Genomic DNA, 56524 nt, shown 5'->3' on the forward strand with positions numbered 1-56524 from the left:
CAGTTCCCGCTCCGGCCCCACCATCCGCCGGAACAGCACCAGCTCGCGGCGCATGCTCAGCACCTGCTGCATCCCGCTGCCGATCTGCTCCACGGTCCCCTCCTCCAGCTGCCCCACGCGCTCGGAAAAGTGGTCCAGCACGGGAAAGTAGTTGTCCACCACAAGGTCCAGGATGGCGTGCGCCAGCCCGCCCGGGTTGCGGAAGCGGTCCGGCGTGGCGCGCCAGCGGGCCAGCACCTCGGTCAGCTCGCCGATGCGGTGGTCGTGGACGGTGACGACGAAGTTGTGGCCGATGAACGCATGCAGCTCGTTGAGCGCCATGCGGTCGCGGTCGGGGTTGATGTGCGCGGCGTAGACGACCAGAAAGAAATAGCCGTGATAGCGGTCGATCTTGGGCCGCTGCCGGCCGCGTACCGTGTCTTCCACCGCGAGGGGGTGAAAGCCCATGCGGTCGCGCAGAAACTCACCCTCGGCGGCGCCGGGGGCGGCGATGTCGATCCAGATCAGCGGCGGGTCGCCGGGCTGTGGCCCGGTGCGCCCCCGCTCGATTACGCCCAGCGCGTCGATGACGGGAAGCGCGTGAATGCCCGTGCGGGTTTCCGCGTAGGCGGAGATGCGCGACCGCGGCTCGACGGTGGACGCATCTTCGCACAGCGGATCGACGATCTCGTTATCGCGCCGCTCGGCGACGGTCATAGCCCGGAACGGTGTTGGTGAGTACGGCCGCGAGCAGTTCAACCGCCGCCACGGCCACGTGCGGAATCCAGACGTGCTCGTCAAAGCCCAGCACCCACGGCGACACGGCCAGCAGCACGGCGCCCAGCGCGTCCAGCCACAGGTGCACCGGCATGGGCAGCTTGCGCACGAGGCCGGGCTCGTAGTCGGTGATCAGGCTGTACAGCAGCACGAATGCGCCCAGCCCCACGCACACCCACGTTTCCGGCCCGCCGCGATGGAATTCTGCAATCCAGGGAAGCCCGATCAGCACCGCGCCCAGAAGATAGTCAAGAATGCCGTGCACCCGCGTGGGAATCCGCATTGCTCCGTCGTCCGGTTGCGATGGATATGGCCGATCAATGCTGCGCGCGTGCGCAAGGGACAGGCCGGGAACCAGGGAGTACGAAAGTACGGAAGTACGAGAGTACGAAAGTGCGGGAAGAACGAGGGCGCGGGGATGCGGAAGCGGGTCCGGCGCGGCTGCCGCGGCGAGGCGCGCAACCGCTGCCGACGTCAGGCGGCGGTGCTGAGTTCATCCGCATTTTTCGGGAGACCACATTCCGCCCCGCCCGCGCCAAGGTGGCCGACGCTCCACCCGCCGCGCGGCAGTTCACCGAGTCTGCGCGGCGGGCGAGAGCGGGGATTCAGACGACCTCCGCCAACTCCCCGCGCGAAGACAGGCGACGGCGCTGGCGGAAAACGGAGCCCGGCGTCAGGACCAGGGTTCCAGGATCAGCTCGCGCGGGGCGTGCAGGCCGGCATCCGGATGCAGCCACGCGGCGAGCGCCTCCGTGCCTTCCACGATGCGCGGCCCGCTGCGGCTGAAGTACGCGCTGTGCCCCAGCGTGGCGCGCCCTTCCCGCAGCGCGCGGGGCGCGGCGGCGTACAGGCGCTCGCGGGAGCGGTCCGCGTCGGCGCGTGCGGCGGCGAGATCGTATCCGCAGGGGAGGAGAAGCAGGTGATCGGGATCGGACCCGTCGACCCGCTCCCACGGCACCTCCACGGAGCGGGCGCCCGCCGTGCCCAGCAGGTTGTCGCCGCCCGCCATCGTCACCATCTCCGGAATCCAGTGCCCCGGCGCAAACGGCGGCTCCAGCCACTCCAGCGCCAGCACCCGCGGACGGGGCCGGTGGGCGACGGCTTCGGCGACGTGGTCCAGGCGCGCCGTCATCCTTTCGACCGCCGCCGTGCCGAGCGCGCTCTGCCCCGCCGCGTCCGCCACCTGCCGCATGGTGGCAAAGATCCCCGCGACCGTATGGGCATCCAGTGAAACGACTTCCGGCTGAAACGACAGTCCGGCCACCGCATCGTGCACGGAGCCGGTGGGGACCGCGCACACCTCGCACACGGCCTGGGTGAGGATGATGTCGGGCCGTACGTCGCGCAGCGCGTCCGTGTGAATCTCGTACACGCTGCCGTACTCCACCATGCAGCGGCGCACCTCGGCGTCGATCTCGCCGCTGGTGAGGCCGGCGGGATCAAAACGGGACCGGCTGAGACGCGGAAGGTGCAGCGCCTGAGGCGGCCAGTCGCACTCGTGCGAGATGGCGACCAGGTGCTCCTGCAGCCCCAGCTCGTACACGATCTCGGTGGCGGACGAAAGCAGTGAGGCGATGCGCAACGGCGGCTCCCGGCGGGTTGATGGCGATGCGGGAAAGATCGTTGCGCGCGCCGCACGCGCGCAACGGGCGGGAGCGGAGGACCCGCCCCCCTGCTCGAAGCCGCGGGACGGATTCCGATCGCGCCTCCACCGTCCGTTACGCGCGCGCGACTTGTCCGGCCCCGCCGCGCGGCCTAGCTTTCCCGCGCGCCGCGTCCCGTTTCCGCTTCCGCCCAAGGTCCTCACGATGCACATCATCCGCGAGCCCCGCGTTACCGTCCTGGCCCGCCAGGAGTTCGTGTATCCCGAGCACATCCAGTGGGAAAGCGACAGCGACGTCGCGGGCGAGGTGGTGGCCGAGTTCGCGGGGCGCCTGTGCTACCTGTCGTTCGGCGAGGACGCCGGGCTGGAGGGCGGCCACAAGAGCATTCCCGGGCGCACCACGAACGAGGCGTACCTGGGAAACATTCTGCAGGTAAAGCACGGCAGCGTTCTGGAGCACGCCGTGTGGACGGTGCTGATCGAGGGCGTAAGCCGGTCGCTGACCCACGAACTGATCCGCCACCGCGCGGGCTTCGGCTTCAGCCAGCTGAGCCAGCGGTACGTGGATGAATCCAACATCGCGTTCGTGCAGCCGCCGGAGATCGCGGACGGCTCGCGCGCGTACGAGATCTGGTCGGAGGGGTGCGAGCAGACGCTGGAGTGCTACCGCAACCTGCTGGCGGAACTGACGGACCAAGTGGGCGACACCGGATCGCCCACGATGCGAAAGAAGCGCGCGAGGCAGGCGGCGCGCGCCATTCTCCCCAACTGCGCGGAAACCAAGATCGTGGTCACCGGCAACGCGCGGGCGTGGCGGCACTTCATGGAATCGCGCGGATCCGGGGGCGCGGACATGGAGATCCGGCGCCTGGCCGGCACCGTGCTGCGGACCATGCAGGCCGAGGCACGCCACATTTTCAGCGACATGCACCTGGTGCCCAGCCCGGACGGAATCGACACCATCGACACGCAGCACTCCAAGGTGTAGCGGAGGCGAGAGCGCCGGCACGGGCACGCGCTCCGTTCCTCTTGCCATGACGCGGCTTCCGGGCAACCTGCTGGCTGAGCGCGCCGGCGTGCTCGCCGTTGCGGCCGAACTCAATCGCCTCGGCGTGATCTGGCGCGAGACGCCCATGGCGGACGTGGGGATTGACGGACAGATCGAATTCGTCGACGACGCGGGCCAGACCATCGGCCGGCTGGCGGGCGCCCAGATCAAGAGCGGCGAATCGTGGTTCCATGACGGCGGGGATGTGTGGCGGTTCTACGCCGAGGAGAAGCACCGCCGCTACTGGGAGAGATTACCCCTTCCCGTGCTCATCTTTCTCCACTCTCCGACCGAAGGTACGTTCTGGACGGATGGGCGCCTCGCCCTGCGCAGTCCGGAGCGCGAGGCGCGGAAGTTCATCGCAATCCCCAAGTCGAACCGGCTCCAGTCGGCTACACGGGACGCGTTCTTTTCGAGCGTGGGTGCCTCGGGCCGCCCCTTCCTTGCGGTCGACGAACTGCTTCCGGCGCTGGCATCCCGGAGGTCGCCCAGCGCTTCGCTGCCGCTGTCCTACCTGGACCTGTTCGCGAACGGCCTGACGGACATCGGCCGGTCCGTGTACTATGGAATGGATCTGGTGATGGAGGTGGCGGAAGCGCTGCTGGAAAGCGACGGCCACCTCGTGCTGGGCCCGCGGGAGCACGATTTTCTGTTCGGATTCATCCAGTTTTTGGTGGAACAGCAGATCGCGGACGTCGACATCTCCAACTGTTTGGTTCAGTGGAACGATGCCGGGATGCACCCCACGTTCATCGCGCCGCTGACTGCCCGCGGCCGGATGCTGCTGGGGCTGATTTCCGAGTGGCAATCCAGGCTCGTCAGCGATGGCAGGCTGCGGCTCCCGGAACAGGTGTCGGTCGCACAGGAGACGTTCGTACGCATGGAGTTCACCGCGGTGGACTATCTGCGCATGCCGCTGATCCGCGAGTTCGGGCGCCTCATTGCGCCCGTCGCGAAGTGGCCGGATTCCTGAGCCGCTGTGCTTCGACGTGGTGCTGGAGATCATGCGCGGCGAGGCGCCGCACATCTTTGGCGACATGAGCACGGTGCCGCACGCGGATGGCGTGAACACCATCGAAACGCACAACAACAAGGTCTGAGGGCACGTGGGCGCACCCCGGCTGCGGACGGACTTCAACGGCCTGTTCGGAGACGTACTGTGCCTTTCGCATGAGGATACGTGTCCCGGCGAGAATGGAGAGCACGTCGCCCTGCGGCCCGGGATGATCGTGACCGCCTATGATGAAGACGTTGACGACGAGGGCCGGCGCGACGACCTGATCGCCAGCGGTGTCGTGGAGCCCTCGCCTTCGTGGCTGCAGTGCACGGGATCGCGCTGGGTTCTGCTCATCGACCACCATGGCGTGCGGAACGAATCCGACCTGCGCCCGCCGTCCTGATCCTGCTCCCCGGGCGCTCTCCCCGCCCGGTGCCCCGTCCCGCCGCGAATCATCTCCCGAATGGCGGGCGTCCCACCACACACCACGAAGATCCCATGGCATCCCAGACCATCTTTCGCACCATCGACGTGGCCACCGGGCAGACGATCACCCTGGGCGAGCCAGTTCCCGCCGACGTCCTGCCGCTCACCGAACCGGACGGCGAGAACCGGCTGAAGATGCTGGACGGAGACTTCGGCGGCGCGTCGTCCATCGTCATTCAGCTTACGCCCGCGCAGATCGTGCAGAGCATCACCTTCGGGTACGGGCCGAGCACGAACTACGACACCATGGTCACCGCGTTCACGGGCGAACTGGGGCAGCCGGAAAGCCAGACCCCGGTGCTCACCCGGTGGAGCGATCCGCAGACCACGTTCGAGGTGTCGCAGAACGCTTCGGCCGTGAGTTCGCAGTTGTCCGATCGCGCCTCCTCGAGCGCGGCCTGACGCACGCGGCACGTGGAACGCGGCATCCCGGGATCGGGGTGCCGCGTTCTTCATCGAGTCTCGTGGATGAACATCCGCCTCGCGGTCTCCTCTTCCCTTCCCCACGCCCACCCCGCCCCATGCATCCCAACGCGGCGCTCATCGAACGATTCTACGCAGCCTTTGCCGCGCGCGACGCGGCCGGCATGACGGCGTGCTATCACCCGGAAATCGTGTTCTCAGACCCCGTGTTCGGTGAGCTTCGCGGCGAGCGCGCGGGAGCGATGTGGGCCATGCTCTGCGGCCGCGCCACGGACCTGGACGTCCGCGTATCCGGCATCGACGCGGGGGACCGCACCGGGCGCGCGCACTGGGACGCGCGCTACACCTTTACGCAGACCGGGCGCGCGGTGCTCAACCAGGTCGACGCCACCTTCGAGTTTCGCGACGGCCTCATCAATCGCCACGCGGACAGCTTTTCGTTCTGGACGTGGGCGCGGCAGGCGCTGGGGCCCACCGGGCTGCTTCTGGGCTGGGCGCCTCCGCTGCGGGCCAAGGTGAGCGCCACGGCGTTGCGCGGGCTGGAAAAGTACATGGCCGAGCAGTGATCAGGCCGCGACGGCACGTGCGCACCGACTGACCGGCGACGGACAGACGGGCTCGGTCTTGGTCTGTCCGCGGGATCGCGCTGAGGGCGGGAACGCCGCGGTGTGACTCGCCCGCACCCACGCGGAACACCACACTTGCCTTATCCGACAATTTAACGTAGATAGGGTTCGCGCTGCCCGCGATCGCGGCAGACACTCTCACCACGCACCGAGTTGAAGCATGCACAAGCTCAAGCTGGAGTCGCTGCAGATCGAGTCGTTCGAGACCACCGCCCCCGCGGCCAGCGCGCGCGGCACCGTCAACGGGCACGTCCAGGTGCAGCCGGGCGACACCGGACAGGTGTACACGGGTACTATCAGCGGCCCCGTGATCAACACCTACAACGCACGCGACTGCGGCGAAACCAAGTACTTTGATTGTACCTACGGCTGCACGATGTACAACACCTGCGCCCGGTACTGCTATCTCCAGCCGGAGGAGCCCGTGGATCAGACCCGGATCACGCCGACCATCGTGGCCGTCCCCTATCCGTAAGCAGCGGCCCTGCGGAATGCAGACGAGGGGATGCCACCGCGGCATCCCCTCGTTTTTCGTCCGTCCCTCTCGTGCCGTCCCGCGAAGCCCGTCCGGGAACATGCAGCAGCCCCCAGATGAGTCTGCGGGAACAGATGCCGGGTTGACACCTCGCAGCCGAAGGCCTAGTTTGCGAGACCCCGAACGGTCGTTCGAACGATCGTTCGATACCCGCCGTGTACGCTGGACGGCGGCTTTCGCGCGCGGCGGCACGCATGCGCGCGCTCACGACGCTGATTGGCTTGACGAGCCCTTCGCCCCGCAACGGAGACGAAACTGTGGCCCGCTACACTGACGAAGAGCTGAAGGAAAAAGTCCACAACGGCTTCATTGTGGAGTATCCCGACGAGATGACCGAGGGGTACCGCAAGGCGCTGATCGTACAGCTGATGGTGCAGGCCGACACGGAACTCGTTTCCGCGCCCGCCTACTTCGGCGCCGCCAAGGACGCGCCGAGCACCAACACCATGGTGAGCGCCACGGCCATCATCCAGGACGAACTGGCGCACGCCAACATCGCGTACCGCCTGCTGGAGGATCTGGGGCTGGACAAGGAGCAGCTCGTGTACGGCCGCCAGCCGCACGAGTTCAAGCATCCGTACGGCTTCGACCATCCGCTGGAGAACTGGGCGGAGCTCGTGGTGGCCAACGGCCTGTACGACCGCGCGGGCATCACCCTGCTGGGCGACGTCTTCAAGAACACCAGCTACGGCCCGCTCAAGCGCGCGCTCGTCAAGGTGGACCAGGAAGAGACGTTCCACCTGCGCCACGGCGAGATGTGGATGAAGCGCCTGGCCGGCGCCGGCGGCGAGGCCAGGGAGCAGATTCAGCGCGCGGTGGACTGGATGTTCCCCATGGCGGTGGAATGGTTCGGCCTGCCGGACGACATGAAGCGCCACTCCGGCCAGCTTGACTACAAGCTCAAGGGGATGACCAACGACGAGCTGCGCCAGACGTGGATGAAGAGCACGGTGCCGCTCTGCGAGTCCATCGGCGTGCAGGTGCCCGCGCACTGGAGCGAAGACGAGCAGAAGTACGTGCTGGACTTCGCCTTCCCCTCGCAGTACGACGAGGACGAGAAGCGCTGGCTGTTCAACGAGGGCGGGATCAGCTGGGAGACGGTGTTCGAGCGGTGGAAGAAGCGCGGCCCGGCCAACCGCCAGTTCATCGAAAGCATTCAGGAAGGCAAGGCCTTCCGGCAGATGCTGGAGGCGGCCTGATGGCCTGCGCCACCGGCGCGGCGCGCTTTGACGCCAACGGGGGAGGCACCGCGCTGCTGGACGAGCCCGCCGCCTATCCCGTGGCGCCGGAAGCGCGCACCGGCCCGCTGTGGAATGCGCTGCGCGAGGTGATGGATCCCGAGATCCCCATCTCGCTGGTGGACCTGGGGCTCATCTACGACATCCGCCAGGACGGCGGCACGGTGGAAGTGGACCTCACCTTCACCGCCACCGCCTGCCCGTGCATGGCGTTCATCCACTACGACATCCAGGACCGCCTCAAGCAGGAGGCCGGGGTGGATGACGTAAAGGTCAACGAGGTGTGGTCGCCCGCGTGGACCAAGACGCGCATCAGCGAAGAAGGTCGCCACGCGCTGAGGACCTTCGGCGTCAGCATGTAGAGAAACAGCAGTGCCCAGTGCCAGAGTGCCCGGTGCCCGACAAAGGCCGCGCACTCCGGCCTGGGCACTTGGCACTTTGGACTGGGCACTTGCAGTTCCGCACTCACGCACCCAGCACTCACGCACTGCTCCTTTCCGTGATCGAGCCCGTATTTGAAGTGTTCGCCCGCAAGGGCCGCGGCGAGCCGCTGCGCCACATCGGTTTCGTCAACGCGATGACCGGCGACCTGGCGCGCGTCTATGCCTGGAAGACCTACGACGAGCAGAACTGGGACGAGATGTGCGTCGTTCCCCGCTCCGCCATCCTTCCCGTGGACCCGGACGAGAGCCAGTTCGTCACCCGCATGGGCGGGCACGCCGAGCAGGCGCTGGTGCACACCAAGGCGACCGCGTCGTACGGCGGGGCCGAGGTCGTAAAGGAGAACGCATGAGTCTCGAAGGGCTCAACTCCCTCATCCAGTCCGCCTCCGCCCTTCCCGACGACGCACGGCAGGCGCTGCGCGACCTGATCCTGGTGCTGGCCGACAGCAAGCGCGTGCTGGGGCTGCGCTACAGCGACAAGATGCTGGGCGCGCCCACGCTGGAGGCCGGCATCGCCGCGTCTTCCATGGCGCAGGACGAATGGGGCCACGCGCGCCTCACCTATGCGCTGCTGGGCGACTTTGGCGACGAGCCCAAGGCGCTGGAGTACGAGCGCCCCGCGGCCGAGTACCGCAGCCACCCCGCCCTGGACGCCGCCATCGGCTCGTGGGCGGAGCTGATCGCGATGATGCTGGTGGTGGACACCACGCTTACCACGCAGTACCGCGCCCTGGTGGAAAGCCGCTACGTGCCGGCGCACAACCGCGTGCAGAAGATGCTGGACGAGGAGCGCTTCCACTTTCAGTACGCCGCCGGCTGGGCGCGCCGCATCGCCGCCGTCCCCGCCGCGCGCGAGGAACTGCGGGCGGCGCTGGCGAACGTACTGGCGCCGTCGCTCCTGTGGCTGGGCGACGACGCCGACGCGTCCGCGCAGCGCCTGGTGGCGGAAGGGCTGTCCGGCTTCGATCCGTCCGCCCTGCGCGGCCGCTTTCTGGCGCGCGTGGGTCCGGTGCTGGAGGACATGGGGATGGGCGAGGAACTCGGCGTGCGCCGCGATGGGGAAGGCTGGTCCGCCGATGCCGCGCTGGACTGGAGCGGATGGAACCCCGCCACGCGCCGCTCCGGCGGCTCGCTGGACGAGGTGACCGCCGCGCGTGCCCGCGGCGACAAGAACCGCGCGCTCCGGATGGACTGATGGCGGAGCCGCCGCGCACCCCCGCGCCGAGCGCGGATCCGGGGGACGACCTGCTCCCCGAATCCGCGCCCTGCCCGTTCTGCGACGGGCTGCAGACGCATGTCGTGAATCCGTTCGGCGGCCAGCTTTCCGTGGCCCAGTACTGGTGCCGCGACTGCCGCACGGCGTTCGAGTTCATCAAGTGGGACGACCACCCGGCGGAAGCCTGATTCCGCCTCCGGACGAAAAACCGCCCCGCCGCGATCCCATCGCGGCGGGGCGGTTTCGTTTCTCCGCGATCAGGTCGCGCAGCGGAAACGATCAACGTTCCCCGCGACAACGGGCGTCCGTATAGCGACGTTGGCTCGGCGAACAGTAGATCCTTCGGTCGCGCATGACCTCGGCGTGACAGAGAGGCCGGCGCACGCTCCCTCAGGATGACGCCTGCGGGCGGGGTTCGACGGGGGAAGTGGAGGCGCCCGGAGGTGAACGGAGGAATGGGTGGTACGCAAACATTTACCGCCTGTAATCATCACAGCACCCTCTGTTTACTTGATGCGTGCCGATGACGGGCGGCAAGGCTGTCCGGGCTGGACGGGGGCCGGCTCGCGTCCATTTGGCAGATGTTCGTGCGAATCTGTTTGAACACACTTTACAGGACGATAAAACAAAAGTACATTCACAGAACGCGAGGTCACCTTCTACGCGCCATGATTCCGGGACGGAGCCGCACGACGCACTTCGCCCCACGGCATGCGAGCCGAAGCCATGCCCGCCTCCGCACGCGGAAGCGGGTGCTACCTTGGAGCCTGCTGATGACTGCACGCAAATACGCCACGCTGATCGCCGTGGTGCAGGAACACCTTGCCGGGCGCGACGCCGACGCACGCGCCCTGCTCGCCGACCTGGTGGAGCGCCAACTGGACGCCGGCGGCGCCGACCTGCAGTACTACATCTTCGCCTCAGCCCTTTCCCGCCGTCTGGAAAGCGACACCCGCGAGGCCATCAACCTGTACCTGCGCCGCTTTGAGCAGACGCAGATTTCGCTCTTCAACCTGCTGGCCCAGCACCTTCCCACGGTGTCCATGGCCGGCCCGCTGGCCAACGAAGTGCTCGCCGACTACCTGGCCGGGCACGAAGAAGCCACGCTCCTGGACGTGGGCATCGGCTCCGGCCGGCAGGAAGACGCGCTGCTGCGGCTGATGGCCGCCCGCGGCACCCTGCCCCGCCGCCTCAACCTGATCGCCGTGGAGCCCGACGCCGGCAGCCTGCTGGAAGCCAGCGACACGCTGGGCAGCACGGCGCGGGAGTTGGGGATCGACCTGCGCTTTCACGCCGTCCACGGTGTGGCCGAGGAGCTCTCCGAGGGCGACTGGGCCTGGTTCGGCACGCTGGGCGCGCCCATGGTGGTGCTGGGCGCCTTTGCCGTGCACCACGTGCGCTCCGCGCGCGGCACCGAGGCGCGCGAAGACCTGTTCCGCCGGCTGCGCGCGCTCAACCCCGAGGCGGTGGTGCTCTGCGAACCGAGTTCCGACCACAACGCGGGCGGGCTCATGGAGCGCTTTCAGGCCGCGTGGCACCACTTCGGGCTCACCTTTCGCCTCATCGACAGCCTGGAGCTGGGCGACGGCGAAAAGGCGGCGATGAAGATGTTCTTTGCCCGCGAAATCGACGATATCGTGGCGGGCGGCGACGACAGCCGCTGCGAGCGCCACGAGCCGGTGGACGCCTGGGTGCGCCGCCTGAGCGACGCCGGCTTTGCCCCCGCGCCGGGGCTGGACGCCTACCAGGGCGGGCAGAACGCCGGCGTGAGCGTGCGCGCCCACGACGGCTACCTGGGGCTGGACTACGGCGACGAGACGCTGGTCGCCATCCTCTGCGCCACCTCCGCCGTCCCCGCGCGGACCGTGGTGCGCCAGGAGCAGCGGAAGCATCAGACTGCCTGACCGCCGGGAGCGCCCGGGAGCGCTCGTGTCGCAGACGGATAACCAGAAGCCGCCACATCCTTGACAGAGGGTGCGGCGGCTTGTTAGTTAAGACCGCTCCGACTGAGACATCCCGCTGTGGCAGACCGTCCTGATTTCCGGCGCGCACCGGGCGGGCGGGTCTCCGCGGCGGCCAGGCCTCTCCTTCTGCGACAGGGCTCGTACGTGAATCTCGCCCCTCGTTTTTCGCCCGATTCCACGGTCAGCGGAGGAAACATTCTTTCCATGCTGTCCGCCATGGGCCCGTTCCGCCGCCGCGGCGAACAGATCCTGGCCGAGCACGGCATTGAGGGCGTGGAACCGGAGGGCTGGTACCCGCTGGCGGCGTACGTGGGCGCGCTGAACACCATTGGCGAAAAGATGGGGCCCAACACGCTGTACCAGATCGGCCGCCAGATCCCCAACCACGTCGTGATGCCGCCGGGCATCGACGACTTCCCCAAGGTGCTCGCCTCGTTCGGCATGGCGTTCGACATGAACCACCGCGGCGGGCCGCCGACGGGCACCACCATCACGTTCACGCAGCAGTCGCCCACGCGCGGCGACATCGTCACCGGCACGCCGTACCCGTGCGACTTCGATCGCGGCGTCATCACCGGGTTCTTTCAAAAGCTTCTGGCGTCGGCGGTTACAGTGCAGCGGCGCGAGGATGCCCCGTGCAAGGCGCACGGCGGGGACACCTGCACCTACCACGTCACCATCCCGGGGCGGTGATGAGCTTGGTGCGGTGCGTGGCGGAAACGGGTGCCTTGGGAAGTGTCGTACTCCCGCACTCACGCACCCAGCACTCACGCACTTCCCTGGGCGTGCCCCCGCTGCGCGGGGTCGGGCTTCGCGCGCCGTAGGCAACGATACAGCTGTTGCCAACGGCGCCGAGCCCCCGGTTCGCGCCACGGTTGATCTCGTCGAGCGAAGTCGAGGCACGCGCGAACCGGGTTCTCGGCCCTCCGGGCGCGAATCCCTCACGCGGAGCGCCACCCCCGGCGCGAATCGTTCGGCTCTGTCCCGCGCAGAAGATGTGCACCCGGCGGCGGCTTCTGCGGAAGCGGCCGCCTTTTTCGGTTCCGCCCGTGACTGTATCGGCCCGCGGCGCGGGCGCCTTGCATTCAGCCCGGGCGGCGCGCTCCTTTGTCTCTCGGCGACAGGCAATCCTCACCGGAATCCGACACGGACGCGATGAGCAACTTCAGCCCGGACTTCTTCGACTCCATCTACGCGTCCACGCCGCCGTGGGAGATCGATGGTCCGCAGCCGGCGATCTCTGCCCTCCTGGACGAGCACCCGCCGACGGCTCCAGTGCTGGATGCCGGGTGCGGATCGGGCGACCACGCAATCGCGATCGCCCGGCGCGGGCTGCGGGTGCTGGGCATCGACGTGGTAGAAGCCGCCATCGCGCAGGCGCGTGACAAGGCGCGCGCGCTCCCACCGGACGCCGGCGACCTGCTCGAGTTCCAGGTCGCGGACGCGCTGCGGCCCACGCTGCTGGAGCGCCGCTTTGGCGCGGTGGTGGATTCCGGCTTCTTTCACCTGTTCGAGCAGGACCAGCGCGACCGCCTGGCCGAGGAGTTCGCGGCGGTCCTGATTCCCGGCGGCCGCCTGTATCTGCTGGAGTTCGCCGTGGAGTTCCCCCTGCCGACCACGCCGCGCAAGGTGACCGACGACGAACTCCGCGCGCGGTTCTCGACGGAGCGCGGCTGGCGCATCCTGGCCCTGCGGCCGGCCCAGTTCCAGAGCCGCATCGCGCCTGTCCCCGCCGTTGCCGCGTGCATCGAGCGCCTCCCCGCGGATCACGCCTGAAGCGCTCACCCGGCGCCTGCCATTGGATTCGTGGACGACAGAGGGCCGGGCATCGCGTGATGCCCGGCCCTCTGCGTGTTGTCTGGAAACGTGAAAACAAGTGCCGGCGCGGGGCCCGGCGGATCCTGTCCGTTGCCGTCAGCGTGGGCGTGCGGGGCGCCACGTGACCTCGAACGAGCCGTAGGTGTGGCCGCCCGGTTCTTCGCGGTACTCGCGGGTTCGGGTCCGCACGCGGTACTCCAGGCTGGCGCCGCCCACCACCGCGCCGATCCCCCAGTTCGCGTTGGCCAGCAGCGGCTTGCGGTGCACTCTGGGCGGCTCGCCGCTGAACGTGTTGCCGTCCAGAAACAGATTGCGCGCGACCGCCGCCCCTTCCACTCCGCCCGTGACGTACAAGGACGGTCCGCGCTGCCGGGCGGCCGTCCATGCGTCCGGCAGGCGCAGCCCCGCGCGCGCCTGAAGCCCCGCCTGCGCGCCCGTGTACACGTTGCCGGCGCCCGCGCCCGCGTGCACGGCCACCTCCGCCGCGCGGCCGCCCCCCACCCGCGCCTCCGCCAGCCGCCGCTCGACCCCGTAGCGCAGCGTCACGCCGGGCTCAAAGCCCAGCTGGTGGTCCCATCCGTCCGGATTCCAGAAGCCGCCAATGGAGTGCACGGTCTTCATCAGCTGGGCGGCCAGCGACGGCGGGCCCGTCACCCCCACCTCGGCGCCAAAGGTGTGGCGTACGGGCCCGTTCACCACCTGTCCCGTGCCGCCCACGTACAGCCATCCCGCGAAGTGACGGCTGCCCGGTGTGGGCTGCGCGTTGTCTACGCGCGCCGTGTACAGGCGCTGGCCCAGCTCGACGGTGGTGGTGCACTCCGCACCCTCGCCACCATCCGCCGCGCACGGCGCCACCCGCCGCGCCAACCGTCCCCACCCCCGCGCGCCGCCCATCTCCGCGGCGATGCGGATGCCGTTGGAGTATTCGTAGTCCGGCCGCTCCCGTGGCGGAATCCAGAAGTCGTACGCGTCGTTATCCGACGTCACCTGAACGCCCAGGAGCTGCGCGGCGGCAGGGGCGGCCAGCAGCGCGGCGGCGAGCGGAAGCAGAAAGAGGGAACGCATGCGGAGGCGGGACGACGGGGGAAGCCGGAGGTGCCGTGGGTACTACGGAGGGAGCGTCAGGGGCGGATCTCAATCGGGGTGCCGACCGGAACGACGCGCCAGATTTCGTCCATCTCGCGGTTGGTGACGGCGATGCAGCCGTCCGTCCAGTCCGCCAGCCGGTGCAGGCGCCCGATCCATCCCGCGCCGTTCTTGATCCCGTGCACCATGATCTGGCCTCCCGGAGACTCGCCGCGGGCCCGCGCCGCCGCCATGTCCGCCGGCGCGGGATAGGACACGTGGAGCGCCAGGTGATTGCTGCTGCGCGGGTTGCGGCTGTCCAGCCGGTACACGCCCTCCGGCGTGCGCTCGTCCCCTTCCCGCCGCTTGTGGCCCGCGGGCGCGCCGCCCAGGGAAACGGGGTACGTCTTGAGCGCCGCCGCCCCCCGCATCAGCGTGAGCGTGCGCTGGTCTTTATCGACCACGACCCGGTCCGCCACCGTGCCGGCGGGCAGCGGATGCGCTTCGGGCCGGTTGGCTGCGGCGAGCCCCAGGACCGCCGCAGCGGCCAGCAGGATGGCGGAAAGCGGGGCGCGTTTCATCCAACGAGGCGGAAAGTGAGGACCGCGCGCGGATCTTGCGATTCGCGCGGGGAAAGCAGGGACACACACGCGCGGAGGTCGGGATGCCAAGAAGCTGGAACCGGAACGACAACGACATGTACCAGGCGATCAAGGAAACCAACATGGATCGCGGCATGTCTCCCGAACGCTCTGAGGAGATCGCGGCGCGCACCGTCAACAAGCACCGCCGGCAGGAAGGGCGCACCCCCAACCAGCGCACCATGGGCACCGGAAACCCCAACCGCCCGCTGGAAGAACACACCCGCGACGAGCTGTACAACATCGCCAAGCAGCGCAAGATCGAGGGGCGCAGCAAGATGCCCAAGGAAGAGCTGATCGCCGCGATCCGCGCCGATCACTGAGCTGGCGGTGGACCCACGCGAACGCGCGCCCGGCGGAACTCCGCCCGGCGCGCGTCGCGTTTTCCGCCACGGTCAGGCCGCGAGCGCCGGGGCGGAGATCATCTGCAGCAGAGCGCGGCGCACGTACACGGGCACCATCGCGCGGCGCCATTCCGGGTCCACGATGATGTTTTCCAGCGGATGGCACTGCTTGTACGCCTGCTGCGCCACCGCCTCCACGATCTCCGCAAGCCGCTGCCCCGGTGCCAGCTTGTCCAGCCCGGTCACCGTGCGCGGCCGCGAGCCCAGCGCGGAAACCACGAGGGTGAGCGAGCGCACCACGTCGCCCGCGTCCAGGTCCGCCACGGCGGCGATGGACAGCAGGGGAAAGTCGATGCTGTTGCGCTGCCGCACCTTCTGGTACGACATCCGGGCGCCCGGGCCGGGAAGCGGAACGCGGATGCGCGCCACCAGTTCGTCGCGGCGGCGCACCGTGTTCCACTGCCCGTCGGCGATGTAGAACGCCTCCACCGGCAGCCTCCGCGTCCCCTCCGCGGAAACCAGGTCCACGCGCGCGCCCAGCGCGATGAGCGCGGTGGCCGCGTCGGCGGAGTGGGCGGCCACGCACTTCTTGCCCGTGCGCGTCACGTGGCAGACGGTGCCGTCCTTCTTGAGGCAGTAGCCCAGCGCGTTGCGCCAGAACTCGCTCTGGTTGTAGTAGGTGCAGCGCGTGTCCAGGCACAGGTTTCCGCCCAGGGTGCCCTGGTTGCGGATCTGCGGCCCGGCCACCTGCCCCGCCGCCTGCGCCAGCGCGGGAATCCACCGCAACACCCGCGGGTCGCGCGCCGCCTCGCTCAGCGTAACCGCCGCGCCCAGAACCAGTTCCGCGCCTCCACCCTCCCCGTCCGCCGGCCGGCCTTCCGCGTCCGCCACGCCGATGCCGTGCAGATCCGCGATCCCCTTGAGCGCCACCAGGTGCCGCGGGGTGAACAGGCGGTGCTTCATGTTGGGCATCAGGTCCGTGCCGCCGGCGATGGGCACCGCGTCCTCGTGCGCGTGCAGAAAGGCGACGGCTTCGGCCAGCGTGCTCGGGCGGTGGTACGTGTATTCGTGAAGACGAAGCATCGGCGCGCGGCGGGCGGTTGGTTTCGAACGGGCGTTCAACATATCGCGCCGCCCCCGGATGATCCAGATGGGCGGCGCGTTTGTTTGATGAGGCGCGGTCGGCGGACGGATGACGCGGATCGCGCGCACCGCCTTTTCCGTCACGCCGGACCCGTGTGCGACCGAAGGATCTGATTTCCGCCGAACCGGCGTCAGGCGACGCACACCCGTTCTCGTGCGGAAGGCAGATCCTTCGTCGGCGCCAAGGTCTGGCGCGGCAGACACTTCGTCCGGCGCCTCCTCAGGATGACGCCAACGGCCTCGGGCGTCTACTCGTCCGCGAGAAGCTGCGTGGCGGCGCGGGCGGCCAGTGGGAGGCGGATGATGAACTCCGCGCCCTCTCCGCCCGTTTCGCCCATCTCCAGGTCCCCGCCCAGGTGCCGCGCCAGCCGGCGCGCCAGCGTGAGCCCCAGTCCGGTGCCGCGGTTGGCGGAGTCCGATCGCGCCTCGTCGCCCAGCTGCTCGAACGCCTCAAAGATGCGGTCGCGGTCCCCGGGGGCGACGCCGGGGCCGGTGTCGCGCACCACGATCTCCATCCACCCCGGCTGCTCCGCCACCCTCGCCTGCACGCCCACCGAGCCGCGCGAGGTGAACTTGATGGCGTTCGACACCACCGGCGTCACGATCTGGCGCAGCCGCTCCGGATCCGCGAACACGGGAGGAAGCTCCAGTGGCAGGTCCACGGAGAACGACAGCCCCTTCGCCTCGGCCTGCTGGCGCAGGTGCGGAAGCACGTTCCCCAGGAATGGCTCCATCTCCACCGCGGCGGGAAATACGGGGAGCCGCTCGATTTCCAGCGTGGTCAGAAGCAGCACGTCGTCGATCAGACGCGCCAGGTGCTCCGCGCACACGCTGGCGCGTTCCGATGCGCGCACGGCACCCGCGGGGACCTCGCCATACGTCGCCGTGGCCAGCAGATGGGTGTATCCCACGATGGCGTTGAGCGGTGTCCGCAGTTCATGGCTGACGGCGGCAAAGAAGCGGCTCTTGGCCCGGCTGGCCTCTTCCGCCTCCGCGGCCAGGCGCGCCAGCTCCAGCTCCTTGGTAAGCCGGTCGGTGACGTCTTCGAATAGGATGGATACCCCGCCATCCGGCAGCGCGTGCGTCCACGCATCAAAGCGGCGCCCCGTGAAGGTGCGCGGGTGGATGGCGGACAGGTGGCGCGGCTGCCGGTCCACCATGGTGGCGCGAATGGTGGTGCCCAGTTCCGGCGGCTCCGGCGGCAGCAGTTCCCACAGCGAGGTGCCGACGGCGCGCTCGCGGCGCAGCGAAACCAGCACCTCCGCCGCGCGGTTCACATACGTGATGCGCCACTCGGCGTCCGTGGCGATGAAGCCGTCGCGAATGCTTTCCAGCAGCTGCGCGTAGCGGTCGGTCAGCCGGCGTTCCGCGGTGGAATCGCGGAAATGCACGGCCACACCGCCGTCTTCCAGCGTGGTGGCGTGCGCGGCCAGGTGGCGCGCGAACAGTTCCCCGTCCACCAGAACGGTGAGCGGGACCACGGCGGCGCCCCGCTCGGAGCGCACCATGCGTTCGCGCAGCACGCTTCCGGCGTCACCGGGCAGCAGGCTCCACAGCGGCTGCTCGAGCGCGTCCGTGCGGGAAATCCCGAACAGGCGCTCGGCGGCGGCGTTCCAGTACGTGACGCGTGACTCGGCGTCGGCCAGACAGAAGGCGTCGGCCAGCGCTTCGAGCCCGGCGTGACGGGCAATCTCCAGGGTGGACACGGGAGACACGGTGGCGCTCCAGGGCTCCGCCCCCGGCGAGGGGCGAAAGGGGAAACGGCGACATCGCTGCACTCTGCGTGCCGCCGGCCATGTGAACAGACCCGCGGGAATGCGGGAGGTTCCTTTCGGGACACAGAGTGGACAGGGGAGAGTGCGTGAGTGCTGGGTGCGTGAGTGCGTCAGTGCGGAACAGGTCCGGGATGCGGTGCCTGGCATGCGGCGCCGGCTGTGGCCCTCACCCCGCGCGCTCCGCGCGACGACCCTCTCCCACGAACGGATGTGGGAGAGGGAGCACACCCCAGGATCGTGCGCATCCCGAACGCGGTTGAAGCCCCGAACCGGACGCGACAGCGGCCGGTGTCGGGGGTTCCCGCTGTTTGAGCGGCGGATTCATTCGCTCTCGCGGCGGAGGGTGGGCGAGTAGTACGAGCCCGGGTGGGGGCCACCCGCGAACTCCGCGCAACGGCCCGATCCCGTCCGCCCTCTCTCATCCAGACACCGACCGGCCGCTCACCCCAGCAGTGCCGCGGCGAGCGCGGCGCGCAGCATCACCCGCCCCTGCTGCACCGCCCCGCCGTAATCCCAGCCTTCGTGATACGCGTCCGTAGGCTGGTGGTAGTGCGTGGACACGAACTCCTCGTACCACCGCTCGCCCCACCCTTCCGGCCGCCCCTCGTACGCAAGGCCGTGATCCATCGCCACCGCGTCCACGCCGGCGCGCGCGAGCGGAAAGTGGTCCTGCCGAAAGAACATTCCCTGCTCGGGATGCGCCTCGGGGCGGATCTCCATCCCTTCCTCATCCGCCGCGGCGCGCACCAGGGCGCCCAGCGGGGAACGGTCGATGCCCAGCGGCGCCAAGTCCCGCGTGCGTCCCTGCAGGTTGGCGCCATCCACGTTCAGCACCCCCTCCGTGGCGGCAAGCGGAAAAAGCGGGTGCCGCGCGTACCACGTGGCGCCCAGCAGCCCCGACTCCTCCGCCGTCGTGGTGATGAACAGCAGCGGCCGCGGCGCGCGCACCGCCGATTCCGCCACCGACTCGGCGATGGCGAGCAGAAGCGCGACGCCGCTCGCGTTGTCGTACGCGCCGGGGTAGACGCGCGTCTCGCCGTCCGGCCCGGTGCGCACGCCCAAGTGGTCGTAGTGCGAGGTCAGCAGCACGGGCTCGCCGGCGCGCGCAGGATCGGAGCCGGGAAGCAGGCCCACGACGTTGGCGGAATGCACCTCCGTCAAGTCGCTCGTCACTTCCGCATGCATCCGCGCACGCAGCGGCACGGGGCGGAAGCCGCGCCGTTCGCTTGCCGCCATCAGCGCGTCAAGATCCTCCCCTGCGCGCCGGACCAGTTCGCGCGCGGCGGATTCCGAAATCCACCCGTGCACCGGGAGCGGAAACTCCGGCTCGCCCGCCGTATCGAACTGCTGGCCGGTGTTGGATGAGCGCACCACGTTCCACCCGTACCCGGCGGACGCGTCCGTGTGGATGAGGAGAGCGCCGGCCGCGCCACGCCGGGACGCTTCCTCGAACTTGTACGTCCACCGTCCGTAATACGTCAGCGCGCGGCCGTCGAAGAAGCCCGGCGTCTCCTCCGTCCCCGGATCGTTCACGCGGATCAGCAGCACCTTCCCCGCCACATCCGCGCCCGCGAAGTCGTCCCATTCCCACTCCGGCGCGGTGATGCCGAACCCGGCGAACACGATCTCCGCATCCACCGAGACGTGCGCGTCGGGGATGCCGGCCTCCAGCACGTACTCGTCCGGATACGCGGGCGCCATCTCGCCGTCCGCCACTGCGAACCGCAGCGTGGGCGCGGCGATCATCCCGCGCAGCGCTACGGGCTGCAGGTGCGATCCGCCCAGCGGCTGCAGCCCCATCCGCTGCATCTGCGCCCGGATGTACTCCATGGCCAGCGTGCCGCCGCGGGTGCCCGGCGCGCGCCCTTCCAGCAGCGGATGCGCGAGAAAGCGGAGGTGCGCGTCGATCGTTTCCGGACGGATGCGCGCAAGCGCGGCCTCCAGCGCGGCGGAGTCGGACGTCATGGCGATTCGGCCAGTTCCACGCGTCCGGCTCCCGCGGGGCGGACGCGTCCCAGGTTGGTGAGATGCGCGATGATGGCGCCAAGCGATCCTTCCGCCGCGCGGCGCAGCGCGGGATTCAGCTCCGGGCCGTAGACGCGGCCGACCAGTTCGCCGGGCGACGCGGGGCCGTCCGCCAGCGCGAACTCCACCTGGACGATGCGCGTCGCACGGTGCGCGCGATACCGCGCGATGGCGGCAACCGCGTCGGGGATGGCCGGGCCGTGCGCCGGGTGCAGTACCGACGGCCGCAGCGCCTCTACCCGGTCCAGCGACGCCAGATAGTCCGACAGATCGCCTTCCGGCGGCGCGACGAGCGTCGTGTCGGAGCCGCCCAGGAACAGGTCGCCCGCGATCAGCGCGCCCGCGTCCGGCCCGTCCGCCAGCAGATAGCAGAGGTGATCGGGCGCGTGTCCCGGCGTGTGGACGGCGCGCAGCACGCCCTGATCCGTGTCGACCGTGTCGCCATCCGAGAGTTCCCGCGTCTGCACGCCGTCCCACGTCCAGCCGCCGGCACCGGCAAAGAAGGCGACCGGCGCGCCCGTGCGCCGCGCCAGCTCCGGCGCGCCCGCGGAGTGGTCCGCGTGCGAGTGCGTGAGGAGGATGAGCGCCGGGGCGCGGCCGTCCAGCGCCTCCACGATCGCGTCCAGGTGCGCGGGATCGTCCGGGCCGGGGTCGATCACGACGGGCCGCTCGTGTCCGATGAGGAACGTTCGCGTTCCATCAAACGTCATCGGCGACGGATTGTGGGCGAGAATGATGCGCATGGCGGATCAGGGCGCGGGAAGCGGGCGGAGCACGGCGCGGACGGGCGAGGCGTCCGCCTCCATCAATCGCAGCGGGAGCGCGATCAGGTCGTACTCGCCCTCCGCGACGTCATCCAGCAGCAGGTTTTCGAGGATGGCGATCCCCGCCGCGAGCAGCACGCGGTGCGCGGCGAGATCGGCCGAGTCGTACGGATCGACCGATGGCGCGTCCGTCCCCAGCAGCCGCAATCCGCCAGAGGCGAGCAGGCGCGCGGCCTCCGGCGTCGGCGCGGCAAAAGCGGTGGGAAACACGGACGGGGCAGTCCACGCGCCGGTGTGGATCAGCAGCCGCTCAGGCGCGTGGTCTTCGAGGACCGATCGCGCCCACTCCTCATCCAGCACCGTTCCCGCCGCCACACGCACCACCCGCGCGCGGCCGATGAACGCCTCCAGCGGCGCCGTGCCGATCCGCGCGCCCTCCTCCAGCACGTGGTACGGCCCGTCCGCGTGCGTTCCCGTGTGGGCGCTGCACCGGATTTCCGCCACGTTGGCGGCGGAATCCGTACCGATCCGCGCCGTCCACTCCACCGCGCAGGGCGCGTCGCCGGGCCAGACGGGCATGCCGGAGACGACGGGACGGGTGACATCCATCCACCCGCTCACGCCACCAGCCGCGCGATCAGGGCGGGAGAAAAGAGCGAGCGCACCGGCCGCACGTCCCCCGTCGCGCGGATGATGGCGTCGCCCAGGGCGGGGCGGCGCGCGAACCGGCCGGCGGCCCAGCCCAGCAGCCGCGGGCGGGAAACGAACGCTTCCACCAGGTGCTGCAGCCGCTCCCCGGAGCCGAAGGCATGGCGGCGGGCCCGTTCATAAGGCGCCAGCGACGTCGCGGTCGCGTCCCCCGCCCGGAGCGCGGCATGGAGGGCGTCCGCCGCCAGTTCCGCCCCGCGCAGCGCGCGAAAGATCCCCTGCCCCGTGAACGGATCGTAGTAGCCGGCCGCGTCGCCCACGAGCAGCGCGCCATCCGCCACGGCGCGGCGGACGGGCCAGTCGAACGGGCCCGTCGCCAGCACCTCGTCCAGCCGCTCGGCATTCAGCCCGCAGCGGCGCAGGGCGCGGTCGAAGTACGCGTCGCGGTCTCCACCGACCGCGTGCATCTCGTCCCCGGTGACGACGACGGTCACGTTCGCGCGCCCGCCATCCACCTGCGCGATGCCCACACAGCCGGCGGCGAGCGTACGCAACTCCCCGCGTCCGCCCAGCGGCTCCGCGAGGCGCACGTGCGCGGTGAGCGCGAGCTTGCGCAGGCGCGGCGGCCGGCGGAGCAGCTCCAGCCGGCGGACGACGATGGACCGCAGCCCGTCCGCGCCCACGACGACGCGCGACGCGATCTCCGTCCCGTCCTCCAGCACGACGCCGGTGACGCGCGTTCCATCGCGTTGCAGATCCACGACTTTCGCTCCCGTGCGCACCTCCGCCCCGGCGTCGCGCGCGTGGTCCACCAGCAGCGCGTCCAGCACCTCGCGGCCGAGTCCCAGCCCGTGCACGCCGGAGGGAAAGCGGCCCAGAAAGGCGCGCCCGTCCGCCGCGGCGATGCGCCAGCCGTCCAGCCGCGCGGGGTCCGCCGCCAGCACGCGGTCCAGCGCGCCGAGCCGCTGGAGCGCCGCGACGCCCGCCGGGTTCACGCATTCCCCGCACGGTTTCCGCCGCGGAAAGGCCGCGCGGTCCAGCAGCAGGACGGCAAATCCATCCGCCGCCAGGCGCGCGGCCGTCGCGCTCCCGGCCGGCCCGCCGCCGACGACGACCGCGTCCCAGGCGCTCACGTCCGTTCTCCGCGCCAGGTGAGCGCCACGCGAAACGGGGCGTGCGTGTGAACGCGCGCCCCGGCCAGCCCCGCCGCGCGGGCCGCATCCATCAACTCCGCCGGGGTGAACGCCCGACGTACGGAAAGCGGCCCGTCGTGGCGCGTAACGGGATGCGTGCGCCACACCGTCGCCGCCAGCAGGTTGGCCCCCAGCAGCGCCGGCCGCGAGCGCCGGAGGTCGTTCACGATCCCGCCGACGCGCCCCACGCGCCCCATCTCCCGCAGCACCGCCGCGACGTCCGCAGGATCATCGAAATGGTGCAGCGCGGTGGAGCAGATCACGACATCGAACGCACCATCTTTGTACGGGAGCGCCAGCGCGTCCGCCGCCTCCGCCCGCACGTCCGGTATGCCCGCGACGCGCTCCCGGGCGACGGCCAGCGTGGTGGGATGCAGGTCGGTGGCGACGATCTCCACCCGCGTTCCGCGCGCGCGTGCCCACCGCGCGATGGCGAGCGGGATGTCCGCGGAGCCGGTCGCCACATCCAGAATGCGCCACCGGCGAGGCGGCTCCGCATCCACCAGCGCGCGCAGGTGATGGAGAACGACGCGCGTGCCGCCCAGCCAGCGGTTCACCCCGCGCAGATCCGCCAGGCTGCGGGCCAGCTCGGCCGCGTCCTGGCCGGGTTCGTCCATCCGCTCGGCGCCGGCGGAGCGCGGAAGCGAGGTCACGGCTGCTCTCCGGCCACCTTGTCGGGGGCGGCGGAGCGCGGCTCCACGTGCACCACCACGTGCCGCGCGCCCAGCCGCTCGCGTACCGCCTGCTCCACCGCGTCCGACACCTCGTGCGCGTCCTCCAGCCCCATTTCCGTGGGGACGACGATGGTCAGCTCCGCGAAGCGGGCGCCCTGCCGGCCGCGCGAGCGCACGTCGTAGGCGCTTTCCACGCCCGTGGTCCCCTGGGCGATGCGCAGGATCTCCGACGGCTCCACCGCGCGCTCGTCCACCAGCACGGGGACGGCGGCGCGCAGGATCTCCCACCCGGTGCGCAGGATGAGCACGGCCACCACCAGCGCCGTCCACGCGTCCGCGCCGCGCCAGCCGAAGCGCACCAGAATGAGGCCCACCAGGACGGCCAAGGTCACGAAGACGTCCGCGCGCAGGTGCGCCGCGTCCGCCAGCAGCAGCTCGCTCCCCAGCTCGCGCCCCTTTCGCCGCTCGTACTCCGAGGCGATGACGCCCACGACGAGCGACGCGACCATCACCGCCGCGCCCAGCCAGGTATCCACCTGCTCCTCGCCGCCGTGCCGCAGCCGTTCAATGGCCGTCCGCACCAGTTCGAACACGCTGATGGACAGAAAGGCGACCATCGCCAGCGCGCCCAGCGCCTCGAACTTCTCGTGTCCGTAGGGATGAAGTTCGTCCGGCTCCTGCGCGGCCACGCGCGCCAGGACGATGGCGACCAGCGTCGTCATCACGTCCAGCCCGGAATCGAAGGCGCCGCCCAGCACGGCCAGCGAGCCGGACATCAAGCCCGCCGCCGTCTTGCCGGCGACCAGGATCAGGCTTACGCCCAGCACCACGTTGAGCACGCGGCGCACTTCGCGCGCACGCTCCGGCCCGGGCGCCATCGCCGCCGTGCTCACGTCATCGCCTCCCGCAGCCGCGCGGCCGCGTCCGTCATGGCCGCGTCCAGCGGCTCCGGATCCATGGTCATCAGCCGCCCGTCGCGGTAGAGAACCTGCCCCCCCACGGCGGTGAGGATGACGTCGGTGCCGCGCGCGGCGTGAAAGACGGCGGCGAGCGGATCGTGCACCGGCCGGGCGTGCGGCGCGGCGAGAGAAACGGCGCACAGGTCCGCGGCCTTGCCCGGCTCCAGCGTACCGATGGTATCCGCCATCCCCAGCGCCTCCGCGCCATCGATTGTGCAAAGCCGCAGCAGGTCCGCCGGCGGCATGATGTCGCTGCGGCCCAGCCGTCCGCGATGAAGGATGGAGGCGATGCGCGCCTCTTCCATCAGGTCCAGCCGGTTGTTGCTGCCGACGGAATCCGTCCCCAGCCCCACGCGCACCTGTGCCGCGCGCATCTCCGTGTACGGCGCCACACCGTGCCCCAGCCGCGCGTTGGCGACGGGACAGTGCGCCACCGCGGAGCCGCTGTCCGCCACGCGCCGGATGTCGTCACCATCCAGCAGCACGCAGTGGATGAGCAGCGGGCGGGCGCGCAGCACCCCCAGGCGGTCCAGCATCTCCACCGTGCTCCGTCCCCGCGGCGGCGTGGCGATTCCCCGCGCGCGCAGCCCCGGCGCAAAATCCCCCTCACCGGACTGCACGAGGAGGTGTTCGATGTGGGACTCCGCCGCGTGGACGGCCATCGGCAGCCCCTCCGCCACGGCGTACTCGCCCGCGGCGCGAAAGAGATCGTCCGACACGGTGTAGGGTGCGTGCGGCGAGATGCCGATGCGCACGCGATCGCATTCGAAGGCCCGCAGGCAGTCGATGGCCTCGCGCAGCCCGTCCATCGATTCCGCGCACTGCGACGGGTCCGGCCCGAACACCTCCTGAAAGACCACGCCGCGCAGCCCCGTCTCGCACAGCGCCGCCGCCGACGCGCCGGACGACTCCGTCGCGGCCAGCGTGGTGATGCCGGAGCGCAGCGCCTCCACCATGGTCCACCGCGCCGCGGCGTGAAAGTCCGCGTCCGTAAGCGCCGCCCGCTTGGCGCCGACCAGCCGCAGGATCCAGTCGCGGAAATTCAGATCCTCAAGCGCGCCGCGGAACATGGCGAGCTCGGGATGGGCGTGCACGTTGACGAGGCCGGGCATGAGCGCCGCCATCCCCAGGTCGTCCACCACGGCGCCCTCGGGCGGCTCGATGGCCGTCGCGGGGCCGACCGCCGCGATCAGGCCGTCCGTCCCCACGAGGACGGCGCCGTCGCGGATGGGATCGCCGCAGGCGGGAAGCACCCATGCGGCGCGGTACAGGGTCAGCGGAAGCTCGGGCATTCTGGGCGGTGCGTCGGTGGATCAGGCGCGAAAGCGCGCCGCGGCGTTGCAAGGAGCAGGCGCGCGCGGCGGAACGGGAAAATAGCCCCCGCGCCGCGCCCGCGCGACGGCGCCGAATCCGACACAGGTGGGCTGAAAGACGATCGTCACGGAGAGCAAAAGACAAATATCACGCAGAGCAGCAGAGGAGCAGAGAACGGCAAACAGAAAAAGGGAAACGGAGGTGAATCCGTTTCCCCTGTCCTTTCTCTGCTGCTCTGCTGCTCTGCGTGAGGCTCTTCCGTTCCTCAGTCCGGAAAGCTGAACAGCGACGCGGAAAGCGCCCGGCGCGAACTGCGGCGAAGCTGCGCGTCTTCGTTCGCCGTTCTGCCGACGGCCTGGCCCACGCCGAAGATGACCTGCACGCCGCGCCGGTCCGTAGCCCCGCTGACGGGATAGGCGAAGTCCAGCCGGTACGTGCGCCGCGACCCCGGAGGGAAGGCGAAGCGCAGCCCCGCGCCCGCCGTCACCACGACGGGCGAGGTGCGGCTGAACGGGTCGCCGCCCTCCCACACGCGGCCCACGTCCACGAACGCCGCCGATCCGATGTCGAACAGCCGCGGATACGGCCATCCCAGGTACATGCGGTGCTCCAGCGTGCCCACCGCGCGCCGCTCGCCGGGATAGGCGTGCGCCGGCAGCCCGCGCACGCCCGTGCGGTTGCCCAGCGTCAACTGAAACGGAACGCGCGTGCGCCACCCGCCCACCACGGTGGCCGCCGCCACCCAGGTGTGCCGCGACTCCTCGGACCGGCGGTAGTAGGCCCAAGCATCGAACTGGCCGAACAGGTTGCGCCACTCTTCCCCCGACTCCGCGCCGTACAGCCGCCGCGCCTCCGCCGTCGCGCGCACCCCGGCCAGCATCTGCGGCGTGAGGTACGCGGAGGTGGCCAGCCCCGCGGTCACGGACAGGTCGTCATCCGTGGAAAACGATGGAAGGCTGCGCCCCACGCCGGCCTCGATCTCCACGCCCAGCCGCACGTCCTCCGACCCGTGCACCGCGTCCAGCGAGCGGCGCCGCACGAAGCGCACGTTGCGCTGCCCGGCCAGGAGCACGACGCGCACGCTGGACACCGTGTCCAGCCCCGTCACCGAGCCGGAACCGTCTCCCGGCAGGGGCATGGGATTGGACCCGTCGCCGTCCGCGGACAGGGTTCCGTCCGGGTACTCCGTCCAGTCGCCCGCCAGCGCCACGCCGAACAGCGTCAGGCTTCCGCGCGGGCCTACGCGATAAACGGCGCCCACGTCGAACGCGCGCCGCCGCTCCTCGAAGTACGTCCGCCGCAGCCCGCCGCCCTCCTGCGGGACGAAGAAGAGAAAGTTGCGCTCGCCTCCCTCCACCTGCTCGCGAAACGCCCAGCGCCCGGTCTCCCCGCGGAACGGGTAGGCCAGCCGCTGCGAGTACGAGTGCCCCACGGGGGTGCGGGCCAGCGCGATTTCCGCGTCCCACGGTGTCCACAGCAGCTGCCGCGTTCCCGCCACGCCGCCGTACACGCGCTCGCCCTGCGACTCCTTGGCGAAGGCGGAGATGTAGTTTCCGCTCCCCCACAGGTTGTCTTCGCGAAACTCCACCCCGGTAAGGCCCACGCCCTCGTCGCCGTTCACCTGCGGCTCCAGGCGGGTGCTCCACTCGTCGCGCGTCTTTACGACCACGTGCCAGCTGCCGTCCGGCTGCCGCACCCCGAACACGTCGGCCTCGGCGATGAACGACATGCTGCGCAGCGTGCGCTCCGAGTCCGCCAGCCGGGCGGGATCGTAGCACTGCCCCTCGCGCACCAGCAGTTCCGCGCGGATCACCCCCTCGTTGGTGCGGGGATGCAGCCGGTTGGCCGTGCGGTACGCCCAGTTGAAGCGGGGGTCCAGGTCCGGACTCCCCACCTCGAACACGTCGGAGGGGTCGATGAAGATTTCGGAAATCGCGCCGTCCGGGCACGCGTCCGCCTGCGCCGCGCCCGCCCGGGGGGCGAGCACGGCCAGCGCGGCGGCCGCAAGCCGGAGTGCGAAGGCGGTGCGAAAGCGGAGCACGGGCCGTGATCGTGGGAGAAGCGGCGGCCCCGTACGGGGACAGCCGCGCCGAATTCCGTTCAGATGGCGAAAGATACGCAAACGGGTGGGGCAATGATCGGGCCGGAGCGGCGAATGCGAACGACGGCGGGGCTCCCGTCCCGGGAGCCCCGCCGTGTGTGTCGCAGTGACGCGCGAGCGTGCGCTTTCAGTCCGCCGCGGCCGGGAGCTCGGCGCGGGCCTCGCCCAGCGCGCGGTCCATGCGCGCCACGTCCTGCATGGCCCCCAGTTCCGCGAACAGCTCGCGGGCGCGCTCCAGGTACGCCACCGCCTCCTCGGCCCCGCCGCTCTGGCGGCGCAGGTCGGCGTAGTCCGCCAGCGTCTCGGCCTCCAGCACGGGATACCCCTTGTCGCGGGCGATCTCCAGCGCCTTTTCAAAGAAGGTGAAGCCGTCCTCGTCGCCCTGCGCCCGGGCGATGTTGCCGCGCCCCTGGTACATGCGCCCCAGGATGTAGACGCTTCCCGAAGCGATGGCGTGCTCCTCGGCCACCCGCCCCCACTCCTGCGCCCGCGACACGTGCCCGTCGCGGATGCACAGCTCCGCCAGGTCGCTGGCGATGGCCGATAGAAAAGCGGGGGGCACCGGCAGCGCCCGCGCCCGGTCGTACGCCTGGTACGCATCGGCAAAGCGGCCCTGCCGCTCGCGGAGCTGCGCCAGGTTGATCCAGCAGCTCGCCACGTCCACTGCGGAGCCGTCTTCCAGAGCCCGCTCCAGCGCCCGGCCCAGCCACTCCTCGGCCTCGTCCGGACGCTCCAGCCGGGTGGCCAGCATGCCCAGGTTGTACAGCAGCGGCACCACCTCCTGCGCCAGCTGCGTCCCGCCCCGCTCCGCCAGGGCCAGGGCGTCGCGGTAGCGGCCTTCCGCCTCGGCCCATCCGCCCTGCCACACCAGCACGTTGGCCAGTCCGGTGCGGGCCACCACCTCGCCGCGCAGGTCGCCGGCGTCGCGCGCCAGCTGCGCCGTGCGCTCGTAGTGCTGCGCCGCGTCCGTAAAGTCGCCCAGCGCCAGGGAAGCGCGGGCAATGCGGCGCAGCGCCAGGATCTGCGCCGCCTTGTCCTGCAGCGGCAGCGTCAGCGTCAGCGCGGCGCGGTAGCACTGGCGGGCGCCCTTCAGCCGGCCCATGGCCTCCATCTGCTCGCCCAGCGACACCAGCCGTTGCGCCGCCTCGTCGCGCCGCCCCTCGTAAAAGGCGCGGAACACGGGGCGCAGCCCGTCGTAGAGCGTGCTGACGTACTGGCGCAGGCTTTCTTCGGCCTCGCGGATGGAGCGCTCCACGTCGTCCGGCGACACCAGCCGCTTGTCGACCGTGGCGTACGAACTGGAGCTGTCCCAGGCCCGTCCCGGGTCCGGAACGGCCGCGCCGATCACACGCAGACGGAACGTTTCGAACTCGTCCATTTCGGGGACGAGCGCAAGCAGTTCCGCGACAGTTGCATCAGAGCGGTCCACAGGAAGATCTGGCAGAAGAAAGACTCAGCCCCCGCCGACGATCAGGGTGCCGTTGCGGTTTTCCGTCGCCGTGCCGTAGACCGAGAAGTGGCTGGTGAGGGTGCGCAGGCGCAGCCCGTCCTTGCTCAGCCCCGCCCCCATGTCCACCCAGCCGTTGTTCCACCAGACGATGGTGCCTTCGGTGGCCGTGCCTTCCAGAGTCGTGTTGCGCAGCGGCAGTTCGATGGCTACCGGCACGCGGAACTGCTGGTTGTGCGGGCCGAACTCGGCCACCACGTGCTGGGAGCCGTTGGGGTCCACCGGCAGGCGGATGGTGAACTGCGTGCTGCGGGTCACCGCGCCGCGCGGCACCTCGATGGCGAAGCCGAAGAACTCCAGCCGGCCGCCCTCGGGCCCGATCCACTTCTTGGCCCAGGCCACGGTCACCTGCGGCTTGGTGCGGAAACGCGCGAGCTCGTTGACGTTGGTGCTGGACCCCGCGTTGAACGCCGGAAGAGCCGGCTCTGCGGATACGGGGTTGCCGGCTTCCGAGCAGCCCGTGGCGGCGAGTGCCGCCACGATCGCGAACGCGGTGCCCAGCTTGCGGAAAGTGGGGATCATCAAGTCCTCCGGAGTGGTGAACAGAGCGGACGGACAGCGCCGACGCACGGCGCGTTCCGCGGCGCACCCGGACGGACGCGCGCGGCAACTCTCTGGAAAATAACCACTTACGACCAAACTTCCAAATTCGCCCCGGACCCGGCCGTGCACCAGAAGTGTGCACAGTGCACGGTTCGGTGCACCCGCTACCCCGTGCCGGGGCCCAGCCCGTATTCCTGGATCTTTCGGCGCAGCGTGTTGCGGTGAATGCCCAGGCGCTCGGCCGCCACCGTCACGTTGCTCCCCGTCTCCCGCAGCGCGCGCCGGATCATCCGACGTTCCATCTCTTCCAGCGTCACCAGCGGCGGCTCGCCCTGCCCGCCCGCGGCCGGGGCGCTCCCCGCCGCCTCCGGCGGGTTCAGGATGTCGGCCGGAAGGTGCTGCGGCAAAAGGATTTCGCCATCCGCCATCACCACGGCGCGCTCGGCCGCGTTGCGCAGCTGCCGCACGTTTCCCGGCCAGGGGTGCCGGTGCAGCACGTTGAACACTTCTTCCGCCACGGCGCGGATGGGCCGGCCGTGCTCGCGGGCGTAGTGGGCAAAGTAGTGCAGCGAAAGAAGGTCCAGGTCCACCCCGCGCTCGCGCAGCGGCGGCAGCATCACCGTCACCACGGCCAGGCGGTAGAACAGGTCCTCGCGAAAGCGCCCGTCGCGCACCGCCTGCTGCAGGTCGCGGTTGGTGGCCGCCACGATGCGGACGTCGATGGACACGGGGTTGCCGCCGCCCACCCGCTCCACCTCGCGCTCCTGGATGGCGCGCAGGATCTTGCTCTGCAGCGCCATCGACATGTCGCCGATTTCATCCAGAAAGAGCGTACCGTTGGTGGCGCGCTCAAAGCGCCCGATGCGCCGGCCGATGGCGCCGGTAAAGGCGCCCTTTTCGTGGCCGAACAGCTCGGACTCCAGCAGGTTTTCGGGAATGGCGGCGCAGTTGATGGCCACGAACGGGCCCTTGGCGCGGCGCGAGCGGGAGTGCAGCACCCGGGCGACCATCTCCTTGCCGGTGCCGCTTTCCCCCAGCACCAGCACGGTGGCGTCGCTGGTGGCCGCCCGCGCGATGGACTTGAAGACGCCCATCATGTGCGAGCTGGCGCCCACGATGGTTCCCTCCGCCGGCGCGGCCTCGGGCAGGGGGCGAAGCCGCTTGATTTCCTCGATCCCCAGCAGGATCTCGCGCACGCGGCCGCGCGGGAGCGGCTTGGGAAGCACGTCGTGCGCGCCCTGGCGGATGGCCTCCATGGCCAGGTCCATCGTGGGCGCCGAGGACAGGAGAACGACGGGCGCCATTCCCCCTTCGCGGTGCAGCCGGCCCAGGATCTCCATCCCCGCCCCGCTGAAGTCCGCGTCCAGCAGAATCAGGTCCCAGCTTCCCGACGCAATCAGCCGCAACCCATCCGAAAGCGACGACGCGGCAGTGAGCTCCGCGTCATCCAGTTCCGGTTCGATCGTTCGACCGAGACTGCGGTCTGCGTCGAGAAGAAGGACCTTCAAGTGAACAGAAGGGCAACGGTTGGAAGGCGGTGCGGAATTCCGGGTTTGAATCGATGGAATATAGAGGAAGGGTCACGACGGCGCAAACGGGGCTGGGCAAACTGCAACGCCGGTGATACATGCCCTCCCGTTCTCTTGCAGGAGCGCGGGCAAGGACATAAGCTTGTGCGCGCCCGCGTGGCACCCGCTTGCAATCCCGTGTTTCTGGAGACGGATCGATGAAGTTCGCGATGATGGCCGCCGTTCTGATCACCCTTCCCGCCATCTGCGGCTTCATTTATGGAGCCGTGGCCGGCAACCGGTTTCTGATGGCGGCCGCCGCGGTGAGCCTGGGGCTGAACGTGCTTCCCTTCGTGGTGGCGGGGTGGATGATGCGCAACGCCACCGGCGACGACATGGGGCACTGAGTCAGGGCAGAACCTTGAGCCCGCGCCGGTCCAGCAGGTAGAGGCGCCCCTCCACGCCGTACGCGGCGTCCAGGGGCGCCTCCTGCATCCGGTCCACCACCTCGCCGGTGGCGGCGTCCAGCACCACCATCCGCGCGCCCCGCCCGCGCCCGAACACCGCCACCCGCGTTCCCGCGGGGTTCACCCGCAGCCGCACCTCGTCGCTGTCCCCCGCCACGCGCGGCGCCTGGGCCCACAGCCGCGGAAGCCCGTCGCGTTCATGGCGCAGCCGCACCACGCGCCCGTCCGCCACCCCGAAGAGCGAGCCGTCTTCCGCCGCGGTCAGGCCGCGCAGGGGAACGGGCTGGTCGGTGGCGAACAGAATGCGCCCGCTGGCCGCGTCGTGCACGCGCACGGCGGCGGGGGCCTCGCCGGCGGCGGCCACGGACACGTACACGCGGTCGCCCAGCGGCGACACGGCCATCCCCACGGCTTCGCCGCCCGCTTCCGGCCATCCCCACGCGGGGCGCAGGGTGGCGGCGTCCAGACCCACCACGCCGCCCTGCCGGTTGGCGGCGAATGCCCAGGCGCCGCGCGGGTCCAGCGCCACCACGCGGGTGCCGGACGCCGACCAGCCGCGCACCGCCTTGCCGCCGCGCGCGTCCGCGCGGGCCACGGTGCGGCCCACGGCCATCATCACCCGGCCGTTGCCCACGGCGAGGACGCGGGGAATGTCGCGGCCGCCGAGGACGATTTCGGCGACGGGGCGGCCGGCGGTGTCGTAGGCGGTCAGGCGGCCGGGACGGCCCACCCAGGCACGGCGGGCGGAGTCCACGGCCAGCGTGGCGCCGTCCGGCATGCTGTCGGGGAGGGCGATGGTGCGCACGCCCTCCACCGTGTCCGGCTCGCGGCAGGCCGCCGCGGCCAGCAGGGCCAGCACCAGGGCGGCGGCCCGGGCCCTTGCGGGGGCCGGGCGCCGCATGGAATCATTCCCCACGCGCCGGAGTACCAGTGCCGGGCCCGGACCGCCGGGCTCCGCGCCCTTCCGGACGGTTCGCGTGCACCACATCCAACTGACGTTCCGACGCATGCCCAGAGTTGCCCCCGCCGTGGTTGTCGTTCTGCTGCTTGCCGCCTGCGGCGGGTCGCGCCCCACCGCCCAGCAGCGGGAGGAGCGCACCGAAGCCCGCCGCCAGGCCTGCATCGCCGAGGCGCTGCAGGCGCGCGGACGCGTTCGCGTGGCGCGGCTTGACACCATGCTGGCGCAGATGCCCGGCGGCGGAACCTCGCCCGGGCTGCGCGCGCCGCACACGTTCGCCCAGGTGTACGCCACCTACGCGGACCTTCGCGCGCACGAGGCGGCGTACGTGGATTCCGCCGCGCACTCCGAGAGCAAGGAAGACTCCACCCGGTTCGTGCAGTCGGCGGGAAGCTTTCGCGTAAACCGCCCCGCGCCGGGAAGCGTGGAGGAAAACGTGATCCGCGACTACCAGCGCGACCTGGCCGCCTCGCGCCGGAATCCCGAGCATCCGTGCAACCGCCTGGTGGACGACGTGGCGGAAAAGGCGGAGGACTGAGTGCGGCGGGTTGATGGATGACGATGGGGCGGATCTCCGGTTCTGGAGATCCGCCCCATTTTTTTCGGTCGATGATCGGACATCCTATCAATCGAGCGACAAGCGGAGTTTCGCTCGGCGGCGGGCCGGGAGGCCCCACCCCCGGCACCCCTCCCCGTGCAAACTGCCGCACGGAGAGGGGAGAACGACGGGTCATCTCGTTCTGGATGGTGCCGATGCGCGGAAAGGGCCCCCTCCCCCCAGCCCCCTCCACCCGCTCCGCGGGAGAGGGGGAGCCGTTCGGTGCGGGGGGAAATTCGGCGCGGTGAGGCGGATTTCGCATGTGCTTGCTCGACGCGGTTGAAGCCTCGAACGGGGCGCGAATAGCGCCGTGTCGGGGGTTCCCGCTGTTTGAGCGGCGGATTCATTCGCTCTGGGTTGCCAGCGATCCGCGCCGAACTCACTCCCCGGACCACACTGCTTTTGAGCAGGTGAGGCGTCACGCCGTTTCTGTGAGGCTTTCCACCGTTGTTGCGGCAACTCAGTCGCTCACGCGGGCGCCGGATGAGAAAAAGGCGGATCGGACGATGATGTCCGATCCGCCTTTTCGTTTACCGCCAGGACCGCGTCAGCGCTTGGGGTGGTGCCCCGAGTGGCCGGCCGCGGGCGCCGCCGGAGTGGCGGGCGCGGAATGGGCGCCGTGGCCGGCTCCGTGTCCCTCGCCGTGCGCCGCTGCGGGCGCCGGGCTCGCGGCCTGGATGGCCGCCAGACGCTGCACCTGCTCCGGCGTCAGAACGGCGCGCGCCTGGCTCTCCCAGCGCTCGTTGATGGCCGCCATCTCCGCGTGGTGCCGTGCTTCCTCGGCCTCGGTGGGCGTGGAGGCGTGCATGGGGCCGCAGTGAATGCGGTGCGCCTCACGCAGCGAGTCGCGCGCGACGGTGATGCGAGAGAACTGCGCGGCGGACAGGCGAAGCTCCTCGCGGCGCTCCAGCGCGGCGAACGGGCTGGGCTGCTGCTGCGCGGGGGCAGCCTGTGCGCTCAGCAGGGCGGGCGCACCAAGAGCCGCGACCAGCGCAGCGCCGAAAAGACGGTTCATGGGAGTCCTGGAATGCGTGCGAAGGTGGATCGGCGGAACGGAATCCACCGGGCGGGACCCTCAGAATCTAGCTCGTTCCCCGCTCTGCTACAACCTCCGCCGTGCGCTTCCCCGCCCCGCGCCGTCCCGCGATCCGTCATCGAGCGGGACGATAAGGATGATGATCATAGCGTCATGCGACCGCGCGCCGTGATTCACTCGTGCCGCGCGGGACGTGTTGCTTGATCTGCACGAAAGCGATGCCGGTGCGGATTTCCCCCCTTCTGTGCGTCTGTTTGGACGGGACGCCAGGGAGGCCGGGGAAGGACCTGCGGACGCGGGCCGAACCCGCCTCCGCGCCGCACGGCTCCCCCTCTCCCGCGGAGCGGGTGGAGGGGGCTGGGGGGAGGGGGCCCTTTCGGCGCATCGGCACCCTCCGGAACGAGACGACCCCGTCGTTCTCCCCTCTCCGTGCGGCAGTTTGCACGGGGAGGGGCCTCCCGGCCCGCCGACGAGCGACACATTCCGCAACAGACCTGAGCCGGTCGACTCCCGCTCTCGACGGTCGAGAACAGGCGCGAACTTTCGCCGGCCTGCAATCGATTCTGCTCTCACCACCTGCCTCCCCGCGAGACGCCGCGGGTTGCCGGGCGGGCGCGGGCGGCGCATCATCCATCCACAACGCTCACGATCACAGGAGACAGCGCATGGCGACGGTTCACCTTCTGGGCACGGGGGCCGGGTTCAGCGGCCCGGAACGCACCACCACCATGCTCGCGTTCGAGAGCGACGGACGCTCCGTGGTGGTGGACTGCGGGGGCGACGTGGTGCAGCGCCTGCTGGTTTCAGGCGTGGACCTGGGCGGCATCGAGGCGATGATCGTGACGCACGAGCACCCGGACCACGTGTCGGGATTCGCGCTGTTCATCGAAAAAATCTGGCTGTCCGGCCGCCGCGATCCGCTGCCCGTCATCGGCATCCGCCCGGCGATCGACCAGGCGCGGCGCGTGTGGGAGGCGTTCCGCACGGAATCGTGGGACGTGCCGGAGATCCAGTGGCGCGAGGTGGCGCACGAGGCCGGCGCCGAGGTGCTGGTGAACGAGCGGTGGCGGATCACGTGCGCACCCGGCGTCCACGGCGCGCCTGTCGTGGGGCTGCGCGTGAAGGACGTGCGCGGCGGCGGCGTCTGCGCGTACTCGTGCGATACAGCCATGTGCGAACCGATCACGGAGATGTCGCGCGGCGCGGGACTGCTGGTGCACGAGGCGACTGGAACGGAACTGGGCGGGCACACCACGCGCGAACAGGCGGCGCAGGTGGCCGTCCAGGCGGGCGCGGGGCGGCTGGTACTGGTGCACCTTCCGCCGGCGATGACGGATGAGCTACTCGACGAGGCGCGGGCCATCTTTCCCGCCACCGAGTTCGGCGTGGACGGGGCGCGATATGACTTCTGAGTGGATGATGGGCGCGGCGGCCGCCATCGCCTTTTCCGCCTGCGCGCCCGCCGTGGGGACGACCGCGCCCGCCGCCGCTCCGCCCGTGACGGCGCCGGTCGGCGTGCCGGCGGTGGCGGATCGGGATGGGGAGTGCGCGCTTCCGGCGGGAACCGTGCTGGTGGACGTCCGCCAGGCGGATGCGACCATCCGCTCGGACGTGCGCTACGCGACGGCAAACAACTTCACCGGCGCCGTGCTTCCCGGCTACGAGCGGCCCGTCGCCCTGCTGCGCGCGGAGGCGGCGCAGGCGCTGGGGCGCGTGCAGCGGCGGCTGCGCACGGACGGCGTGGGGCTCAAGGTGTTCGACGGATACCGGCCCATCCGTGCCACCCAGGCGATGGTGAACTGGGCGCAGCGCACCGGCAACCAGTGGGTGCTGGACCAGGGCTACGTCGCCGGGATCAGCGGCCACAACCGCGCGGGCACGGTGGACCTGACGCTGGTAGACCTGCGCACTGGCGGCGAGGTGGACATGGGGACAGCGTACGACACCTTTTCCGCCGCGGCCCACACCGCCAACGCGGCCGGAACCATCGCCGCGAACCGGCAGCGGCTCGTCCGCGCGATGGCGGCTGAGGGATTCCGCAACTACGACAAGGAGTGGTGGCACTTCACCCTTCCCGGCGACTTCCCCCCGCTGGACGCCCCGCTCCGCTGCTTCGGCGGATGATCATCCCCGTGCGCCGCCGGGCCTGGTTCGCCGCCCTGCTGCTCATCGCAAGCGCCGGCGTGTCGGCGTGCGCCCGGCCGGAACCCGCGAGCAATCCGCGTGTGACATCCTCCGCGGTCCCGGCCGCCCGCGTGGATCCGGATACCGTGACGGCGGCCGAGTACGAGGTGTACTCCGCCCTGCTGGGGGGTGACTGGCGCGACACATCGTACGTGGTCGTTGAGGACGAGACGGAAGATCGGGCGATGCGGGTCGGGCGGGAGCGGATGAAGCGGGCCGGCGAGCTGGGCGTCTCCGATTCCGTCATCGCTGACTATGACCGGCTGAACGCGCGCAACCATCGGCTGCACAATGCGTTTGCGTCCCGCGAGCGCGTGCGGATGGCGGGCCCGCGCGAGCTGAACGCGCTGTTCAGCGCCCAGCCCGCCGTGCCTGACGAGATCGATTCCCGATGGCTGGGTTTCCGCGCCCGCTATCCCGGCGCGACGGGTGTGGTGAGGTTTTCACGCGTGGCGTTCGCGGACTCCGGAAACACCGCCATCGTCAGCGTTTCACATGGATGCGGGGGGCTGTGCGGGGCCGGCGGGCTGCTTCGCATGGAACGGCGAGACGGTGTGTGGAAGGTGACCACCGCCACGGCACAGTGGATCAGTTGATCGCCGCGCCCGCCGGTTCCGGGCTGGCGACCCGCGCCGCTCTCTGCGTGACTCCGATGATCCAGCCTGCTCGTGGAGCCGCGCGCATCGCCGCCGTCATGATCGCGAGCGCCTGCATTGCGGCGTGCGGCCGGGGCGGGACTCGGGGTGCGGCCGGCGAGGCATGGGAGCAGGAGGCGGATTCGGCGGAATATGCGGTGACGTCCGCGCTGCTGCGCGAAAAGGTACTGGAGCCGGACCGGCCCTACGTGCTCATCCGCGACAGCACGGCCGCGGATCGTTTTCAGGATGGCGAGGACATCGTGAGGCAGACGTCGCGGAGCCTGCGTGTGCCCGCGTCGTTCGTGCGGAAGTGGGTGCGGCTCAATGCGCGCCGCCATCCGCTTCGCCCCGCCTTTGCGCTGGGACGCGACACACGGCTCATCACCCGCGGCGAAGAAGATTCGCTGACCACCGACACTGCGCGAGGTCCCATGGCGGACGAGGGCTGGAAGAAGTTCGCGGAGCGCCATCCCAAAGCCGCCGGAGTCGCGTGGGTTTCGCGCGTCGTGTTCACGCCGGATGGACGCACCGCGCTCGCCAGCTACGGAATGACCTGCGGATTCCTCTGCGGCCAGGGCGCAACCGTGCGGATGGACCGGGTGCGCGGCGAGTGGAAGGTGACGGCTTCCGCGACGACGTGGGTAAGCTGACGGCGGTTTCGGCGGACAGCCGGTCTGCTGCGCGATGACTGATGAATCCGAGGATCGACTCCCGTGCTGCCCAGGACCGTACCGATGCCACGCCTTTGCCCCATGCTCGCCCTCGCGGCCGCGGCGCTGTCGATGAGCGCCTGCGAGGCGCGGACCGGGCCGGTGGGACGCTCGGCTACCGTCGCGAGCACGCCAGCCTCCGCATCTGCGGTGGGTCCGGCCGAGTACGCGGTGCTTTCCGCGCTGCTCCGCGCCGAAGTCATCGACGAGGAGCGCTCGTATCTGCTGATCAGCGACAGCACGCAGAAACTGGAAGATTTCCGCGGGACTCACACCCCAGAGGCGATCGCGACAAGGCTCCGGCTCCCGGTATCCGTCATCCACGAGTACAACCGGCTCAACGAACGGCACTATCCGCTGCGGCAAGCGTTCGCGCTCGGGAGCAGGACGGAGATGATGAGCGCTGCCGGCCTCGATTCCCTCAACGGGGAGAGATGGCAGGCGTTCGGCCGGCGCCACCCCGGCTCCGCGGGTGTCGCCCTTGTTTCGCGCGTGGCGTTCACGCCGGACGGAAAGACGGCGGTCGCCAGCTACACCGTGCTCTGCGGAGGCCTGTGCGGGACGTCCGCGCTCGTTCGGCTGGATCTGACCGACGGCGAATGGAAGGCGACTGCCTACGCGATGCAGTTAGTCAGTTGATGCATGCCGTCGCGGGCTTGCGGGGCACGATGCGGCGGGGCAGATTCCGGCGCTTCTGATTGCCGTCCATTCGCGGGAAAGCCTGCATGGCCGCTGTGCCGCTGGTGGTGTTTTCTGACTTTGCGTGTCCGTTTTCGTACGTGACGGACGCGCAGGTGCGGCGCATGGAGCGGGACGGCGAGGTGCAGGTCACGCGGCTTGCGTACGAGTTGCACCCCGCGCCTGCGCCGCTTCCGGCCGTGGACTCCGGGTGGATGGAGGCGCTGCGGCCGCTGGCGGCGGAACTGGATCTGCCGCTGGCCGCGCCGGCCGTCCCGGTCCGCACGCGCAAGGCGCACGAGGCCGCGCTGTTCGCCGAGCACAAGGGCGTGGGGCCGCAGATGCGCGAGGCCATCTTTCGCGCGTACTTCGCGGAAGGGCGAGACATCGGCCGCATCGACGTGCTGGTGGACCTGGCGGTGGCGCTGGGGCTGGACCTGACGGAAACCAAGGTGGTGCTGGACGTGGACTCCGCATCCGGCCGCATCGACGCCGAGCGGGAGGCCGCGGTGAACGCCGGGGTGACGGGCACGCCCACGCTGGTGGCGGGAACCGGGGATGAGGCGCGGTGGATCGTGGGCGCGCGGCCGTTCGGGGAACTGCGGGCGGAGATCCTGGGATCGTGATTTCGCGGGGCGCACGTGCCCCATTGCACAGGAAATGAGAGCGATGTCGGATTACGAGCGTTTGACGGCGCTGTCCACCAGCGAGATCTGGGCGCGGACGGACGAGATCCTCACCACGCGCGGCGAGCTGGCCGCGAGCGCCGAGGGCCACCACAGCCGCACCTGGTCCGGCGCGGAGGGCACGGTGCATGTGGACATCCACCGCCACGGCCCGTCCGCGGTGGTCACCATCCGCACGGACCGGCTGCGCACGTCCAAGATCGACGGCGTGGTCCGTCATCTGATGAACCAGCTTCCGTACCAGCCGGGCGATCCGGAGCGCGAGTAATCGCCCGTACGTAAACGACAAGAGAAAGGCCGGCCCCGTTCGCGGAAGCCGGCCTTTTTGTGGTTCGAACCCAGACGACAAACATCACGCAGAGCAGCAGAGGAGCAGAGGACCGCTTTTCTCTGCTCCTCTGCTGCTCTGCGTGAGACCGTTGTTTCTCAGTCCGCCGTCGCGAGGACGAGGTGGACGGGGATGCCGCCGTTGCTGGTGCGGAACACTTCGCGAAAGGGCAGCCCCACGTGCCCCTCCAGCTGCTTGTCGGCGGAAAGCAGGCCCAGGGTGTAGCCCGGCGCGCGCTCCACCAGCGTGCGCCCCATGACGGCATACAGGTTCCGCAGCGGCTCGCGCTCGCCCACGCGCACGCCGTACGGCGGGTTGCAGAGGATGATTCCCGCCTCAGCGGGCGGCTCGATTGCCGACAGCGAGCGCACGCTGAAGCCGATGTCCACACCCACGCCCGCGCGCTCCGCGTTGGCGATGGAGGCTTGGATGCCGCCCGCGTCGCGGTCCGAGCCGAGGATGGGCGCCGGGGCAGACGGCAGGATCTCGCCGCGCGCGCGGTCCACCGCGGCGGACCAGGCGGCCGCGTCAAAGTCCGGCCAGGCGGAAAAGGCGTAGGCTCGCGGCTCCCGAGACGCCATCGCCAGCCCCGGAACGATGCCGCGCGCCATCAGCGCCGCCTCGATGGCGATGGTGCCCGAGCCGCACATGGGATCGATGAGTGGCGTGCGCGTATCCCACCTGCTGCCCAGGAGCATGGCGGCGGCGAGCGTTTCGCGCAGGGGCGCCTTGGCGAGCGCCTGCCGGTAGCCGCGCAGGTGCAGCAACGCGCCCGAGCTGTCCGCGCTGATCACGCACCAGTCGCGCACGAAACGGACGATGAAGAGCTGCGCGTCCGCGGCGACGTCGGCCTCGTCATCCGCCACCGTTCCCCCCTCCACCTGCCCCACCGCGCGGGCGATGGCGTCCAGCAGCCGCTGCGCGATGGCGCCCTCATGGTACAGCTTGGACTTGCGGCTGGTGACGCGCAGCCGCACCTGCCCGCCGGGCGCGATCCAGCGGGCCCAGGGCACCTTGCGGGCGTGGCGCTCCAGCTCAAAGAAGGTGCGCGCGCGGAAGCGGGCCGCGCGCACCACCACGCGGCTGGCGGTGCGCAGGCGCAGGTTGGCCTCGTGCATCTGCTCGGCGGGGCCGGTCCACGCCACGCCGCCCGGCTCCACCACGCCCTCGATGCCCAGGGCCCGCAGTTCGGCTGCGGCGAGCGGCTCCAGGCCGGGGGCGGTGATGGCGAAAAGATCCAACATCGAGGGAATAGGGAATGGGGAATAGGGAATAGGAGGTTTGGCGCGGCGGCGGCGGCGCGGGCTCCCCGGCTGTCTGGGTCGATCCACAAAAAGCGAACCGCCGGAGCCAGCGCTCCGACGGCGAGTTCATCGAACAGGACGCCCTCACCCCGCGTGCTTCGCACGACGACCCTCTCCCACGAACGGATGTGGGAGAGGGAGCACACGGCAACGGCGGGTCGGTGCGGGCGACGGGCTTCGGTGAGCGTCCCCGGCCTCGCAGGCCCCTCCCCCGGCCCCTCCCCGTGCAAACTGCGCACGGAGAGGGGAGAACTGCAACTCATCTCGCCCAACAAGGTACCGAGCGGCCGGATGGGGCCCCCTGCCCCAACCCCCTCCACCCGCTCCGCGGGAGAGGGGGAGCCGTTCGGCGCGGGGGCGGGCTTCGGCTCGCGCACGCGGTTTCGATGCAGTTGAAGCCCCGAACCGGACGCGCAAGCGGCCGGTGTCGGGGGTTCCCGCTGTCTGAGCGGCGGATTCATTCGCTCCAGACACGCGCCGCGGGATCCAGACTTCGCCCCACGCACCGAAGCATCCGCCTCCCCAACCCTCCCCCAGTCTTTTTTGGGGGAGGGTGGGCGAGTAGTACGAGCCCGGGTGGGCCGCCCGCGAACTCCGCCCCCGCTCCGATTTCTATTCCCTACTCCCTATTCCCTACTCCCTATTCCCTATTCCCTACTCCCGCCCTACTCCTCGATCCCGTACTCCTTCAACTTCCGGTACAGCGTCCGCTCCCCCATCCCCAGCATTTCCGCCGCGCGCCGCCGGTTGCCGCGGCTGTGCAGCAGCGCCGCCGTAATCGCCTCGCGCTCCATCTGCGTGATGGTCATCCCCGGACGGAAAACGATCGTGCCCTCCTCGCGCGGGGGCGGCTCGGGCTCGTGCGGCACGGTTTCCACCGCGACGGGAAGGCCGATGGGAATGGGCTGGTAGCCGCCGAACGGCAGCGGGCCGGAAGGGATCGATCCGCCCTCGTGCTGGCGGGAACGGTACACCTCGAACTCCCGCCGCAGGTCCTCCATGTCCACCCGCAGATCAAACAGCGTCCGCAGGATGAACTCCATCTCCGGCGACGGCGCCGCGGGAAGAAAGCTGCCTCCGCCGTTCAGCTGCGACGCGCCGCTGTTCAGCTGGGCCGCGCCGCTGCTCACCTGCGGCTGCGGGGTGACGGGAACCGGAAGGAGCGAGTCGCGGCGGCGGTAGCGCACGTCCGCCGGAATGTCTTCCGGGCGAATGACGCGGCCGGGCGCCAGCACCACCATGCTTTCCACCAGGTTGCGCAGCTCGCGCACGTTTCCCGGCCAGTCGTAGTCGATCAGAATCTGCAGCGCCTGTGGATCGATCCCCACGAACGAACGGTCGTGCTCCGCGCTGAACTGCTGAATGAACCGGTCAATGAGCCGCTGAATGTCCTCGCGCCGCGCGCGCAGGGGCGGCAGATCGATCCGCAGCACGTTCAGGCGGTGATACAGATCGCGCCGGAAGTGGCCCAGCTGCACTTGGTCGCGCAGGTCGCGGTTGGTGGCGGCAACCACGCGCACGTCCACGCGGATGCTTTCCTCGCCGCCCACCCGGCGAAACTCCCGCTCCTCCAGCACGCGCAGCAGCTTGGTCTGCGTGCCGGCAGGCATTTCGCCCAGTTCGTCCAGAAAGATGGTGCCGCCGTTGGCCAGCTCAAAAAAGCCCTTGCGGCGGTCCGTGGCGCCGGTGAACGAGCCCTTTTCGTGGCCGAACAGCTCGCTTTCCAGAAGCGTGTCCGGCAACGCGGCCACGTTGACGGCGATGAACGGCCGGTGCCGCCGCGGCGACAGCGCGTGAATGCCGCGCGCCACCAGTTCCTTGCCCGTTCCGCTTTCCCCCAGGATCAGCGCGGTGGAGTTGACCGGAGCAATCTGAACGATGCGCTCCAGCACCTCTTCCATCGCCTCGGTGTCGCCGACGATGCCGGTGATTTCCCGCAGTTCCTCGCGCTGCACCAGCCGTTTTCCGACAAGCGCGACCTCATCCGCCTCGATCGGCTTGGGAAAGCACTCGCTGAGCCCCAGCTGGCGGCAGATGTCGCGCCCCGTGGGCTCCGTCGGCTCGGTGAGACCGATGACCGGCAGCCGCCCCCGCTCGCGCGCCGCGGTGATGAGCGCACGGGCGCGCCGCTCCCGCAGCCCGCCGGTGATCACCACCAGCACCGGCTCGGCGAGCGCGTCGGACAGGCTCTCGCCCGGGGCCAGCAGCTCCACGCGAAGCTGCTGCGCCTCGAACGCGGCCCGCAGACGGACCGCGGGCTCCAGGTCGTCGGTGGTGATGAGTACGGCTTCCGCCACGATCGGGGACAGTGCGGTATGCGGGGTTCAGGGATGGAAGAAGAAAGCGCCCAGTGCCAAGTCCCAAGTGCCCAGATGGACGACTCAACCCCCGTCGTTTCTGATCTGCACTGGGCACCGGGCACTTTTCGCACTGGGCACTTTCCTTCAGTCCTTGCGGACCGTGCCTTCCTTGTGGAACGGCGGGCGAACGACCTCCGCCGGGATCGCCTGGCCGCGGATCACGATGCCGATCTCCGTGCCCGGCTTGGCCGAGGCGGCGGGGACGTACGCCATCCCGATTCCGTCACCCAGCGTGGGGCTCACGGTGCCGCTGGTCACGATTCCCGCTTCAGCGCCATCCACCGACACCGGGTAGCCGTGGCGCGGAAAGCCGCGCTCCTTGAGGCGGAAGCCGACCAGCTTGCGCTTCGGCCCCTCCGCCTTGACGGCGAGCACGGAGTCGCGGCCCACGAAGTCGCCCTTGTCCGGCTTCACCACCCAGCCCAGGCCGGCTTCCAGCGGCGACGTATCCTCATCCAGGTCGTTGCCGTACAGGGCGTAGCCCATCTCCAGCCGCAGCGAGTCTCGGCAGCCCAGGCCGGCGGGAAGCAGGCCGTCTTCGCCGCCCGCTTCCAGCAGGCGCCGCCACAACCGGGGCGCATCCGCCGCCGCCACGTACAGCTCGAAGCCGTCTTCGCCCGTGTAGCCGGTGCGGCTGATGGTGGCGTGCACCCCGTCCACCTCGCCCTCCGCGAAGCGGTAGTAGCGGATGGCGTCCAGGTCCGCGCCCGTCAGCCGGCTCAGAATTTCCTGCGCGCGCGGGCCCTGCAGCGCCAGCAGCGCGATGTCGTCCGTGCGGTCCGTGAGCTCCACGCCGAACTGATCGGCGAACTGCGACACCCAGCGCCAGTCCTTGTCCTTGTTGGCGCCGTTGACGACGAGCATGTACCGGTCGGTATAGCGGTACACGATCAGGTCGTCCAGCAGCTTGCCCTCGTGGTTGAGGAGGGTGCTGTACTGCGCCTGGCCGACTTCCAGCTTCGATGCGTCGTTGGTGGACACGTGCTGCACGAAGTCCAGCGCCCGCTCGCCACGCACGTCGAACTCGCCCATGTGCGACACGTCAAACAGCCCCGCCGCGCGCCGCACCGCGTGGTGCTCGGCCGTGATGCCGGAGGGGTACTGCACCGGCATCTCATACCCCGCGAACGGGACGAGCTTGGCGTTGAGCGCGGCGTGTTCGCCGTGCAGCGGGGTGCGCAGAAGGGGTGCCTCGGCCATCGCGTGCATCGGGGTGCGGGTGCTTGCTCCGGGTCAGAAGTCTGCCAATCTAGCATGCCCGGACCGCACGGGCGAGGGTTTCGGTGCGGGATGGGGGGTGCGGGTGGATGCGTGGCGGAGGTGATCATGGATGCCAGGGACACACCGGTTCGGTGCTCCACGGAGATCACGGCGTGCGATCCGGGCTTCGGGGCCCCTCCCCCGGCCCCTCCCCGTGCAAACAGACGCACGGAGAGGGGAGAACGGAAGATCAGTGTGCTTCGGATGGTTTGGCTCGGCCGCAGGCAGCCCTCACCCCCCGGCCCCCTCTCCCGCAAGCGGGAGAGGGGGAGACCTGAGCACGGGAGCGGGCGGTGGTGCAGGTCGCGCAGCATGAGGCAGTTGAAGCCCCGATCGTGGACGCGACAGCGGCCGCGAGTCGGGGGTTCCCGCTGTTTGAGCGGCGGATTCATCCGCTCAGGATACCTCGCCGCCGGCACTGATTCCAGGCAATTTCGGCATTGTCGTTTGATCAACGCGCGGCGGAGAAGCAAAAAACCGGGGGAGGACGCGATGCAGCGTCTTCCCCCGGTCTCTGTTACCTGCGCACGATGGTTACCGCGTGTGGGCCACCTCGCGAAAGCGGTCGCGCTCGCGCTGCGGAAAGAGCGCCAGCAGGCGCGGACGGCGGCGGCGCTCCCGCTGCTCGCGCGTGGCCAGGACGCGCGTGGCGGCCTTGGCGGGCTGGGTGGCGCGTAGCCAGCGGTCCGCAAAGCTGTGCAGGCGAACGACGCGCCAGTCGTGGCCCGTGCGCCAGATGACGTAGTGGCGGCCGGTCTGGTCGACCATGCGCAACGCGGCTTCCTCCGCCAGACTTCGGGCGAGGTAGCGGTGCTTCTGAGACATCGGATGGTGCGGGGATCAAGCAGAAGAGAGGCCCGAAGCGAGTCGCCGGGTCGCAAGCAATCTCGCGCATTTTTCGGCGTCCGCAAGCGGAACGAGTGTCCATTCCGGGCTGCTCCGGACCGGCGTTGCAGCTGGATGGAAATTCGGGATTTTGTCACTCGGAGAAACATGCGGACATTGCGCTCCCGGAGGGCCCGCTATGTCGATCACCGCAAATCAGTTATGACGATGTCCGGGCGGGAGGCCGGACACGAGCGGTGCCGATCCGCGGGGACAGGCGACACTCTGATGCAGCCGGCCCGGTCGAGGCGCATTCGGATAGGCCCCCTCCCCCCAGCCCCCTCCACCCGCTCCGCGGGAGAGGGGGAGCCGGGCGGTGCGGACGACAGGTTCGGCGCGCGTCCGGCACCTCGCGGGCCCCTCCCCCGGCCCTCCCCGTGCAAACAGACGCACGGAGAGGGAGAATTCACACCGGGATCCGTGGACTCGTGCGGTCGAAGCCCCGAACCGGACGCGCCAGCGGCCGGTGTCGGGGCTTCCCGCTGTTTGAGCGGCGGATTCATTCGCTCAAGATACTCGCCGCCACGCCCGATTCCGCCGCCCGCAGCCCATCCCTCGCCAGCGGTTCGTGGCGGGGCGTCCCAGTGAGCATCAACCGATCAGGACCCGCCTCAGTGCGGGGCGGGCGGGCAGTGATCGGCGACCTCGTAGCCGATGGCGCGCGGATAGTCGGTGCGGGCGAGGCGCACCTGCACCAGCACCGGGCCGCGGTTCACGCCATCATCCTCATCCGCCAGCACGCGCAGCAGTTCATCCAGTTCCGCGTGCGTGGCGACCTCGTACCCCGTCATGGGCGTGCCCGGCGCGGAAAAGACGTCGGCCAGGCGGCTGTACTTCCACGGATGCAGCTCGTTGTAGAAGCTGGGCGCCTCGCCGGACGCCGGGTCGTAGAAGCACGGATGCACCAGCATCTGCTCGATGCCGTAGAAGTCGTCGTTGTTCATCACCCACACGACGGTGTTCTGCCGCAGCCGCGTGTGCGTGCTCAGCTCCTGGCAGGTTTCCTGGAACGATCCATCGCCCACAAAGGCAAAGGCGCGCTTGTCCGGCCGCGCCGCCTTGACGCCCGTCACCGCGCCCACGCTGTAGCCGATGGCCAGCCACGAGCCCTGGCAGAAGTAGCTGCGCGGCTGCGGCATCTTGAGGTTCTGCGATCCCAGCAGCGAGAACCCCGCGTCCGAAACCACCACGTACGGCGACACCGCCTCCGTCCCTTCCCCGCTGGCCGACGCGTCCAGAAAGCCGCTGATGCGCTGAAAGAACGAGTCGTACGTCAGCGCCTGCGCCGCGGGCGACGGCTCATCCAGCGCGGCGATGAACTCCGCGCGACTGCCGATTCCGTTTGCGGGCGCATCATCCATCGCGACGGCGGCCGCGGCCCGGGCGCGGTAGTAGTCCGTCTTCCATCCACCCGTCCCCGTGCGCTCCGCGTCGGCCCGGCACTGCACCAGCGCGTCGCGGAGATGGGTGATGAACTCGCCCAGCTTGACGTCGGGAAAGTACTGCGATCCCACGCTCACGCCCTGGTGCGCGGCCACGATCCAGTCCTCGCCCACGTCGCGGGTGCCGCCCAGGTTCTTGCTGGTGCTCCACGATCCCAGCCCGATGCGGCACCGCGCCACGTCCTTGAAGATCTCCCGCACCTCCGGCAGGCTGGCCTTGCCGTTGTACACGCCGTGGAAGAGGGGATGGTTCTCGCTCACCACCGACTTCCCGCCGATGGTGGTACAGAACGGAATCCCCGTCGCATCCACCAGCGAGGTGAACTCGGACCGCAGCCCGTAGCGGTCGATCTCTTCCCCGCCCCACAGGATGGGCGCGCCCAGTTGGCAGACGCGGTCCACCGCCGCGCGCACCGCCCGGTCGCGCATCACCTCGTTTGCCCTCGTCGTGGGCCGCGGGAGCGCGGTGATGACGCCGCGCGGCTCGGCGCACGGGCCGGCCCACACGTTTTCCCACACCTCCAGGTACACGGGGCGCCGCTCGGTCAGGCACGTCGTGAGCAGCGCGTCGATCTGCGTGGGCGCCAGCGTGGCGTTGCTGATGACCTGCGCGTCGGCGGTCACCTGGCGGTAGGCGTCCACGTTGCTGCGCGTGTTGGGGCTCATGTGGCTGGTGAGCAGCCCGATGGCGCGCAGGTTCTGCCACTGCTCGTACGTGGGCGCGCCGGTGATGACGATCACCGGAATCTCTTCCACATACGATCCGCCCACCGGCTGAATGACGCTGAGCGCGCCCACGCCGTAGGTGACGGCCACGGCCCCCGGCCCGCCTGTGGCCCGCGCGTAGCCGTCCGCCGCGTATCCGGCGTTGATCTCGTTGCAGTTGCCCACCCACGCCACCCCGGCATCCACCACCGCGGGGAGGAAGGGCCCCAGGTGGTTGCCGGGAACGCCGAACAGGTGGGTGATCCCCAGCTGCGACAACCGCGCGGCAAGATAGCGCGCCACCGTCCACGATCCGCCCGCCGCGCCGCTCACGAGGCCTCCTTCACGCCACCGTTCACCTCCACCGCCGCGCGCACCGCCGATTCCACCGCGCCCTCGATCCACGCGTGCTTGAGCGACGTATGCTCCCCCGCGAAGTGCACCGGCCCCTCCGGCGTGGGGATGTTGAGATGGAACTGCGTCAGCTGCCCGGGGGTGAAGACGGCCGCCTCGCCGAACGCGTAGCGGTTGCGCAGCCAGCTCTGCGTCTGCCCGAACCCGGTGTAGAATACCTCGATGCGCCGGCCGTGCAGCGACTGCAGCCCCCGGAGCGCGAACATGTAGCGCTCATCATCGCTCATGGAATCCCACCGCGCCGCGTCGTCCGCCCAGCTGTAGCTGGCGAGCACCACGCCGCCCGGGCTCCCCTCCACCGGGTGCGACGGGTAGTACATGAAGCGGTTGGGATTGTCCGTCAGCGAGCCGCCGCCGAACGCGTGCGTGGCCTCGCGGTCCGGGGCGCGGTGGTGGCGCAGTTCCGCGTAGAACGCCCGCTCGCGCCCGCCGATGCGCGATTCATCCACCGACGGCGCCGCGCCCAGCAGCGACGTATCGCCCGTGTGCGATTCGATGTTGCTCTCCTCCTGGTACTCGCGGTACAGTCCGGGGCGAATGGCCTCCATCTCCCGCTCCCACTCTTCTTCCGTGAACTCCCACCAGCGCCGGCTGAACTCCAGCAGCACCTTGGTGGCGGAGTCGTAGTGCAGCTCGATGATGGCGCGGCGCTTCCGGTAGCTGAACATGGGATCGACGATCACGTGCCGCAGGCTGCTGAACGGAATCGTGACGATGGCCACGTCGCCGGTGAACTCCTCGAACTCCGGCGGGCGGGTGCGGCGGCCGCCCTGGTCCTCGTGCGCCTCCTCGCCCACGGTCTTGATCCACACGCGCGGCCCGTCCGGCCCCACGTGCGTGCACTGGCCGCACTCCCCGGCGCGCGCGGGATCCCAGTATTCCATCTGCACCATCCGCCGGCCCATCACGATGTGGTCGCGCAGGAATTCCAGGAATGCATACGGAAGCCGCCACGTGCCGCCCTCGATCTCCCAGTACGTGGCCTTGGGATTGATGTCGCTGCGCCCCAGAAAGCTGTGAAAGAAGGAGAGCGGCAGGCGCGAGGTGAGGTTTTCGATCGTTCCCACCGCCTCGATGGCCTCGTCGCTGAACCCGCCGTGCTCCTTGAGAAATCCCCACATGCTGTACGGGTCGAAGTCGTAGATGACCCGCGCCCACCCTTCCACCCACTCCGGGACCGGCTTGTTGACGCGCCGGCCGTCCGGCCCCACGGTGGAGTAGTAGTCGCGCACCTTGTCCACGGCCTGGTTCACCAGGTCGTTGGTCGTGGTGCCGCACAGCCGCTCCGCCATGTTGAACGTGGCGTTGATGGCCGCCGGCGCCGCGTTGTACTCGCTCTTGCGCACCTGCATGCCGTTGACGCGGATCCACGTCTGGTTGCGCGGCGTGGGCGCGACGAAGGGCACCTCCGGCTCGTGCCCCCACGTGCCGCTGCCGTCAAAGGGCGTGTAGATGGCGGGCGGCACGGTGCCGCTTCCCGTGTCCGGCTCCACGTCCACGTTGTAGAACAGCCGCCGCCGCAGCCCCAGCTTGTCGACGAGCGCCAGGGTGAGCGGATGGAAGTTGGGGAGGCGCATGGCGCCGGCTTCGGCGTACTGGCGGCGATCGCGGAAGGGCGAGGGCAGGTCCGGCCGCCACTGGTCGTAGCGAAAGGTCTTGAGGCGCCCGCCGATGCGGTTGCCGTTGGCTTCGATGATGGTGACGTGGTGGCCGGCTTCCTTGAGCAGCCATCCGGAAACCAGCCCCGCGATCCCGGCGCCCACGATAAGGACGCGCTTGGGTTCTGAGGTCTTGGGAAGTCCTTTGTCGATGAGGATTTCCAGGTACTGCTTCACCAGGTCGCGCCCGTCGTCGTCCATCATGAGCAGCATGCGGGCGAGTCGGACGCAGGTGTCCCAGCGGTCCTGATCGAAGGGCGTGGTATTGTCGGTCATGAGGGCATGAAGAGGCGGGTGGAGAACGCGCGGGCGGGGGGCCCGGCTGCCGCGCGGGGCGCGCGGCGGGATGGAGAGGCGAGGCGGAGCCTTGCCCATCTGCAACGTACGCGGTCGCAGCCGGAGCGACAAGCGGGTTGCTTGGATGGGCCAGAGGTGGCCGGAAAGGGTGATCCCGGGGAGGGGCAGATGGGTGGTGCGGGAGTGGATGTGGCCGCCGTCTGGGGCCCCCACCCCGCGTGCTGCGCACGACGACCCTCTCCCACGAACGGATGTGGGAGAGGGAGCACACACCAGATCGGCTTGGAGGAGAGATCCGAGGGCATGGCGGGGTTCTGTCCGGCGGTTGAAACCGCACCTCGAAGAACACGAAGTCCGCCTGCGCGGACTGCACCCCCGGCAGTGTCTGTTGATCCCCAACGCAGTTGAAGCCCCGAACCGGACGCGCCAGCGGCCGGTGTCGGGGGTTCCCGCTTCTGGAGCGGCGGATTCATTCGCTCAACGGAGTTCGCTCAACGGACAGTCACCGCCACCCGCACCGAACCATCCGCCCGCCCCGACCCTCCCCCAGTCTTTTTTGGGGGAGGGTGGGCGAGTAGTACGAGCCCGGGTGGGGGCCTCCCGTGAACTCCGCCCATCACGCTGGACGTTACTGCCCGCCCGTCCCCCGCACCGCCGCCGGGCGACCCTGAATACCGACGCGGTCGATGCCGGACACCACCACCGCCTCTGGCGCCACCGAATCCGCCGGCGTGGAGAACGTATACGAGCGCGCCGTCCCCGGCACGACGCGCGTGCTCCACTCCGTGCCGCGCCGCGCCTGCACCGCCCACCACCGCGGCGCATTCCCGTTCGGCGCGATCTCCACCGTGGCCGCGCCACCCGCCGCCTGCCGGAACGCGAGCGTGGGCGCGGCGAGCGTGTCGCCGCCCAGCCAGGGCGACGCGGGAACCAGTGCCTGCTGCGCGTACGGACCCGCGATCAGCTTTTCGCTCAGCGAGTCGGGATTCAGCTGAAACGCGCGCATGCTGAAGTGCACGTTGCCTGTGGCGCCCGCCTGCCCTCGCGTGGCCCAGACCTGGTTCGTCACCTCGTCCGCGCGCCAGCGCACGGGCGCGCCCTCAAAGGTGCGGCTGGTGAAGTTGCCCGGCCACAGGTGCCGGTTGGTCACGTTCTGCTCCGCCCACCACCGAAGCAGCACGGGATAGCTCAAGTCCGGGCGCGAGATGGGCCAGTACAGCTGTGGCGTGAAGTAATCCATCCACCCCTCCCTGAACCACAGCCGCGCGTCCGCGTACAGCCTCTCGTACTGGTCAAATCCGCGCGGCGCGATGCCGACCGGATGGTTCGGCCGGTACACGCCGAACGGGCTGATCCCCACCTTGACCCACGGCTTGGCCGCCTTGACCTGCGCGTACATCTCGCGGACGAACAGATTTACGTTCTCGCGCCGCCAGTCGTTGCGGGAAAGGAGCCCGTGCATCTGCTGGTACCGCCGCCAGCTGCGGTCGTCGGGAAAGTCGATGGGGCGGCCCGACGCGTCGTTCTCCGGATACGGATAGAAGTAGTCGTCGATGTGCACGCCGTCGATGTCGTACCGGTTCACGACATCCATCACGACGGCAAGGGAGTGGGCGCGCACCGCGGGCTCGCCGGGGTCCATCCACAGGTGCGTGCCGTAGCGCTTCACCAGTTCCGGATGCTCGCGGCCGATGTGCCCCGGCGGCAGCGGCGTCTTAGCGCTGGGATGGCGGGCGCGGTACGGATTGAACCACGCGTGCAGCTCCATTCCGCGGCGGTGCGATTCCTCCACCGCGAACGCGAGCGGGTCCCACGCGGGCTGCGGCGCGCGCCCGGCCGTGCCGGTCAGGTACTCGGACCACGGTTCCAGCCGTGACGGATACAGTGCGTCGCCCGCCGTGCGTACCTGCAGCACGATGGCGTTCAGGTTGAGCTGCTGCGACCGGTCCAGGAGCGCGATCAGCTCGGCGCGCTGGCGCTCCACCGGCAGCCCGGGGGCGCTGGGCCAGTCGATGTTGGCCACCGTGGCCACCCACACGCCGCGGAACTCGCGCGCGAGCGGTGGCGCCTGTTCATCCACCGGCGCCGCGGTTGCCGCCACCGCGGGCACCGGCTCCACCGGCGCGGGCGCCTGCACCGGGGGCGGCCGCGTGCACGCCGCCAGCGCCGCGCCGACCATCATCATCCCCCGAACCACCATCTTCCGCCACGCGTGCGCCATCGCCATTCCGTCACCCATCCCGTGTAGTGATTCGCTGGTCCCCATTGACCGGCGCGTGCGTTACCTTGCGGTGTGCGGATCGGTACGCGGCGCCGGTTCCTTGATCCTGCGGGCTGGACGGACGCAAATCCAGGCCCGGCGGCGGTGGATTGGATCTGCCGGTCCCCGGCCCCGCGATTGCACGATCCGGATCCAGCGCGTTTCTGTCCCTCATCCCCACCGTTCTGATCGATGGCTTCGCCCCTGACCCGCGTGTTTCTGGTGCGCCACGGCGCCACCATTCTGACCGCCGAAGACCGCTTTGCCGGCGCGGTGGACGTACCCCTTTCCGACGAAGGGCGCGCACAGGCCCAGCGTCTTTCGGAGCGTCTGGCGGGGACGCCCATCCACGCCGCGTACGCCTCGCCGCTGGGCCGCGCGATGGATACGGCCGGGATCGTGGCGGGCCCGCACGGCGTCACGGTGCAGTCCAATCCCGCGCTGCGCGAGATCTCCCACGGGCGGTGGGAGGAGATGACGCGCGCGGAAGTCGAGGCGCAGTACGCGGATGAGGCCGCCAACTGGGATGCGGACCCGTACACATTCGCGCCCCAGGGCGGTGAATCGGGGCTGCAGGTGACGGCGCGCGCGCTCCCCGCCGTGCTGGACATCGTCCGCGCGCATCCGGAGCAGACGGTGCTGATCGTGTCGCACAAGGCGACCATCCGCCTGCTGCTGAGTTCGCTGCTGGGGTTTGATCCGCGGCGTTACCGCGACAACCTGGACCAGAGCCCGGCCGCGTTGAACGTGGTTGATTTCCGGGGGCCGACCAAGGCGCGGCTCACGCTGTTCAACGATACGTCGCACTACGAGCAGGGCGGCCTTGCGCTTCCCGCCATGCCTGGGCCGCGGCTGTCGCGCTGGTGGTGCGGGGTGGATGAACAGCCGGACGCGCAGCGGTGGGCGCTGTGGCGGCAGGACGACAACGGCAATCGGTTCCGCGTGGATGACTTCGCCACCCGCGCCGAGGCGGACGCGAGCATGGCGGATTTTGAGTCGCGCCATCACAAGCAGACGTACTGGATCGCGCCGGCGGAGTGACGGGGGCGGTAGAACCCAGGCGCGACAGGCGGAGTCTACGGCGGCCCCCACCCGGGCCGGCACCACCGGCCCACCCTCCCCCAAAAAAGACTGGGGGAGGGTTGGGGTGGCGGATGGTTCGGTGCGAAAACCGAGATCTCCGGCGCGCCGCAGCCTTCCGAGAGCGAATGAATCCGCCGCTCCAACAGCGGGAAGCCCCGACACGGCGCTATTCGCGCGCCGTTCGGGGCTTCAACTGCATATGGGGCTGACGATAAGGCCGCCGGTGCAGTCCGCGGAGGCGGACTTCGTGTTTCTCGAGGCGCGGTTTCAACCGCCGGAACGACCGCCCGCAACCCGGGCCTTTCGCCGTTTACGCCACCCTCGCAACCCCGCTTTCACCTTCACCTTTACGGCGACTTTCACCTTTACCTTCACTTTTACTTTCATCCCGATCACTCCTCCCTCTACAGCCGCGCGGCGAGGTCCAGTGCCTCAATGAGCCCGCCGCGGTCCACGTGGGAGACGTGGTGGCGGGAAAGGGCCAGAATCTCCGGCTCCGAATTCCCCATCGCCACGGGCACGCCCACCACGCGCATCACCCCCGCGTCGTTCGCCCCGTCGCCCACCATCATCACGCGCTCCAGCGCGATCCCATACTCAGCCGCCACCGCGTGCACCGCCGTCGCCTTGTCCAGCCCGGGCACGGTGATGCTGATGAACGCGGTGTCCGGCATCACCGGCGAGGTGCTGGGCGAGAGGGTGAGGCCCTCGTGCGGCTCCACCAGCACGGCCGCTTCCTCCGCGTGGCTCAGCAGCCACTGCGCGCGCACCACACCGCCCTCCAGCGAGAGCAGGTCGCGCGGGCGAAAGGGCACGCCCAGCAGCCCGGCGTGGCGCATGGCCCGCTCGCCCGTGCTTTCCACCGTGTAGTCGGTGTCGGAATACAGCTCCAGCGCGCGCCCGGTTTCCCGCGCGCGCGCCACCAGACGCTCCACCGCCTCGCGCGGCAGGGTCGTGGAACGTGTGTCTCCGGACGGCAGGTGCACGACGCTCGCGCCGTTCTGAAAGACGTGCCATCCCTCCGGATCCAGCCGCGCCGCCAGTTCGCGCGCCAGCCCGAACGCCGGCCGCCCCGAGCAGATGGCCAGCCGCGCGCCGCGATCCCGCGCGCGCTCCACCGCCTCCCACACCGCCGGCAGCACGTCGCCGCTGCTCCCCACCAGCGTTCCATCCACGTCCACGCAGATCAGTTCGATCATCCCTCGTCCATTTTTCAGTTTCCGCCACCCCGCGACCAGAGCCGGTCTGGACGCGGGACGACGATCGTCAGCGCGGGGCCTCGGCGGCGCGGCGGGCGCGGGACCCGGCCTCAAAGCGTTCCACGTCCTCGTAGTAGCGCCGCGCGATGTCGGGGCTGGCGGGATTGGTGTACACGTCCGCCCGCGGCTCCGCCACCACGCCGGCGATGATCTCCGCCACCTCTTCCGCCGTCTGCGGCTTCATGGGCCCGGGGTGCGGCCCGCCGGCGATCAGCCCGCCGCGCGCGTTGGCGGCAAACTCCGTCAGCACCACGCCGGGCATCACCAGCGACACGTGAATGCCGGGATGCGCGTCCGCCAGGTCCACGCGCAGGTTGGCGGTCAGCGCGTTCAGCGCCGCCTTAGCCGCGTTGTAGGCCGATCGCGGCGCCGCCAGCGGCACGCGTCCCAGAAAGGAGGAAATGTTGATCAGATGACCCTCGCCGCGCTCGATGAAGTGCGGCACGATGGCCTGCATGCCGTACAGCGCCGAACGGACGTTGATGGTCATCATCTCATCCAGATCCTCATCCGTCACGTCCAGCACGGAACGGGTGATTCCCCGCCCCGCGTTGTTGATCCACACATCCACGCGCCCGAACCGCTCGATGGCCGCGTCGCGCAGCGCCTCCACCTGCGCGCGGACGGTCACGTCCGTCGGCACCACGAGGGTGGATGAACCACTTTCCGCCGCCACCCGCTCCAGTTCCTCCCGCCTGCGCGCGGCGAGGACGACGGACGCGCCCTCCGCGCCCAGCCGCCGGGCCACCGCCGCGCCGATCCCGCCGCTGGCGCCGGTGATCACCACCACGTTTCCGCTCATCCATCCTCCCTGGTGTTGTTGATCACGGTCATGCCGTTCCCGCCATCCGCCGTGCACGCGCCGCGCGGGTTGCGGACGAAGCGCGCGATGTCGCCCAGCACCGGCGCGGAGTTCAGCCGCGGCACGGAGAGGGCCACGGCGATCTCCACGTGCCCCACGCCGCGGTAGGTGATGGCCCGCGCGCAGCCGCCCCGCTCGCGGATGGCCGCCTGCAGCCGCCGCGAATTCTCCACCGAAACCGTGCGGTCGCCCGTGCCGTGCAGCAGAAGCAGCGGCGGCTCCGTTCCGTCGATCAGCGTCAGCGGATACGTGGCCGGCCACCCCTCGCGCGGGCCCATGAGCGCCTGCACGTCCACGTCCGTCCACGTGGTGGCGACCGGCCCCGCGAGCGCGACAAAGCCGCGAACCGCGTTTGCGGGAAGCCCCGCGTCGCGCAGCCAGTGCTCGTCCAGCGCCAGCAGGGCCACGGTGTGCGCGCCGGCGGAGTGGCCCATGACGAACAGGTTGGCGGGATCTGCGCCCAGTTCGCGCGCGTGGTCCCGCGCCCAGCGCACGGACTGCGCGCCGTCCTGGATCCACGCGGGAAACGTCACCGACGGGTACAGGCGATAGTCGGGGACGATGACGATCCACCCGCGGCGCGTCATGCCGTCGGCCAGGAGGCGGTAGTCGCGCTTGCTGCCCTCCTGCCAGCGCCCGCCATACAGCCACACGACGACGGGCGCGCCCGGGCGGACGCGCTTGGGCCGGTACACATCCAGCTTCAGCCGCGGATCGGCGCCGTACGCCACGTCCGCCGTGCGGGTGAAGTGATCGCCCACGAACACGGCTTCCGCCATCCCGCGCACCGAGCACCCCGCCGCGCCCAGCAGCATCGCCCCCACACCCATCGCCCGCGCCGCGGCGGAAATCGAACGCAGCCGCCCTTTGAAGATCCTCATCACCCTTCCGTTCCCGTTCGATCAAACGACGCAGTTCCATCCACACCGTGATGCATCGACCTCGCCTCGCCGGTGCCGCCCGTGCCGCCCTCTCCAGACTGCGAGCTCCGCACGAAAGCCGCCGCCACAGTCCACGAGGTGGACTTCGTGCTTCACCAGCGGCGAATTCATTCGCTCCTGGACAGGCGGCCGCACGAAAACCGCCTTGCGCCCG

General features: G+C 70.1%; 55 protein-coding genes (1 of these 55 running past the window's edge). 25 read left to right on the plus strand and 30 right to left on the minus strand.

Annotated features, from left to right (window positions below; all coding sequences use genetic code 11):
- The 3 genes from corA to HNQ61_RS02725 all read right to left on the minus strand — a co-directional run.
- Positions 1-696 carry the 5' portion of a magnesium/cobalt transporter CorA gene (gene corA, locus HNQ61_RS02715; protein WP_170031455.1) on the minus strand. 363 nt of this gene lie to the left of the window's left edge, so only the first 696 of its 1059 coding nucleotides appear in the window; its start codon is at positions 694-696; its stop codon lies beyond the left edge, outside the window.
- A complete protein-coding gene (locus HNQ61_RS02720) occupies positions 671-1039 on the minus strand; it encodes an SPW repeat domain-containing protein (protein ID WP_170031458.1) in 369 nt (122 codons plus the stop codon). Before HNQ61_RS02720 ends, corA begins: the two co-directional genes overlap by 26 nt.
- 390 nt (positions 1040-1429) lie before the next feature.
- Complete coding sequence (locus HNQ61_RS02725; RefSeq protein WP_170031461.1) at positions 1430-2338, minus strand: cobalamin-binding protein; 909 nt, start codon at positions 2336-2338, stop codon at positions 1430-1432.
- A 226-nt stretch (positions 2339-2564) separates the two neighbouring features.
- Here HNQ61_RS02725 and thyX point away from each other — a divergent pair, with 226 nt between their 5' ends.
- The 14 genes from thyX to HNQ61_RS02795 all read left to right on the plus strand — a co-directional run bounded on the left by thyX (position 2565) and on the right by HNQ61_RS02795 (position 13111).
- A complete protein-coding gene (gene thyX, locus HNQ61_RS02730; protein ID WP_170031464.1) occupies positions 2565-3347 on the plus strand; it encodes an FAD-dependent thymidylate synthase in 783 nt (260 codons plus the stop codon).
- 46 nt (positions 3348-3393) lie between these two features.
- On the plus strand, positions 3394-4380 hold the full coding sequence (locus HNQ61_RS02735) for a DUF4365 domain-containing protein (RefSeq protein ID WP_170031467.1): 987 nt from the start codon (positions 3394-3396) through the stop codon (positions 4378-4380).
- Between the two features lie 133 nt (positions 4381-4513).
- Positions 4514-4807 carry a hypothetical protein gene (locus HNQ61_RS02740; protein ID WP_170031470.1) on the plus strand — a complete coding sequence of 98 codons (294 nt, stop codon included), beginning with the start codon at positions 4514-4516 and terminating at the stop codon, positions 4805-4807.
- A 95-nt stretch (positions 4808-4902) separates the two neighbouring features.
- A complete protein-coding gene (locus HNQ61_RS02745; RefSeq protein ID WP_170031473.1) occupies positions 4903-5292 on the plus strand; it encodes a hypothetical protein in 390 nt (129 codons plus the stop codon).
- A 119-nt stretch (positions 5293-5411) separates the two neighbouring features.
- Complete coding sequence (locus tag HNQ61_RS02750; RefSeq protein WP_170031477.1) at positions 5412-5879, plus strand: nuclear transport factor 2 family protein; 468 nt, start codon at positions 5412-5414, stop codon at positions 5877-5879.
- Between the two features lie 220 nt (positions 5880-6099).
- Complete coding sequence (locus tag HNQ61_RS02755) at positions 6100-6414, plus strand: pinensin family lanthipeptide (protein WP_170031482.1); 315 nt, start codon at positions 6100-6102, stop codon at positions 6412-6414.
- A 317-nt stretch (positions 6415-6731) separates the two neighbouring features.
- Positions 6732-7673 carry a Phenylacetic acid catabolic protein gene (locus tag HNQ61_RS02760; RefSeq protein WP_205761135.1) on the plus strand — a complete coding sequence of 314 codons (942 nt, stop codon included), beginning with the start codon at positions 6732-6734 and terminating at the stop codon, positions 7671-7673.
- Positions 7673-8074 carry a metal-sulfur cluster assembly factor gene (locus HNQ61_RS02765; protein ID WP_170031485.1) on the plus strand — a complete coding sequence of 134 codons (402 nt, stop codon included), beginning with the start codon at positions 7673-7675 and terminating at the stop codon, positions 8072-8074. The genes HNQ61_RS02760 and HNQ61_RS02765 overlap by 1 nt, the downstream gene beginning before the upstream one ends.
- Positions 8075-8211: 137 nt before the next feature.
- The gene (locus HNQ61_RS02770; RefSeq protein WP_205761137.1) at positions 8212-8505 is read left to right on the plus strand and encodes a hypothetical protein; all 294 of its coding nucleotides are present in this window, start codon (positions 8212-8214) and stop codon (positions 8503-8505) included.
- Positions 8502-9350, plus strand: coding sequence for a 1,2-phenylacetyl-CoA epoxidase subunit PaaC (locus HNQ61_RS02775; RefSeq protein WP_170031488.1), 849 nt, complete (start codon positions 8502-8504; stop codon positions 9348-9350). Before HNQ61_RS02770 ends, HNQ61_RS02775 begins: the two co-directional genes overlap by 4 nt.
- Positions 9350-9559 (plus strand): PaaD-like zinc ribbon domain-containing protein, encoded by a 210-nt coding sequence (locus tag HNQ61_RS02780; RefSeq protein ID WP_170031491.1) that lies wholly within the window; start codon positions 9350-9352, stop codon positions 9557-9559. Before HNQ61_RS02775 ends, HNQ61_RS02780 begins: the two co-directional genes overlap by 1 nt.
- 585 nt (positions 9560-10144) lie before the next feature.
- Positions 10145-11275: a GRAS family protein gene (locus HNQ61_RS02785; protein WP_170031494.1), complete on the plus strand. Its 1131-nt coding sequence runs from the start codon at positions 10145-10147 to the stop codon at positions 11273-11275.
- Between the two features lie 264 nt (positions 11276-11539).
- Positions 11540-12028, plus strand: a complete 489-nt coding sequence (locus HNQ61_RS02790) for a hypothetical protein (RefSeq protein ID WP_170031497.1) — start codon at positions 11540-11542, stop codon at positions 12026-12028.
- Positions 12029-12490: 462 nt separating this feature from the next.
- Complete coding sequence (locus HNQ61_RS02795) at positions 12491-13111, plus strand: class I SAM-dependent methyltransferase (protein ID WP_170031500.1); 621 nt, start codon at positions 12491-12493, stop codon at positions 13109-13111.
- 138 nt (positions 13112-13249) lie between these two features.
- On the opposite strand, the gene HNQ61_RS02800 is transcribed toward HNQ61_RS02795, so the two are convergent.
- Entirely contained in the window at positions 13250-14218 is a 969-nt protein-coding gene (locus HNQ61_RS02800; protein WP_170031504.1) for a lipid A deacylase LpxR family protein, read from the minus strand.
- Positions 14219-14274: 56 nt separating this feature from the next.
- On the minus strand, positions 14275-14799 hold the full coding sequence (locus HNQ61_RS02805) for a L,D-transpeptidase family protein (RefSeq protein ID WP_170031507.1): 525 nt from the start codon (positions 14797-14799) through the stop codon (positions 14275-14277).
- A gap of 83 nt (positions 14800-14882) precedes the next feature.
- On the opposite strand from HNQ61_RS02805, the gene HNQ61_RS02810 reads away from it, so the two are divergent.
- Positions 14883-15182: a Rho termination factor N-terminal domain-containing protein gene (locus HNQ61_RS02810; RefSeq protein WP_170031510.1), complete on the plus strand. Its 300-nt coding sequence runs from the start codon at positions 14883-14885 to the stop codon at positions 15180-15182.
- Between the two features lie 72 nt (positions 15183-15254).
- Here HNQ61_RS02810 and HNQ61_RS02815 read toward each other — a convergent pair whose 3' ends face one another.
- From HNQ61_RS02815 to HNQ61_RS02875, 13 genes are all read right to left on the minus strand, one after another.
- Positions 15255-16286: an FAD binding domain-containing protein gene (locus tag HNQ61_RS02815; RefSeq protein ID WP_170031513.1), complete on the minus strand. Its 1032-nt coding sequence runs from the start codon at positions 16284-16286 to the stop codon at positions 15255-15257.
- A gap of 308 nt (positions 16287-16594) precedes the next feature.
- On the minus strand, positions 16595-18061 hold the full coding sequence (locus tag HNQ61_RS02820) for an ATP-binding protein (RefSeq protein ID WP_170031517.1): 1467 nt from the start codon (positions 18059-18061) through the stop codon (positions 16595-16597).
- Positions 18062-18562: 501 nt separating this feature from the next.
- Positions 18563-20086, minus strand: coding sequence for a M28 family peptidase (locus HNQ61_RS02825; RefSeq protein WP_170031520.1), 1524 nt, complete (start codon positions 20084-20086; stop codon positions 18563-18565).
- Entirely contained in the window at positions 20083-20889 is an 807-nt protein-coding gene (locus tag HNQ61_RS02830; protein ID WP_170031523.1) for an MBL fold metallo-hydrolase, read from the minus strand. Before HNQ61_RS02830 ends, HNQ61_RS02825 begins: the two co-directional genes overlap by 4 nt.
- 6 nt (positions 20890-20895) lie before the next feature.
- A complete protein-coding gene (locus HNQ61_RS02835; protein WP_170031526.1) occupies positions 20896-21519 on the minus strand; it encodes a cyclase family protein in 624 nt (207 codons plus the stop codon).
- Positions 21520-21527: 8 nt separating this feature from the next.
- Positions 21528-22691: an FAD-dependent monooxygenase gene (locus tag HNQ61_RS02840; protein WP_170031529.1), complete on the minus strand. Its 1164-nt coding sequence runs from the start codon at positions 22689-22691 to the stop codon at positions 21528-21530.
- Complete coding sequence (locus tag HNQ61_RS02845; protein WP_170031532.1) at positions 22688-23404, minus strand: methyltransferase domain-containing protein; 717 nt, start codon at positions 23402-23404, stop codon at positions 22688-22690. The genes HNQ61_RS02840 and HNQ61_RS02845 overlap by 4 nt, the downstream gene beginning before the upstream one ends.
- The gene (locus HNQ61_RS02850) at positions 23401-24318 is read right to left on the minus strand and encodes a cation diffusion facilitator family transporter (RefSeq protein ID WP_170031535.1); all 918 of its coding nucleotides are present in this window, start codon (positions 24316-24318) and stop codon (positions 23401-23403) included. Before HNQ61_RS02850 ends, HNQ61_RS02845 begins: the two co-directional genes overlap by 4 nt.
- Positions 24315-25676, minus strand: coding sequence for an amidohydrolase family protein (locus HNQ61_RS02855; protein ID WP_170031538.1), 1362 nt, complete (start codon positions 25674-25676; stop codon positions 24315-24317). The genes HNQ61_RS02850 and HNQ61_RS02855 overlap by 4 nt, the downstream gene beginning before the upstream one ends.
- 287 nt (positions 25677-25963) lie before the next feature.
- On the minus strand, positions 25964-27739 hold the full coding sequence (locus HNQ61_RS29445; RefSeq protein ID WP_170031541.1) for a BamA/TamA family outer membrane protein: 1776 nt from the start codon (positions 27737-27739) through the stop codon (positions 25964-25966).
- A 187-nt stretch (positions 27740-27926) separates the two neighbouring features.
- A complete protein-coding gene (locus HNQ61_RS02865; RefSeq protein WP_170031544.1) occupies positions 27927-29228 on the minus strand; it encodes a tetratricopeptide repeat protein in 1302 nt (433 codons plus the stop codon).
- A 24-nt stretch (positions 29229-29252) separates the two neighbouring features.
- The gene (locus tag HNQ61_RS02870; protein ID WP_170031547.1) at positions 29253-29828 is read right to left on the minus strand and encodes a hypothetical protein; all 576 of its coding nucleotides are present in this window, start codon (positions 29826-29828) and stop codon (positions 29253-29255) included.
- Positions 29829-30013: 185 nt separating this feature from the next.
- Positions 30014-31357, minus strand: coding sequence for a sigma-54-dependent transcriptional regulator (locus HNQ61_RS02875; protein ID WP_170031550.1), 1344 nt, complete (start codon positions 31355-31357; stop codon positions 30014-30016).
- 218 nt (positions 31358-31575) lie between these two features.
- Here HNQ61_RS02875 and HNQ61_RS02880 point away from each other — a divergent pair, with 218 nt between their 5' ends.
- Positions 31576-31764 (plus strand): hypothetical protein, encoded by a 189-nt coding sequence (locus HNQ61_RS02880; protein WP_170031553.1) that lies wholly within the window; start codon positions 31576-31578, stop codon positions 31762-31764.
- 1 nt (position 31765) lies between these two features.
- Here HNQ61_RS02880 and HNQ61_RS02885 read toward each other — a convergent pair whose 3' ends face one another.
- The gene (locus HNQ61_RS02885; RefSeq protein ID WP_170031556.1) at positions 31766-32725 is read right to left on the minus strand and encodes a YncE family protein; all 960 of its coding nucleotides are present in this window, start codon (positions 32723-32725) and stop codon (positions 31766-31768) included.
- A gap of 106 nt (positions 32726-32831) precedes the next feature.
- On the opposite strand from HNQ61_RS02885, the gene HNQ61_RS02890 reads away from it, so the two are divergent.
- Positions 32832-33320, plus strand: a complete 489-nt coding sequence (locus HNQ61_RS02890) for a hypothetical protein (protein WP_170031558.1) — start codon at positions 32832-32834, stop codon at positions 33318-33320.
- A gap of 607 nt (positions 33321-33927) precedes the next feature.
- Here the strand turns inward: HNQ61_RS02890 and HNQ61_RS02895 are convergent.
- Entirely contained in the window at positions 33928-34395 is a 468-nt protein-coding gene (locus HNQ61_RS02895; protein ID WP_170031561.1) for a hypothetical protein, read from the minus strand.
- A gap of 686 nt (positions 34396-35081) precedes the next feature.
- On the opposite strand from HNQ61_RS02895, the gene HNQ61_RS02900 reads away from it, so the two are divergent.
- From HNQ61_RS02900 to HNQ61_RS02930, 7 genes are all read left to right on the plus strand, one after another.
- Positions 35082-35828, plus strand: coding sequence for an MBL fold metallo-hydrolase (locus HNQ61_RS02900; RefSeq protein WP_170031564.1), 747 nt, complete (start codon positions 35082-35084; stop codon positions 35826-35828).
- Complete coding sequence (locus HNQ61_RS02905) at positions 35818-36540, plus strand: M15 family metallopeptidase (protein ID WP_221239640.1); 723 nt, start codon at positions 35818-35820, stop codon at positions 36538-36540. The genes HNQ61_RS02900 and HNQ61_RS02905 overlap by 11 nt, the downstream gene beginning before the upstream one ends.
- On the plus strand, positions 36537-37196 hold the full coding sequence (locus tag HNQ61_RS02910) for a hypothetical protein (protein ID WP_183685444.1): 660 nt from the start codon (positions 36537-36539) through the stop codon (positions 37194-37196). Before HNQ61_RS02905 ends, HNQ61_RS02910 begins: the two co-directional genes overlap by 4 nt.
- Positions 37197-37252: 56 nt before the next feature.
- Positions 37253-37888, plus strand: a complete 636-nt coding sequence (locus tag HNQ61_RS02915; protein WP_170031572.1) for a hypothetical protein — start codon at positions 37253-37255, stop codon at positions 37886-37888.
- A 63-nt stretch (positions 37889-37951) separates the two neighbouring features.
- Positions 37952-38587 carry a hypothetical protein gene (locus HNQ61_RS02920; protein ID WP_183685442.1) on the plus strand — a complete coding sequence of 212 codons (636 nt, stop codon included), beginning with the start codon at positions 37952-37954 and terminating at the stop codon, positions 38585-38587.
- An 86-nt stretch (positions 38588-38673) separates the two neighbouring features.
- On the plus strand, positions 38674-39252 hold the full coding sequence (locus HNQ61_RS02925) for a DsbA family oxidoreductase (RefSeq protein ID WP_170031578.1): 579 nt from the start codon (positions 38674-38676) through the stop codon (positions 39250-39252).
- Positions 39253-39295: 43 nt separating this feature from the next.
- The gene (locus HNQ61_RS02930; RefSeq protein WP_170031581.1) at positions 39296-39580 is read left to right on the plus strand and encodes a hypothetical protein; all 285 of its coding nucleotides are present in this window, start codon (positions 39296-39298) and stop codon (positions 39578-39580) included.
- Between the two features lie 158 nt (positions 39581-39738).
- On the opposite strand, the gene HNQ61_RS02935 is transcribed toward HNQ61_RS02930, so the two are convergent.
- The 7 genes from HNQ61_RS02935 to HNQ61_RS02965 all read right to left on the minus strand — a co-directional run bounded on the left by HNQ61_RS02935 (position 39739) and on the right by HNQ61_RS02965 (position 52204).
- Positions 39739-40884: a THUMP domain-containing class I SAM-dependent RNA methyltransferase gene (locus HNQ61_RS02935; RefSeq protein ID WP_170031584.1), complete on the minus strand. Its 1146-nt coding sequence runs from the start codon at positions 40882-40884 to the stop codon at positions 39739-39741.
- 725 nt (positions 40885-41609) lie between these two features.
- Positions 41610-43241: a sigma 54-interacting transcriptional regulator gene (locus tag HNQ61_RS02940; RefSeq protein WP_170031587.1), complete on the minus strand. Its 1632-nt coding sequence runs from the start codon at positions 43239-43241 to the stop codon at positions 41610-41612.
- A gap of 147 nt (positions 43242-43388) precedes the next feature.
- Positions 43389-44504: a glycine cleavage system aminomethyltransferase GcvT gene (gene gcvT, locus HNQ61_RS02945; protein WP_170031590.1), complete on the minus strand. Its 1116-nt coding sequence runs from the start codon at positions 44502-44504 to the stop codon at positions 43389-43391.
- Between the two features lie 594 nt (positions 44505-45098).
- Positions 45099-45389 carry a hypothetical protein gene (locus tag HNQ61_RS02950; RefSeq protein WP_170031593.1) on the minus strand — a complete coding sequence of 97 codons (291 nt, stop codon included), beginning with the start codon at positions 45387-45389 and terminating at the stop codon, positions 45099-45101.
- A 671-nt stretch (positions 45390-46060) separates the two neighbouring features.
- Positions 46061-47929 (minus strand): thiamine pyrophosphate-binding protein, encoded by a 1869-nt coding sequence (locus tag HNQ61_RS02955; RefSeq protein ID WP_170031596.1) that lies wholly within the window; start codon positions 47927-47929, stop codon positions 46061-46063.
- A complete protein-coding gene (locus HNQ61_RS02960; protein WP_170031599.1) occupies positions 47926-49944 on the minus strand; it encodes a flavin monoamine oxidase family protein in 2019 nt (672 codons plus the stop codon). The genes HNQ61_RS02955 and HNQ61_RS02960 overlap by 4 nt, the downstream gene beginning before the upstream one ends.
- Before the next feature lie 649 nt (positions 49945-50593).
- Complete coding sequence (locus HNQ61_RS02965; RefSeq protein WP_221305251.1) at positions 50594-52204, minus strand: glycoside hydrolase family 10-like protein; 1611 nt, start codon at positions 52202-52204, stop codon at positions 50594-50596.
- Positions 52205-52417: 213 nt separating this feature from the next.
- On the opposite strand from HNQ61_RS02965, the gene HNQ61_RS02970 reads away from it, so the two are divergent.
- Positions 52418-53266 carry a histidine phosphatase family protein gene (locus HNQ61_RS02970; RefSeq protein WP_183685440.1) on the plus strand — a complete coding sequence of 283 codons (849 nt, stop codon included), beginning with the start codon at positions 52418-52420 and terminating at the stop codon, positions 53264-53266.
- Positions 53267-53712: 446 nt separating this feature from the next.
- Here the strand turns inward: HNQ61_RS02970 and HNQ61_RS02975 are convergent, their stop codons facing one another.
- The 3 genes from HNQ61_RS02975 to HNQ61_RS02985 all read right to left on the minus strand — a co-directional run bounded on the left by HNQ61_RS02975 (position 53713) and on the right by HNQ61_RS02985 (position 56310).
- The gene (locus HNQ61_RS02975; RefSeq protein ID WP_170031603.1) at positions 53713-54507 is read right to left on the minus strand and encodes a Cof-type HAD-IIB family hydrolase; all 795 of its coding nucleotides are present in this window, start codon (positions 54505-54507) and stop codon (positions 53713-53715) included.
- Between the two features lie 67 nt (positions 54508-54574).
- Positions 54575-55369 (minus strand): SDR family oxidoreductase, encoded by a 795-nt coding sequence (locus HNQ61_RS02980; protein WP_170031606.1) that lies wholly within the window; start codon positions 55367-55369, stop codon positions 54575-54577.
- A complete protein-coding gene (locus HNQ61_RS02985) occupies positions 55366-56310 on the minus strand; it encodes an alpha/beta hydrolase (RefSeq protein WP_170031609.1) in 945 nt (314 codons plus the stop codon). Before HNQ61_RS02985 ends, HNQ61_RS02980 begins: the two co-directional genes overlap by 4 nt.
- Positions 56311-56524 lie beyond the last annotated feature (214 nt).

Origin of the sequence: Longimicrobium terrae, from assembly GCF_014202995.1 — a bacterium.
Classification (GTDB): domain Bacteria; phylum Gemmatimonadota; class Gemmatimonadetes; order Longimicrobiales; family Longimicrobiaceae; genus Longimicrobium; species Longimicrobium terrae.

Bases quoted from the DNA above. Each gene is read 5' to 3' on its own strand.
- HNQ61_RS02720 (WP_170031458.1), bottom strand. From the start codon at position 1,039: ATGCGGATTCCCACGCGGGTGCACGGCATTCTTGACTATCTTCTGGGC.
- thyX (WP_170031464.1), top strand. From the start codon at position 2,565: ATGCACATCATCCGCGAGCCCCGCGTTACCGTCCTGGCCCGCCAGGAG.
- HNQ61_RS02735 (WP_170031467.1), top strand. From the start codon at position 3,394: ATGACGCGGCTTCCGGGCAACCTGCTGGCTGAGCGCGCCGGCGTGCTC.
- HNQ61_RS02745 (WP_170031473.1), top strand. From the start codon at position 4,903: ATGGCATCCCAGACCATCTTTCGCACCATCGACGTGGCCACCGGGCAG.
- HNQ61_RS02750 (WP_170031477.1), top strand. From the start codon at position 5,412: ATGCATCCCAACGCGGCGCTCATCGAACGATTCTACGCAGCCTTTGCC.
- HNQ61_RS02755 (WP_170031482.1), top strand. From the start codon at position 6,100: ATGCACAAGCTCAAGCTGGAGTCGCTGCAGATCGAGTCGTTCGAGACC.
- HNQ61_RS02765 (WP_170031485.1), top strand. From the start codon at position 7,673: ATGGCCTGCGCCACCGGCGCGGCGCGCTTTGACGCCAACGGGGGAGGC.
- HNQ61_RS02775 (WP_170031488.1), top strand. From the start codon at position 8,502: ATGAGTCTCGAAGGGCTCAACTCCCTCATCCAGTCCGCCTCCGCCCTT.
- HNQ61_RS02780 (WP_170031491.1), top strand. From the start codon at position 9,350: ATGGCGGAGCCGCCGCGCACCCCCGCGCCGAGCGCGGATCCGGGGGAC.
- HNQ61_RS02785 (WP_170031494.1), top strand. From the start codon at position 10,145: ATGACTGCACGCAAATACGCCACGCTGATCGCCGTGGTGCAGGAACAC.
- HNQ61_RS02790 (WP_170031497.1), top strand. From the start codon at position 11,540: ATGCTGTCCGCCATGGGCCCGTTCCGCCGCCGCGGCGAACAGATCCTG.
- HNQ61_RS02795 (WP_170031500.1), top strand. From the start codon at position 12,491: ATGAGCAACTTCAGCCCGGACTTCTTCGACTCCATCTACGCGTCCACG.
- HNQ61_RS02800 (WP_170031504.1), bottom strand. From the start codon at position 14,218: ATGCGTTCCCTCTTTCTGCTTCCGCTCGCCGCCGCGCTGCTGGCCGCC.
- HNQ61_RS02805 (WP_170031507.1), bottom strand. From the start codon at position 14,799: ATGAAACGCGCCCCGCTTTCCGCCATCCTGCTGGCCGCTGCGGCGGTC.
- HNQ61_RS02810 (WP_170031510.1), top strand. From the start codon at position 14,883: ATGCCAAGAAGCTGGAACCGGAACGACAACGACATGTACCAGGCGATC.
- HNQ61_RS02815 (WP_170031513.1), bottom strand. From the start codon at position 16,286: ATGCTTCGTCTTCACGAATACACGTACCACCGCCCGAGCACGCTGGCC.
- HNQ61_RS02825 (WP_170031520.1), bottom strand. From the start codon at position 20,086: ATGACGTCCGACTCCGCCGCGCTGGAGGCCGCGCTTGCGCGCATCCGT.
- HNQ61_RS02830 (WP_170031523.1), bottom strand. From the start codon at position 20,889: ATGCGCATCATTCTCGCCCACAATCCGTCGCCGATGACGTTTGATGGA.
- HNQ61_RS02835 (WP_170031526.1), bottom strand. From the start codon at position 21,519: ATGGATGTCACCCGTCCCGTCGTCTCCGGCATGCCCGTCTGGCCCGGC.
- HNQ61_RS02855 (WP_170031538.1), bottom strand. From the start codon at position 25,676: ATGCCCGAGCTTCCGCTGACCCTGTACCGCGCCGCATGGGTGCTTCCC.
- HNQ61_RS02870 (WP_170031547.1), bottom strand. From the start codon at position 29,828: ATGATCCCCACTTTCCGCAAGCTGGGCACCGCGTTCGCGATCGTGGCG.
- HNQ61_RS02880 (WP_170031553.1), top strand. From the start codon at position 31,576: ATGAAGTTCGCGATGATGGCCGCCGTTCTGATCACCCTTCCCGCCATC.
- HNQ61_RS02885 (WP_170031556.1), bottom strand. From the start codon at position 32,725: ATGCGGCGCCCGGCCCCCGCAAGGGCCCGGGCCGCCGCCCTGGTGCTG.
- HNQ61_RS02890 (WP_170031558.1), top strand. From the start codon at position 32,832: ATGCCCAGAGTTGCCCCCGCCGTGGTTGTCGTTCTGCTGCTTGCCGCC.
- HNQ61_RS02895 (WP_170031561.1), bottom strand. From the start codon at position 34,395: ATGAACCGTCTTTTCGGCGCTGCGCTGGTCGCGGCTCTTGGTGCGCCC.
- HNQ61_RS02900 (WP_170031564.1), top strand. From the start codon at position 35,082: ATGGCGACGGTTCACCTTCTGGGCACGGGGGCCGGGTTCAGCGGCCCG.
- HNQ61_RS02905 (WP_221239640.1), top strand. From the start codon at position 35,818: ATGACTTCTGAGTGGATGATGGGCGCGGCGGCCGCCATCGCCTTTTCC.
- HNQ61_RS02910 (WP_183685444.1), top strand. From the start codon at position 36,537: ATGATCATCCCCGTGCGCCGCCGGGCCTGGTTCGCCGCCCTGCTGCTC.
- HNQ61_RS02915 (WP_170031572.1), top strand. From the start codon at position 37,253: ATGATCCAGCCTGCTCGTGGAGCCGCGCGCATCGCCGCCGTCATGATC.
- HNQ61_RS02925 (WP_170031578.1), top strand. From the start codon at position 38,674: ATGGCCGCTGTGCCGCTGGTGGTGTTTTCTGACTTTGCGTGTCCGTTT.
- HNQ61_RS02930 (WP_170031581.1), top strand. From the start codon at position 39,296: ATGTCGGATTACGAGCGTTTGACGGCGCTGTCCACCAGCGAGATCTGG.
- HNQ61_RS02935 (WP_170031584.1), bottom strand. From the start codon at position 40,884: ATGTTGGATCTTTTCGCCATCACCGCCCCCGGCCTGGAGCCGCTCGCC.
- gcvT (WP_170031590.1), bottom strand. From the start codon at position 44,504: ATGGCCGAGGCACCCCTTCTGCGCACCCCGCTGCACGGCGAACACGCC.
- HNQ61_RS02950 (WP_170031593.1), bottom strand. From the start codon at position 45,389: ATGTCTCAGAAGCACCGCTACCTCGCCCGAAGTCTGGCGGAGGAAGCC.
- HNQ61_RS02960 (WP_170031599.1), bottom strand. From the start codon at position 49,944: ATGACCGACAATACCACGCCCTTCGATCAGGACCGCTGGGACACCTGC.
- HNQ61_RS02965 (WP_221305251.1), bottom strand. From the start codon at position 52,204: ATGGGTGACGGAATGGCGATGGCGCACGCGTGGCGGAAGATGGTGGTT.
- HNQ61_RS02970 (WP_183685440.1), top strand. From the start codon at position 52,418: ATGGCTTCGCCCCTGACCCGCGTGTTTCTGGTGCGCCACGGCGCCACC.
- HNQ61_RS02975 (WP_170031603.1), bottom strand. From the start codon at position 54,507: ATGATCGAACTGATCTGCGTGGACGTGGATGGAACGCTGGTGGGGAGC.
- HNQ61_RS02980 (WP_170031606.1), bottom strand. From the start codon at position 55,369: ATGAGCGGAAACGTGGTGGTGATCACCGGCGCCAGCGGCGGGATCGGC.
- HNQ61_RS02985 (WP_170031609.1), bottom strand. From the start codon at position 56,310: ATGAGGATCTTCAAAGGGCGGCTGCGTTCGATTTCCGCCGCGGCGCGG.